This is a genomic window from Opitutus sp. (assembly GCA_024998815.1).
GTDB lineage: Bacteria > Verrucomicrobiota > Verrucomicrobiia > Opitutales > Opitutaceae > Rariglobus.
The window spans coordinates 1-57,671 of record JACEUQ010000003.1 but is presented as its reverse complement, the minus strand read 5'-3'; the positions used below and the strand labels follow the sequence as shown (position 1 = coordinate 57,671).

General features: G+C 60.9%; 49 protein-coding genes and 1 tRNA gene (1 of these 50 running past the window's edge). 31 read left to right on the top strand and 19 right to left on the bottom strand.

What is annotated here, in order from left to right; translation table 11 throughout:
* From H2170_15450 to H2170_15435, 4 genes are all read right to left on the bottom strand, one after another.
* Nucleotides 1-1,083, bottom strand: the 5' portion of a protein-coding gene (locus H2170_15450; protein ID MCS6301465.1) for a site-specific integrase. The gene continues 150 nt to the left of window position 1, outside the view; the window shows 1,083 of its 1,233 coding nt (coding positions 1-1,083); it begins with the start codon at nt 1,081-1,083; its stop codon lies beyond the left edge, outside the window.
* A gap of 71 nt (nt 1,084-1,154) precedes the next feature.
* Nucleotides 1,155-1,229 (bottom strand) — tRNA-Gly (locus H2170_15445).
* 49 nt (nt 1,230-1,278) lie between these two features.
* Nucleotides 1,279-1,881 (bottom strand): recombination protein RecR, encoded by a 603-nt coding sequence (gene recR, locus H2170_15440; protein MCS6301464.1) that lies wholly within the window; start codon nt 1,879-1,881, stop codon nt 1,279-1,281.
* Between the two features lie 44 nt (nt 1,882-1,925).
* Nucleotides 1,926-2,234: a YbaB/EbfC family nucleoid-associated protein gene (locus H2170_15435; GenBank protein ID MCS6301463.1), complete on the bottom strand. Its 309-nt coding sequence runs from the start codon at nt 2,232-2,234 to the stop codon at nt 1,926-1,928.
* Nucleotides 2,235-2,383: 149 nt separating this feature from the next.
* Between H2170_15435 and H2170_15430 the strand changes: the two genes are divergently transcribed.
* Entirely contained in the window at nt 2,384-2,626 is a 243-nt protein-coding gene (locus H2170_15430) for a hypothetical protein (protein MCS6301462.1), read from the top strand.
* A gap of 20 nt (nt 2,627-2,646) precedes the next feature.
* Nucleotides 2,647-2,883, top strand: coding sequence for a hypothetical protein (locus H2170_15425; GenBank protein MCS6301461.1), 237 nt, complete (start codon nt 2,647-2,649; stop codon nt 2,881-2,883).
* A gap of 263 nt (nt 2,884-3,146) precedes the next feature.
* On the opposite strand, the gene H2170_15420 is transcribed toward H2170_15425, so the two are convergent.
* Entirely contained in the window at nt 3,147-5,078 is a 1,932-nt protein-coding gene (locus H2170_15420) for an ATP-dependent DNA helicase RecQ (GenBank protein ID MCS6301460.1), read from the bottom strand.
* Nucleotides 5,079-5,339: 261 nt separating this feature from the next.
* On the opposite strand from H2170_15420, the gene H2170_15415 reads away from it, so the two are divergent.
* From H2170_15415 to H2170_15390, 6 genes are all read left to right on the top strand, one after another.
* Nucleotides 5,340-6,407 carry an IS630 family transposase gene (locus H2170_15415; GenBank protein MCS6301459.1) on the top strand — a complete coding sequence of 356 codons (1,068 nt, stop codon included), beginning with the start codon at nt 5,340-5,342 and terminating at the stop codon, nt 6,405-6,407.
* 913 nt (nt 6,408-7,320) lie between these two features.
* The gene (locus H2170_15410; protein MCS6301458.1) at nt 7,321-7,680 is read left to right on the top strand and encodes a hypothetical protein; all 360 of its coding nucleotides are present in this window, start codon (nt 7,321-7,323) and stop codon (nt 7,678-7,680) included.
* Complete coding sequence (locus tag H2170_15405) at nt 7,677-9,143, top strand: IS21 family transposase (GenBank protein MCS6301457.1); 1,467 nt, start codon at nt 7,677-7,679, stop codon at nt 9,141-9,143. Before H2170_15410 ends, H2170_15405 begins: the two co-directional genes overlap by 4 nt.
* Nucleotides 9,140-9,907, top strand: coding sequence for an ATP-binding protein (locus H2170_15400; protein MCS6301456.1), 768 nt, complete (start codon nt 9,140-9,142; stop codon nt 9,905-9,907). The genes H2170_15405 and H2170_15400 overlap by 4 nt, the downstream gene beginning before the upstream one ends.
* A gap of 146 nt (nt 9,908-10,053) precedes the next feature.
* Nucleotides 10,054-10,524 (top strand): transposase, encoded by a 471-nt coding sequence (locus H2170_15395; GenBank protein ID MCS6301455.1) that lies wholly within the window; start codon nt 10,054-10,056, stop codon nt 10,522-10,524.
* A complete protein-coding gene (locus tag H2170_15390; GenBank protein MCS6301454.1) occupies nt 10,521-10,877 on the top strand; it encodes a hypothetical protein in 357 nt (118 codons plus the stop codon). Before H2170_15395 ends, H2170_15390 begins: the two co-directional genes overlap by 4 nt.
* A gap of 659 nt (nt 10,878-11,536) precedes the next feature.
* Here H2170_15390 and H2170_15385 read toward each other — a convergent pair.
* Nucleotides 11,537-12,334: a DUF4115 domain-containing protein gene (locus H2170_15385; GenBank protein ID MCS6301453.1), complete on the bottom strand. Its 798-nt coding sequence runs from the start codon at nt 12,332-12,334 to the stop codon at nt 11,537-11,539.
* A gap of 43 nt (nt 12,335-12,377) precedes the next feature.
* Nucleotides 12,378-14,852, bottom strand: coding sequence for a DNA translocase FtsK 4TM domain-containing protein (locus tag H2170_15380; protein ID MCS6301452.1), 2,475 nt, complete (start codon nt 14,850-14,852; stop codon nt 12,378-12,380).
* 103 nt (nt 14,853-14,955) lie between these two features.
* Between H2170_15380 and H2170_15375 the strand changes: the two genes are divergently transcribed.
* From H2170_15375 to H2170_15365, 3 genes are all read left to right on the top strand, one after another.
* Nucleotides 14,956-15,903 (top strand): class I mannose-6-phosphate isomerase, encoded by a 948-nt coding sequence (locus tag H2170_15375; GenBank protein ID MCS6301451.1) that lies wholly within the window; start codon nt 14,956-14,958, stop codon nt 15,901-15,903.
* A 103-nt stretch (nt 15,904-16,006) separates the two neighbouring features.
* The gene (locus tag H2170_15370; GenBank protein MCS6301450.1) at nt 16,007-16,714 is read left to right on the top strand and encodes a hypothetical protein; all 708 of its coding nucleotides are present in this window, start codon (nt 16,007-16,009) and stop codon (nt 16,712-16,714) included.
* Nucleotides 16,715-17,788: 1,074 nt separating this feature from the next.
* Nucleotides 17,789-18,040, top strand: a complete 252-nt coding sequence (locus H2170_15365; GenBank protein MCS6301449.1) for a hypothetical protein — start codon at nt 17,789-17,791, stop codon at nt 18,038-18,040.
* Here the strand turns inward: H2170_15365 and H2170_15360 are convergent.
* The 5 genes from H2170_15360 to H2170_15340 all read right to left on the bottom strand — a co-directional run bounded on the left by H2170_15360 (nt 17,989) and on the right by H2170_15340 (nt 25,383).
* Nucleotides 17,989-18,423, bottom strand: a complete 435-nt coding sequence (locus H2170_15360) for a hypothetical protein (protein MCS6301448.1) — start codon at nt 18,421-18,423, stop codon at nt 17,989-17,991. The genes H2170_15365 and H2170_15360 overlap by 52 nt on opposite strands.
* A 47-nt stretch (nt 18,424-18,470) precedes the next feature.
* The gene (locus H2170_15355; protein ID MCS6301447.1) at nt 18,471-19,811 is read right to left on the bottom strand and encodes an ISAs1 family transposase; all 1,341 of its coding nucleotides are present in this window, start codon (nt 19,809-19,811) and stop codon (nt 18,471-18,473) included.
* A gap of 112 nt (nt 19,812-19,923) precedes the next feature.
* A complete protein-coding gene (locus tag H2170_15350; GenBank protein ID MCS6301446.1) occupies nt 19,924-21,219 on the bottom strand; it encodes a type II secretion system F family protein in 1,296 nt (431 codons plus the stop codon).
* A 280-nt stretch (nt 21,220-21,499) separates the two neighbouring features.
* Nucleotides 21,500-23,248 (bottom strand): type II/IV secretion system protein, encoded by a 1,749-nt coding sequence (locus H2170_15345; GenBank protein ID MCS6301445.1) that lies wholly within the window; start codon nt 23,246-23,248, stop codon nt 21,500-21,502.
* A gap of 38 nt (nt 23,249-23,286) precedes the next feature.
* Nucleotides 23,287-25,383, bottom strand: coding sequence for a type II secretory pathway, component PulD (locus H2170_15340; protein ID MCS6301444.1), 2,097 nt, complete (start codon nt 25,381-25,383; stop codon nt 23,287-23,289).
* 177 nt (nt 25,384-25,560) lie between these two features.
* Here H2170_15340 and aroC point away from each other — a divergent pair, with 177 nt between their 5' ends.
* Complete coding sequence (aroC, locus tag H2170_15335; GenBank protein MCS6301443.1) at nt 25,561-26,664, top strand: chorismate synthase; 1,104 nt, start codon at nt 25,561-25,563, stop codon at nt 26,662-26,664.
* A gap of 52 nt (nt 26,665-26,716) precedes the next feature.
* Entirely contained in the window at nt 26,717-27,526 is an 810-nt protein-coding gene (locus H2170_15330) for a hypothetical protein (protein ID MCS6301442.1), read from the top strand.
* 204 nt (nt 27,527-27,730) lie between these two features.
* Here the strand turns inward: H2170_15330 and H2170_15325 are convergent, their stop codons facing one another.
* Entirely contained in the window at nt 27,731-28,642 is a 912-nt protein-coding gene (locus H2170_15325) for an AraC family transcriptional regulator (protein ID MCS6301441.1), read from the bottom strand.
* Between the two features lie 103 nt (nt 28,643-28,745).
* Between H2170_15325 and H2170_15320 the strand changes: the two genes are divergently transcribed.
* The 17 genes from H2170_15320 to ettA all read left to right on the top strand — a co-directional run bounded on the left by H2170_15320 (nt 28,746) and on the right by ettA (nt 49,040).
* Nucleotides 28,746-30,383 (top strand): fucose isomerase, encoded by a 1,638-nt coding sequence (locus tag H2170_15320; GenBank protein ID MCS6301440.1) that lies wholly within the window; start codon nt 28,746-28,748, stop codon nt 30,381-30,383.
* A gap of 107 nt (nt 30,384-30,490) precedes the next feature.
* Nucleotides 30,491-31,243 (top strand): class II aldolase/adducin family protein, encoded by a 753-nt coding sequence (locus tag H2170_15315; protein ID MCS6301439.1) that lies wholly within the window; start codon nt 30,491-30,493, stop codon nt 31,241-31,243.
* A 47-nt stretch (nt 31,244-31,290) separates the two neighbouring features.
* Complete coding sequence (locus H2170_15310; GenBank protein ID MCS6301438.1) at nt 31,291-33,483, top strand: bifunctional rhamnulose-1-phosphate aldolase/short-chain dehydrogenase; 2,193 nt, start codon at nt 31,291-31,293, stop codon at nt 33,481-33,483.
* A 60-nt stretch (nt 33,484-33,543) separates the two neighbouring features.
* Nucleotides 33,544-34,995, top strand: coding sequence for a rhamnulokinase (locus H2170_15305; GenBank protein MCS6301437.1), 1,452 nt, complete (start codon nt 33,544-33,546; stop codon nt 34,993-34,995).
* 172 nt (nt 34,996-35,167) lie between these two features.
* The gene (gene mqo, locus H2170_15300) at nt 35,168-36,670 is read left to right on the top strand and encodes a malate dehydrogenase (quinone) (GenBank protein ID MCS6301436.1); all 1,503 of its coding nucleotides are present in this window, start codon (nt 35,168-35,170) and stop codon (nt 36,668-36,670) included.
* Nucleotides 36,671-36,740: 70 nt separating this feature from the next.
* Entirely contained in the window at nt 36,741-38,300 is a 1,560-nt protein-coding gene (locus H2170_15295; GenBank protein ID MCS6301435.1) for an MFS transporter, read from the top strand.
* 190 nt (nt 38,301-38,490) lie between these two features.
* Nucleotides 38,491-38,799, top strand: coding sequence for a hypothetical protein (locus H2170_15290; protein MCS6301434.1), 309 nt, complete (start codon nt 38,491-38,493; stop codon nt 38,797-38,799).
* 84 nt (nt 38,800-38,883) lie between these two features.
* Nucleotides 38,884-41,412: a tetratricopeptide repeat protein gene (locus tag H2170_15285; protein ID MCS6301433.1), complete on the top strand. Its 2,529-nt coding sequence runs from the start codon at nt 38,884-38,886 to the stop codon at nt 41,410-41,412.
* A complete protein-coding gene (locus tag H2170_15280; protein ID MCS6301432.1) occupies nt 41,409-42,212 on the top strand; it encodes a hypothetical protein in 804 nt (267 codons plus the stop codon). Before H2170_15285 ends, H2170_15280 begins: the two co-directional genes overlap by 4 nt.
* Before the next feature lie 48 nt (nt 42,213-42,260).
* The gene (locus H2170_15275; GenBank protein MCS6301431.1) at nt 42,261-43,049 is read left to right on the top strand and encodes a MotA/TolQ/ExbB proton channel family protein; all 789 of its coding nucleotides are present in this window, start codon (nt 42,261-42,263) and stop codon (nt 43,047-43,049) included.
* 74 nt (nt 43,050-43,123) lie between these two features.
* Entirely contained in the window at nt 43,124-43,549 is a 426-nt protein-coding gene (locus H2170_15270; protein ID MCS6301430.1) for a biopolymer transporter ExbD, read from the top strand.
* A gap of 10 nt (nt 43,550-43,559) precedes the next feature.
* Nucleotides 43,560-44,003: a biopolymer transporter ExbD gene (locus tag H2170_15265; GenBank protein MCS6301429.1), complete on the top strand. Its 444-nt coding sequence runs from the start codon at nt 43,560-43,562 to the stop codon at nt 44,001-44,003.
* Nucleotides 44,004-44,006: 3 nt separating this feature from the next.
* Nucleotides 44,007-45,101 carry a hypothetical protein gene (locus H2170_15260; GenBank protein MCS6301428.1) on the top strand — a complete coding sequence of 365 codons (1,095 nt, stop codon included), beginning with the start codon at nt 44,007-44,009 and terminating at the stop codon, nt 45,099-45,101.
* Nucleotides 45,102-45,110: 9 nt separating this feature from the next.
* Entirely contained in the window at nt 45,111-46,364 is a 1,254-nt protein-coding gene (locus H2170_15255; GenBank protein ID MCS6301427.1) for an ISL3 family transposase, read from the top strand.
* Between the two features lie 40 nt (nt 46,365-46,404).
* Nucleotides 46,405-46,818 carry a hypothetical protein gene (locus tag H2170_15250; protein MCS6301426.1) on the top strand — a complete coding sequence of 138 codons (414 nt, stop codon included), beginning with the start codon at nt 46,405-46,407 and terminating at the stop codon, nt 46,816-46,818.
* 51 nt (nt 46,819-46,869) lie between these two features.
* Nucleotides 46,870-47,253 (top strand): VOC family protein, encoded by a 384-nt coding sequence (locus tag H2170_15245; protein MCS6301425.1) that lies wholly within the window; start codon nt 46,870-46,872, stop codon nt 47,251-47,253.
* A gap of 98 nt (nt 47,254-47,351) precedes the next feature.
* On the top strand, nt 47,352-49,040 hold the full coding sequence (gene ettA, locus H2170_15240; protein ID MCS6301424.1) for an energy-dependent translational throttle protein EttA: 1,689 nt from the start codon (nt 47,352-47,354) through the stop codon (nt 49,038-49,040).
* Nucleotides 49,041-49,301: 261 nt separating this feature from the next.
* Here the strand turns inward: ettA and H2170_15235 are convergent, their stop codons facing one another.
* From H2170_15235 to H2170_15215, 5 genes are all read right to left on the bottom strand, one after another.
* Nucleotides 49,302-49,976: a phosphoribosyltransferase gene (locus tag H2170_15235; GenBank protein ID MCS6301423.1), complete on the bottom strand. Its 675-nt coding sequence runs from the start codon at nt 49,974-49,976 to the stop codon at nt 49,302-49,304.
* 251 nt (nt 49,977-50,227) lie between these two features.
* Complete coding sequence (locus H2170_15230; protein ID MCS6301422.1) at nt 50,228-50,995, bottom strand: ATP-binding protein; 768 nt, start codon at nt 50,993-50,995, stop codon at nt 50,228-50,230.
* Nucleotides 50,992-52,458: an IS21 family transposase gene (locus H2170_15225; protein ID MCS6301421.1), complete on the bottom strand. Its 1,467-nt coding sequence runs from the start codon at nt 52,456-52,458 to the stop codon at nt 50,992-50,994. Before H2170_15225 ends, H2170_15230 begins: the two co-directional genes overlap by 4 nt.
* Nucleotides 52,455-52,814, bottom strand: coding sequence for a hypothetical protein (locus H2170_15220; protein ID MCS6301420.1), 360 nt, complete (start codon nt 52,812-52,814; stop codon nt 52,455-52,457). The genes H2170_15225 and H2170_15220 overlap by 4 nt, the downstream gene beginning before the upstream one ends.
* 689 nt (nt 52,815-53,503) lie before the next feature.
* Nucleotides 53,504-54,232, bottom strand: a complete 729-nt coding sequence (locus H2170_15215; protein MCS6301419.1) for an IS630 family transposase — start codon at nt 54,230-54,232, stop codon at nt 53,504-53,506.
* A gap of 348 nt (nt 54,233-54,580) precedes the next feature.
* Between H2170_15215 and H2170_15210 the strand changes: the two genes are divergently transcribed.
* Nucleotides 54,581-54,997 (top strand): translation initiation factor, encoded by a 417-nt coding sequence (locus tag H2170_15210; GenBank protein MCS6301418.1) that lies wholly within the window; start codon nt 54,581-54,583, stop codon nt 54,995-54,997.
* Nucleotides 54,998-55,170: 173 nt separating this feature from the next.
* Here the strand turns inward: H2170_15210 and H2170_15205 are convergent.
* On the bottom strand, nt 55,171-57,671 hold a 2,501-nt coding region (locus tag H2170_15205; protein MCS6301417.1), incomplete at its 5' end, for a DUF1553 domain-containing protein.

Sequence of the window (57,671 nt, the reverse complement as noted above, 5' to 3'; positions counted from 1 at the left end):
GATGATGCTCTCGGAGTTGCCCGCCTGCAGTGCCGCCTCGCCCATCGAACGGTATTTGGCCACGTGCATGGAGATGAACGTGTGGCGCATGATGTCGTGGGACAGGTCGAACTTTTCGGCGATGCCACGCCGCAGGTTGGTGGAGTTTTTGGGGATGATCGGAAAGCGCGAGAGCGGGTAGGCACGCAGCCAGGCGGCGAGGTTGGGCTGGATGGTGACGTTGCGTTTCATGCGGACCTTGGACACCTCGGGCTCGATCATAATCGCGCCGGTTTCGAGGTGGATGCTCTCCGGGCGGAGTTTGGAAATTTCGCCGACGAGGATACTGGGGCGGATGCCGGCAAACAGGCAGAGGCAGAAGTAGGGGACAAACACGCCGCCTTCGAAGGTCTCGATGTAGCGCATGAGCTTTTCGCATTTCTCAGCGGTGAGGGTCTTGGCCGAGCCGCGTCGGTGGCCGATGCGTAGGTGGGGGACTTTTTCTAAGGGGTTAACCGCCAACCAGTCTTGGTAGTAGGCATACTTGAAAAAGGTGAAGAGCACCCCTCGGCGGTTGTTGAAGGTCTTGGGGCTGGGTTTGCCTCGCATGCAATGGGCGGCGACGGCCTCGCGGGTGAGGGTGGCGAGCATTTTTCTGGGAAAGGCCTGTTTGAGGTTCACCAAGCGGATGCGGATGTCCTTGAGCTGGCAGGGCGAAAGCATGCCGCGGTCGTGTTCCTGTTGTTTGGTCGCCAGGTAGGCGGTGGCGGCGGCCTCGATGGTGATCTCGCGTTCAGGGGCGCGGTAGTTGGTCAGCGCATAATCCAAATAGAACGAGAGCGACTTGGGCGCATCGGTGAGGCGCTGAAAGGCGGACTCGGCTTCGTGTAACTGCTCGTCGGACAGACGGGTGGCCGCAGTGCGCACGCCGGTGGCCGACTGGATCTGTTGAATTTCCATCGTCTGGCGCTCGGCGGAGGCCTCGGCGCGGGACGGGAAGTTCTTGCGGATGCGCTTGCCGTCGAGCCAGCCGGTGAGGCGGAAAACGATTTCCCCTGAGGGATTCGTGAATTCGGAAATGACGAACTGAGGAGCCTGGGACATGTAGGATTTGCCACGTCAACTGACAAATCGGTTGTCGCTAAAACTAAGTCGTTATAAATAAGCGACTTAACTGGTGCGGGCAGAGGGAGTCGAACCCTCTTCTCATGCTTGGGAAGCACACATAATAGCCGGTATACTATGCCCGCGTCTAACAACTTACGTGTGCTACCAAAGTCATCCTGCCTCCGCCCGCAATCACGAATATTCACGCCGCGCATCTAACGCGCTTTTTAGCGTCACCGAATCCGCGTACAACACCCCGCCTCCACTCGGTAGCCCGAAACCTATGCGAGTCACTTGGACGGGTGTGCTGGTTCCTGCCGGTAGGTGCTCGGTCAGGTAATGGCAGGTCGCCTCCCCCTCGACGTCGTTGGACAGCGCCAAAATCAGCTCGCGCACTTCGCCCGCTTGGGCGCGGCTCAGCAGCGTCGTTAGGTTGAGCTCAGCCGGCCCCACGCCGTGGATCGGCGAGAGTTTGCCGTGTAACACATGGTAAACCCCGCGGTACGCTCCCGAGCGTTCCAGCGCCACCAAATCGGGCACGTTTTCAACCACACAAACCACGCGCTGGTCGCGCCGTTCGTCGTCGCAAATCGCGCAGTGCTCGGCCTCGGCCAAGTTCCCGCAGCGCTGGCAGCGGCGCACACTGCGGGTCGCTTCCTCGAGCGCTTGGATCAACACCGGCAGCGCCTCGGGTTTTCCCACCAGCAGGTGCAGGGCGATGCGCTCGGCCGACCGGTAGCCCACGCCGGGTAACTGCTTGAGCTGCTGTTGGAGTCGTTCGAAGGCGGGGGTCATAAAAAAAGCCGGGCGCGCGGGCGCCCGGCGCTCAGCGGGTTCGCTTAGAACATGCCGGGCATCTGGAAGGCCGAGGTGACCTTCTGCATCTCGGCGTCGTTGTAGTCCTTGGCCTGCTTGGCGGCATCCTGGATGGCGGCCAGCAGGGTGTCGGCGATCAGCTTGGAGTCCTCTTTGAGGAACTCGGGGTCGAGGGCCAGCGCGAGGAATTTGCCCGCACCGTTGATCTTCACTTTGACGGCGCCACCGCCCGCGGTGACGTCGATTTCCTTGGTTCCCAGCTGAGTCTGGATCGACTCGATGGAACGCTGCATTTTCTGGGCTTGTTTGAGGAGTTTGCCTACGCCGGCCATGGTAAAGAAGGGTTGTTGATTAAACGCTGCGGGTTGAGAAAGGGCTAGTGCCTAGCAAGCGGGGCAAGTCTTCAAGCCCCAAGTAATCGAAGGTGTGGTAAAAACGGCTCAGCGGCCCCCCTCACGTGCGCAAAAATAGCCGCTCTTTTTTGTCCACAGCCCTCAATCCGCAGGAGAATCCCGCCGATCGAGCCAATCTTCCCCCAGATTCCACCGATCACGCGTCAATAGAGGACTGTATATCAGCTGAAAATCAGTTGGTTATACGTGGCATCGGACGCCTCAAGAAACTTGATGCGGGCGTTCGCTTTTGGCCGGTAAAAGTGAAAATTGTGCTAAAGTTCAAGGGCGGCGGGCCGATGGTAGTAGCGACGGTGGAATTGGCCCAGTAATTGCAACAATCCAGGCTCTCATGAAAACCTCGATCACCCACAAATCGAAGCCTCAGTCGCCCAATCCCATTTCCGTTGGTCTGAGTTGTTGGCTGTGGGAACGTGAGCGCGTGCGCCGAATTGTTCGGCTGGGGGAAAAGTGGGGCGTGAATTTGAAGTTAACCCAGCACATCCACGGCCTGCGCCGCGACATCCGCTGCCAGATCACCGGTCCGAACGTGGACCGCTTCATCGGCGAATTCGCCCGCCGCTGTTAGCAGGTAGTTACATTTAAAGTGCCGGATATCAGCCAAGACAATTTAGCCGCAAAAGAACGCAGAGATCGCAAAGAACAAGCACTGTATTTCTATGCGTTCTCTGCGTTCTTTCGCGGCTAAAAGGCTCGAAGTATTTTGTTGATTTTGTCCGTCCCGAGGTACGCATAGGTAATGCAGGTAATTACTTGGGGATCTTTGCATCCCTTTGAGCCTTAGCGTTAAAACTCCGATTCAGCGTTCGGCACTTCAACTGTTACGGCCTTTTAGGACAGTGCCTTAACCGCTGCGGCGACGTGGGCGAAGGGTGCGTGGCTGGCGCTGCCAAACGCGGGGTGCCGGGTCAGCTTGGCCTTGGTCAGCGCGGGCGCGGGGATGCCGCACAGAAACCGGGTAACTTGCCGCGTCGCCCGCAGCGCCGCCGGGTGCTGCGTGCGGAGGTTGGCCAAGTCCTTGGCGGGCAAATCCAGCTCGGGTCGCGGGCGTTCGAGCGTCACCGGCGGAACGCCCGCACAGGGTCCGCAATGGCCGCAGTCGCGCCCATGCTCTTCGCCGAAATACCCGAGCAGCCGGCGCACCAGGCAGCCTTTGTCGGCCAGCAGCGAGCTCACCGCCGCGCTGCGTTGGAGGTCGCTTTTTTCCCGGGTGGCGAAGCGCTCACAGAGGTCGCGCCAGATGGCGGCGAGGTCGCCGGGTGCGTTCACCACCCGGTAGCCTTGGCGTACGCCGGCGACTTGCAGTTCGAGGTCTCCTTTTTCCTCCAGGTAGGTGAGTGCTTTGACGATGCGTTCACGGTCCCCGCCGAGTGCCTCGGTTGCCGCCGCCAGGTCCACCGAGTTCCAGCTGCGCCCGGCCTTGGCCAGGCCGAAAAGCTTTTGCAGAAACGTGCGCCGGTCCGGGTCGAAGCGCGCCAGCACGTCGGCGGGGGCGCGGTGGAATTTCCACTGGTAGGTGGTGTAAAACGGGCTGGTCGCGGCGATTAGGCCGTTGAGTTCCAAGTAGGTGAGCGCGGTGGAGACGACCAGTTGGCGGATGTCGTGCCGGCCGGAAAGTTCGTAGGTGGACACGTCAAACACCGCGCCCGCCTTGCGCCCATCGAGGAGTTCCTTGAGCAAATCGCGCAACGCTTCCTTCGTCGGGGTGTCGCCGTAGGTGAAGTTTTCCAGAACGGTGAGGTCCTCGCCGGCGGCAAGGATTTCGCACTGCGAGGGCAGGCCGTCGCGCCCGGCGCGGCCGATTTCCTGGGCGTAGTTCTCGATGCTCTTGGGCAGGTTGTAGTGATAGACCGAACGGATGTTGGCTTTGTCGATGCCCATGCCGAAGGCGATGGTCGCCACCACCACGGTGTCGGCACCCGCCATGAAGCGGTTCTGCACGGCCTCGCGCGCCTCCGGTTCCATGCCGGCGTGGTAGGCTTCGGCCGGATACCCGGCTTTGGCCAAAGCGGAGGCGACCGTCTCGGCGGTTTTTTGCAGGGTAACGTACACAATGGCCGGGCCCTTGAGGCGGGTGCGCAGGCGCTCCAGTAGCAGGCTCAGGCGTTTATCCGGTGCGCAGGCGGTGGCGCGCAGGGTGAGGTTGGGGCGGTAAAAACCGGTGTGCACGTGGGCGGCCGGTTCGATGGCGAAGGCCTTGCAAATATCATGGGCCACAGCCGGCGTGGCGGTGGCGGTGAGTGCGAGCACGCGCCCGACGTGGAGCTCGCGGGAGAAGCGCGCCAGTTTCAGGTAATCGGGGCGGAAGTTGTGGCCCCATTCGGAGATGCAGTGGGCCTCGTCGATGACCAGGAGGTCGATTTTGAGGGTCTTGAGGCGGGCGAGGAAGCGCTCGTTGGAAAAGCGCTCGGGGGCGACGTAGAGCAGTTTTAAGGTGCGGGCGCGCAACGCGTCCTGGATCGCCTCAAACGCCTCGCGCGAGAGGCTGGAATCGAGGCGGGCCGCCGCGATGCCGCGCGCTTGCAGGAAGTCGGTCTGGTCCTTCATCAGCGCGATGAGCGGGGAAACGACGACAGTGAGGCCGTCGAGGAGAAGAGCGGGGAGTTGGTAGCACAGGCTTTTGCCGCTGCCGGTGGGGAAGACCGCGAGGGATGACCGACCGGCGAGCAGATGAGTGATGACGGCTTCCTGGCCGGGGCGAAATGCGTCGAAGCCAAAGCGCTGACGCAGGGTTTCGCGGGGCAGGGAGGTGGGCTTTTTCATGAGGGAAAGGGTGGGGCGAAGGGGAGAAGGGTTCGGTTGCGCGGACCGTGGGATGGCCGCGCCCATCGCAGAGACCACGCTGGAACCCGGAAAGTGCCCGAAGGTGAAGCAAATTGGCCGGGACGGCCAACGCTACAGGGATCGAAAAATGTAGGGTTGGAAATGTAGGGTTGGCCGTCCCGGCCAAGAATTGAGCGCTGGCCAATTCAGCTCACCTAGTGCTTACTTGCAATAATAAGTGATATTGTATCCGCTTTGTAGATGGGACGAAAAGCCGTGCGAATCACTTGTAGCGAGGGGGATCAGCAATCCCTAGAAAAACGGGCAACCAGCCGGATTGAGTCGAGGCAGCGAGTTGAGCGCGCCCGGATGATCCTTGGGTGCGTGAGTGGCGAGCAGGTGCAAGAGGTGGCGCGCCGCTGCAACACCAGGCCGAACACCGTAATAAAGTGGAGGGATCGCTTTGTGCTGCTTGGCATGAAGGGGCTGGATGATGCGGCACGGCCGGGCGCGAAGCGCACCTACGGTGAGGACTTTCGAGATCGGGTGCTGGCTTTATTGGAAGGGCCACCCCCTCCGGGGCAGGCGCGCTGGGATGGTCCAGCGGTGGCCCGTGTGCTCGGCGGCTCGGTGCACGCGGTCTGGCGAGTGCTGCGCAAGGAGGGCATTTGCCTGCAGCGCCAGCGCTCGTGGTGCGTGAGCACTGACAAGCAGTTCGCAGCCAAGGCAGCCGATATCGTCGGGCTCTACCTGAGCCCACCGGAAAAGGCATTGGTGATAAGTGTGGATGAAAAGCCTGGCATCCAAGCCCTAGAGCGCGCCACCGGTTACGTGGAGACCGACAATGGTAAAATCGTCCAGGGACTCAAAAGCACCTACAAGCGCCACGGTACACTCAACTTGTTCGCTGCCCTTGATGTGGCCACGGGCTTGATCAAGACGCAGAAAACCACCCTTAAGCGCCGGGAGGAGTTCCTGCTGTTCATGGACCAAGTGGTGGCGGATCACCCGCCCGAGAGAGAACTCCACGTGATTTTGGATAATTATTGCACCCACAAAAAGTGCGACGCTTGGCTCGCTCGGCACCCCAATGTCCACTTCCACTTTACCCCAACCTCGGCGAGTTGGCTCAATCAAGTTGAAATCTGGTTCGGCATACTAACAAGGAAGGCGCTACGGGGCGCGAACTTCAGAAGCGTCGCCGAACTTAGTCAGGCCATTGACGCTTTCGTCGCCGCCTACCTGCCCAATGCCAAGCCGTTCAAGTGGCGCAAGCGCGAGGTCAAGGGAAGCCAACTCAGAAATACTATCATTAATCTACGCAATTAAGCACTAGAAGCCCCCTGGGCAGCATCAGGTCAAATCGAAGGGGGGAGGGCTTTGGAAACTGTTTTGGCTGCCCGCGTCCGTACTGAAAAAGCGGCGGACGTAAAAGCGAAACATGCCGGATGAAACCAAGGCAGTTTGGCCGCAAAAGAACGCAAGGAGCGCAAAGAACAAACCCGGTAGCCCTAGGCGTTCGCGGTGTTCCTTCGCGGCCTCATAAGCTGTGAGCGGCGAGCGGGAAAGCGTCTATTTCTGGCGGTTAGGAATGCACTTCTTCTTCGGTGGATCTTCTTCCCCTTAAAAAGAGTAATACTCTTCTTCCGTGGGTGGGTTTTCTTCCCTGTCCGGCTGGGGATATGAGGGGTGCGAATGGGTGGAGATTGAACCGGCGGGACGCTTGGCGGATGCACAGCGATGCATCCAACCGGTTCACGCAAGTGTTTGCACTGTGTCGATTTCTTTCTGCCCGACGCGCATAACCGCGAGCGTCAGCGCTACTGCGGGAAGCCGGGATGCCGACGGGCGAGCCGGGCGGCCAGTCAGGCCAAATGGTTGGCGAAGCCGGAGAACCTCGACCACTGGAAAGGCCCAGAAAATGTCCAACGGGTGCAGGAGTGGCGGAAGGCCAATCCGGGGTACTCAAGGCGGAGGGGGCCGCGACGGCGGGTGGCGTTACAAGACATCCCAACTACGCAATCCGTTGTGCACCAGCCTAAAGCCGAGCCGGTCGCCGAGGTGGCGTTACCGAATCCCTGCGTGCCGTTACAAGACAGATGGGAGTCGCAAAACCCTGTGCTCGTGGGGCTTATCGCGCAGTTCGCCGGAGTGACGTTACAAGAGGACCTCGAACCCATGCTGCGACACCTGCAATCCCGGGGGCGGGTGATCCTGGGCATCGACGTCCAGCCGCCCGATTATGCAAAAACAACCGATCGATCGCGAACAACTCCGGCGCACGCCGGCCCAGTTTAGCTGGCTGGACCACCGGCTGGTGCGGGGCAATTACCTGGGGCGGGCCAGTGCCCCCGCCTGGGGCCTCTATCTGGTCCTGGTCACCGTGGGCGACGCCGACGGGCTGAGTTACTACGCCACGCGCACCCTGGCCCGGCTGCTCACGCTCAGCGAGGACGGCCTGGTCGAGGCGCGCCGGCAGTTAATCGAGGCCGGGGTGATCGCCTACGCCGCGCCACTTTACCAGGTGCTCTCCTTGGACCGGGGCAGGCCAACGCACACGCTGGCGGCAACGCCGCCGCCGAGCCGGGAGGTGGGCGCGTGATCGATTACGAACTGTATTGCCGGATAAAACAGGCGGAGGCGGCCGGTCACAGTGCGCCGCAAATCGCCCGCTCGCTCCAGTTGCACGTGCAGACGGTGAGGCGCTGGCAGGCGCAGGAAAAGTACGTGCGCAGCCAGGCCGCGCAGGTGCCTAGGCCAAGCAAGCTCGACGTGCACAAGCCGGCGATCGCGCGCTGGCTGGAGGCCCATCCGTTCACCGCCATGCAGCTCTGGCAAAAGGTGCGCGAGCGGGGGTACACGGGCGGGTATTCAATTTTGAAAGACTACGTGCGGCGGGTGCGGCCGAGGAACCTGGAGGCGTTTCTTACCCTCAAGTTTGCCCCCGGCCAGACCGCGCAGGTGGACTGGGGCAGTTTTGGCGCGGTGGAGGTGGACGGCACCCGGCGGGCTTTAAGTTTTTTCGTCATGGTTTTGGGGTACAGCCGGTTCCTGCATGTGGAATTTACCCTCGGGCAGGGCCAGGAGTGGTGGCTGGGCTGTCACCGGCGCGCCTTTGAAAAACTCGGCGGGGTGCCGCGCGAGGTGATGGTGGACAACTGCAAGACGGCCGTCCTCTCGCATGTGCCCGGGACCGACCCGGTGTACAACGCCCAGTACCTGGACTTTGCCCGGCACTACGGGTTTACGATAAAAGCGTGCGGGCCGGGGCATCCGCAGTCCAAGGGCATGGTGGAAAACGCGGTGGGTTACGTGAAAAAAAGCTTCCTTGGCGGGCGGCAGATGAACGGGTTTACCGAGCTGGGGCCGGCCGCCAGCTTGTGGCTGGAAACGGTGGCCAACGTGCGCGTTCACGCTGAAACCCAGGGCCGGCCGGTGGACCGGCTGCCCGAGGAGCGCGCTGCGCTCCTGCCGCTTAACCCGGTGGCCAGTCCGGCGGTGCGCACCTTAAGCGTGCGGGCGTCGCGGCGGTGCCGGGTGAGTATCGAAACGAACCGCTACTCGGTGCCCACGAAGTTTGCCGGGGCGCTACTCACCGCGCAGATCGAGGGGGCGCAGGTGAGGTTTTATGCGGACCGCACCCTGGTGGCCGAGCATGCCCGCAGTTTTGCCCGCCGCGCCGATGTGGAAAACCCCGAGCATGTGCGCGAACTCGAGGAGCGCAAACGGCAGGGGGCGCGGCAGCGCCTGCGGCTACGGTTTTTGGAACTGAGCCCGGCGGCACCCGCCTACCAACGGGGGCTGGAGGAGCGCCGGCTCAACGCGGGACACCACCTGGCGACTATCGTGGGTTTGGTGGCCCTGTATGGAACGGAGGCAGTCGGCCGGGCGATCGAAAGCGCCCATGAACTCGGCGCCTACTCCAGCGATTACATCCTCAACTTGCTCGAACAACGCGCGCGGGCCTTGCCGCAAGCCGGGCCGATCCACCTCACCCGCGCCGACGCGTTGGCCGCACTGGAACTCGAACTGCGTCCCCCGGATTTAAGCCCCTATACCCAATGAAAACAGAACCCGAAAAAACCGATTTATTAAAAGATCAACTCAAGTACCTGAAACTCGGTTACCTGCTGCGCCACCACGGCGAACTCACGGCCGAGGCGGCCAAGGCGCGCTGTTCGCACGCCGAATTTTTACGCCGACTGGTGCAGGCCGAGACCCAGGACCGCCAGATCCGGGCGCTGGAGCGGCGCATCCAGGCAGCGCGCTTCCCGGTCAAGAAAACCGTCGACCAGTTCCAGTGGGACTGGCCCAAGGAGTTGAACGAAGCGCAGGTGCGGCACCTCTTCGAACTGGGCTTTGTCAAGGAGCGCACCAACGCGGTGTTTTGCGGTGGTGTGGGGCTTGGGAAGACACATCTCGCGAGCGCGTTGGGCTACGCGGCGTGCCAGGCGGGCTACACGGTGCTGTTTACGACGGCGGTGGACGCGATCAACGCCCTGGTCACCGCCCAGTCCCTGCACCGGTTGCAAGCCGAGTTGAAGCGTTACATGACCCCTGCGGTGCTCGTGCTCGATGAGGTCGGCTACCTGCCGCTCGACAAGTCGGGGGCCGACCTGCTCTTCCAGATCGTCAGCCAACGCTACGAACGCGGCTCGCTGATCGTCACCACCAACAAGGCCTACAAACACTGGGCAGGGATCTTTAACAACGACGCTGGCATCACCGCGGCGATCCTGGACCGCCTACTGCACCGGGCCCAGACCGTCGTCATCGAGGGCAAATCCTACCGCATGAAAGACCGCCTGGCCGACGAACCTGCAAGCTGACCGGGCCTGATGATCGGCCCCTGGCGGGGCCGGTCATCGGCTTTTACGACAGGTGATTTTGTAACCGCCAGAAATAGACGGTGTTCGCGCCGCCGCTCACATCATAAGCCAACAACTCAGAGCTGAAAACATGAATCCATGTCGGAATGCAGCTCTGTTACTCATGGAAACTGCACGAAGCGCCGCTGGCCCGCCAGCTCCTCGGTTGGGTGAACAAAGGCGAGGTGATCTTGGCCGACCGAGCCTTTTCTTCCTGGGGACTCATCGCCTTGTTTGAGCGCAAGGGAGTCGATGTGGTGATGCGCCTGCATCAAGCCCGCAAGTCGGATTCAGGACTGGTTACTTGGCGCAAACCTGAGTGGAACAAGCGCATGGATAAAAATGAGTGGGACGAACTGCCGCAGATCCTCCAGCTGCGGGTGGTTCGTTTTCAGGTCGTGATCCCAGGCTTCCGCACCCAACACATTGGCTTGGTCACCACGCTGCTCGACGAAGTTGCCTATCCGGATTCGGTTCTGGCCGATCTGTTTCGTCGCCGCTGGCAGGTGGAACTTTTTTTTCGCGACATCAAAACCACCCTGGCCTGGATGTGTTACGCACCAAAACCCCGGAGATGATCGAGCGTGAAATCATCGTCCAGACAATCGCTTACAACTTGATCCGCGCCCGGATGCTTGAAGCAGCCAAACAACATGATGTGCCTCCGCTACGCATGTCGTTCAAAGGGACCGTCGGCGTCCTGCGCACCTTCGCCCCTTTATACAGTCCGGACAATAAAAAGGCATCCCAGCGCTACGAAGATCTACTGCTGGCCCTCGCCTCCGCCCCCGTGCCGCTTCGCCCGGACCGCAGCGAACCACGGGCGGTCAAGCGCCGCCCCAAATCCTATCAATTACTCACCCGCCCCCGCCACGAAATGCGCGTATCCACTTTTCGGCGTCAGAAATTGACGATAACACCCCTTAACTAAGTGCCATTCGGGCCTGGCCGTTTTTTTTTGTTATATTTATTGGGCGACCCCGTTTTTAGCCCACCGTTGCGCTCTGCTGGAGTCCACCCCCGACCTTGAGCTCACGCTCAAGGCCACGAGAAGCCGCGGAGCGCTTATGCCCAATGCCTCTCCTGAATGTGGCCTTGAGTGTGAGCTCAAGGAGGTTCGCTGACCGGCGATTACGCGTGAGGGCAGGCAGGGAAGTCTGCGCTACTGGGCGGAGCCTGACCCCGGACGACACGGAGGTCGTTCATCCCTAATCAATGCATCCCCAAGCTACTATTCATGCCTTCATCCGAGTTAAGGGAACGCATCTTGAATACGTATTAAACCCGAACTCCGAAGTTCAAACCAACCACAGATTACGCAGATGGCACAGATACAATCCATTAGGAGGTAATCAACCCCGGCTTTATCCCCCATTTTTCAGCCTCTCTTAAAATTCAGTAACATCCTGATATCTGTGCTCATCCGTGAAATCTGTGGTTAAAACTTCGGTATTTGGGTTAAAATGAGCTGTTCAATTCGGCCGATTTTCCACACCGCCGCCCCTCGGGCGTACCCCATAAAAAAGCCGCGCTGACGGCATCAGCGCGGCTTTTCCTGTTCGGGCGGTGGGCTATCCGCCAACGGTCGGCTTATGGGGCCTTGATGGCGGAGCGTTTGTCCTTGAGCGGCCATTTCTGGCCACTGAGCTCGATCATCACCGACTGCGGATTCTCGGTTTGAATGGTGATCGCGTTGTTGCGCACCAGGGCGCGCGTTTCGCCGGCCTTGAGCGGACCCTTAAATAAGGTGGTGCCGGTGGAATCCGTGGCGGTCACCAAGTCCACGGCGGCCACCGCGACGAGACCGAGGGTGCGGTCGCCTTCCTGCGGTTTGATCCACGTGATGGTCTCGGCAGGCGTTTTGGCGGTGCTCAGGGCGTTGACGCCCCATACTACGACGAGGGTCAGCACCACCAGGCCGCCTATCAGCGCGGCGCCCTTGATCAGCAGGTTGGTGTCGAGGCTGACGCCGCCGCCGTGGGGGCGGAAGGTGGCTGGGTTTTTGTCGCCATGGCCGTTGTCGGCACCGGCATGGTGGGGGGCGGCGGCGGGCGAGGGTTGCTCGACGACGTTGCCCGCTTTAGCGGTGGCCACGCTGATGTCCATGCGGCCGTAAACCTCGCGGTTGAGCCCGCGGCTGTTTTTGGCGGCGTCGCTCAGGCCGAGCGCGGTGTAGTCGTTAACGATCTTGTCGCCGGGGAGTTTGAGGTAGTTGGCGTAGGTGCGCAGGAAGCCGCGCACGTAAATCTCGGGCAGCTTGATATCAAACTGGTTGCTCTCGTATTTGTGCAGGTAGTCGCCGCGAATCTTGGTCGCTTCGGCGGCCTCACGAATGGAGATGCCTTTGCGTTTACGGGCTTCTTCGAGGCGTTCGCCGATGGTCTGCATAGGGTGGGCTTAAGGAAAAGGGTGGGGGAGGGGAAGGCGGATTTTAAAGGGAATCGAGGTCCACGATAATTTCGCGCGGACTGGAGCCGTTTTCGGGGCCAACAATGCCCTTTTGCTCCATCAGGTCCATGATGCGCGCGGCCCGGTTATAGCCGATGCGCAGACGCCGCTGGATCATCGAGGTGGAGGCGCGCTTGGTGGACTTGATGACCTCCAGCGCCTGATCGTAGAGCTCCTGGTCGTCGCCGAGATCCTCGTCGGCATCGCCGTCCTCCTCGTCGTCGGCCGAGGCGTCGCGGTCGATTTGCTGCTGGACGGACTGGGCGTACTGGGGTGGGCCGTTTTTCTTCAAAAACTCGACGACTTCCTGGACCTCTTCGTCCGAAACAAAGGCACCCTGCGCGCGCACCAAACGCGAGCTGCCGGGGGGCGAGAATAACATGTCGCCGCGCCCGATGAGGGTGTCGGCGCCCTTGCCATCGAGGATGGTGCGGGAGTCGACTTGTGAGGCGACTTGAAAGGCGATGCGCGAGGGCAAGTTGGCTTTGATCACGCCGGTGATGACGTTCACCGAGGGGCGTTGGGTGGCGATGATCAGGTGGATGCCAGCGGCGCGGGCGAGCTGGGCGAGGCGAGCGATGGAGGTCTCGATCTCGGCGGGGGCGACCATCATGAGGTCGGCGAGCTCGTCGATGATGGCGACGATGTAGGGCAGGCGATCGGGGATTTCTAGGCCGTCGTCATCGGCGAGCGGGTCGATGCCTTCAAGCGAGGGCTGGAGGTCGTTGGGATTGAGGCCGGTGGGGGTGGTTTTTTTGCGGCTGTTGAAGCCGGCGATGTTGCGCACTCCGACCTTGGCGAACTGCTGGTAGCGTTGCTCCATTTCGCCGAGCAGCCACTTGAGGGCGGCGGGGACCTTTTTGGCCTCGGTGACCACCGGGATGAGCATGTGCGGGAGGGTGTTGAACACTTTGAGTTCAACCACCTTCGGATCCACCATGATCAGGCGCAGGTCTTTCGGACTCTTGCGGTAGACGATCGAGGCGATGATCGAGTTAATGCACACCGATTTACCCGAGCCGGTGGCGCCGGCGATGAGCAAGTGCGGCATCTTGGCCAGGTCGGAAATGAGAGGCTTGCCGGATACGTCTTTGCCGAGGGCGATGGGGATCTCGGCTTTGGCGGCAGACCAGTCCTCGGATTCGAGGATCTCGCGCATGCCGACGGGGGTGGGGATGCGGTTGGGGATTTCGACGCCGACGGCGGCTTTGCCCGGAATAGGTGCGAGGATGCGTACCGATTGGGCGCGCATGCCGAGGGCGATATTTTTGTCGAGACTGGCGATTTTTTCGACGCGCACGCCGGGGGCGGGGACGAGTTCGTAGCAGGTGATGACCGGGCCGACGTGGATCTCGCCGGGAGTAACGGTGACGTTGAACTCGCCGAGGATGCGCACGAGGTCGGCCATGTTGCGGGCGTATTCGTCGTCTGAGCCCTCGGAGGAGGCGGAGGCCTGTTCCTTGAGCAAGGCGAGCGGGGGGAACTGGTAGTTCTCCTCGACCAAGGGAACGGCGGGCGACTTGGCCTTTTTGGTTTCCTCGGCTTTGACGATGGCGATGGGCGCCAGGCCGGCGGGCAGTTTTTCCAAGTTCGGCTCGGTCTTGGCCGGGCCGCGATTGATCTTGGGCAGGCTCGCGGCCGCATCGGGCGCGGGCTGCGTGGGATCTGCCGAAGCGGGCTCGGTGGGGCTGATGGCGAATGGGGGCGCGGTGTTGCCGGTGCGGGTGAGGCTGAGTTTTTTGTCGGCGGCGGCGGGCGCGGCGACCACGGGTGCGAGGGCGGCCTTGGCCTCGGCCTTGCGTTTTGCCTCGGCGGCTTTGACCTGGGCGAACATCTCGGCGGTCTCCCGCTTTTCGGCGGCGCGGGCCTCGCGCCAGGATTGGAAGGCGTGCAGGAGCTTGTCGAATTCTTGGCCGATGTCGGTGGCGATGATGAAGACGAGGGCGAGGCCGTAGGTGGTGCCCAGCAGCACCACGGTGCCGAAAACCCCGAGGGTGTCCTTGAAAAGCCCCTGATAAACCCAGTTGCCCAAAAGCCCGCCGAGCCCTTCGGTGAAATACTGGTTTTTGTTAAAACTTTCGATCATGGCCACCAGGGCCGAGCCGGTCACGATGCACGTCAGCATGGCCATGACGCGGGGTGCGGCGAACTGCTTGGCGCTGCGCACGGCCAGATAGGTCATCCAAAACAAAAACGGGGGGACCAGCCAGATGCTCAGGCCGATGGTGTGCAGCGCCCACCAAGTGAACTCGGCGCCCAAACTGCCGACCAAGTTGGGGGAGGCCAGGCGGAAATTGGTGCCGGTTTGGCGGCTTTGTTCAGGGGCGAAATCCATGAAGGCCACCAACAGCAAAAGCCCGACAAGGAAGCAGCTGCTGGCCGCGACCCAGCGGGGCCGGTTGCGCGGGGGGTCAAACGACGGCGTGGCTTTTGAGGTTGAACTGACAGGCTTGGACATGTGTTTTTCGACCGAGGGTAAAGGGATCAATTCCATGCCAGCGTTCCGCTCGCGCAAATGCAATATCCCCCTGCTCCTTTTTCACGTTTAACGCATATTAATTATGTCCTCTTTTCTCCGTTTGCAGCCGTTGTACCAGGATCGCGTCTGGGGTGGTCGTGCGCTCGCCAGCGCGCTCAATCGCACCCTGCCGCCCGAGCGCCCCATCGGCGAAAGCTGGGAAATCGTCGACCGCCCCGAGGCGCAGTCGGTGATCAGCGGCGGTGAGTTCGACGGCCAGTCCCTGCGCACGGTCATCGCCGGTCAGTCTGCGGCGATCATGGGCCCGAACTGGCCCGCTGACCGGCCTTTCCCGATCCTCGTAAAGTGGCTCGATTGCAAGGAGCGCCTGAGCCTGCAGGTTCACCCGCCCGCCGCGGTCGCCCCCGAGCTCAAGGGCGAGCCCAAGACCGAGAATTGGTACATCGCCGCCTGCGCCCCCGGTTCTCACCTGATCGTCGGTTTGAAAAAAGGCGTGACCCGCCTGCAGTTTGAAAAATCCCTCGCCGACCTCACCTTGGACGCCTGCGTACACCGTTTCCCGGTTGCGGCGGGCGACTCGATTCTCGTGCACAGCGGCCAGATCCACGCGATCGACGGCGGCAATCTCATCCTCGAAATCCAGCAAAACTCCGACACGACCTACCGCGTGTACGACTGGGGCCGGGTGGGTTTGGATGGCAAACCGCGCGCGATGCACGTCGAGCAGTCGCTCAAATCGATCAAGTGGGACGACTTTGAGCCGGTTCCCGTGCGCGCTGAACGCAAGGCGGCAACGATCGCCGCTGCGCGTGAGTTTAATATTCAACGCCTGCCGCTGGCTGCGGGTGAGTCGGTGGTTTTCGCCGCCGGTGAACAGCCGCGCATCCTCAGCGTGGTCGAGGGGCGACTGGTCGCGCCGACGGGTGAAGTGCTGGTGCGCGGCGACAACGTCATCCTCCCCTACGCTGTAAAAAATGAGTTTATCGCTGAAAATGACGCGCTCGTGCTGGTAACGGGAAACTTTTGCTGACACAAAATCGTCAGTAGAAGTTATGCACCTTAAACATTCTCGTTCTCATCGGGGCGGGGGGGCGTTAACACAAATCGTGGTCTTTTTGTTGTGCGCTGGCGCCATGTTGGCGCTCGGCTGGATTTTGCTTTTGCCGGGTTTGTTCACCAGTGTGATCCAGGATCGCACCGGTTTTCCGGCCAAAATCGATTACTTCTACGCCAACCCGTTCACCTCCGAGGTGCGCATGCGTGGACTGGCGATCATGAATCCGGCCGGGTTTGCCGCAGCCGATTGTTTAGAGGTGCATCAGTTTACTGCCAAGGCCGACCTCTTTTCGCTGCTGGGCGGCGCTCCGGTGCTCGACATGAGCACGATTGACGTGACCCGCGTCACCGTGGTGACCAACGCCGATGGCGTCACCAATCTCGATCTCATGAGCCGCAAGTTCGTGTCGGACTCAGGCCTGAAGCCGAACGCCGGCGGCAAGTCGCTCGCGGCCTCCCGCACGCCCGCCCCGACTCCGTTCCAGTTTCTGGTTCGCAAGCTCGATATCCGCCTCAACGAGGTGGTTCTCAAGGATGAGCGCCAGGGCAAGTCCGCCCAGTTGGTGCATTCGCTCGCGTTCAAGCGCAGCTACAACGACGTCACGCCGGATACCAAGTTTAATGCCGACTTGCCTGAGGAAGTTGTCGTCGCCGGCAAAGAGGTGGGTGAGCGGGTTTCGGGTGGGCTCAAAAGGGTTTTGGCTAACACCACCCAGCCGAGCCCGCACCAGACCTACGCCTGGGGCGAGAAGGTCAAAAAAGACGCTCAGGCGCCTGCCAAATAGCGCGGGCCTGCCCACAGGGAGGCGGAAAAAGTAGCGCAGACTTCCAGTCTGCTCTCTGGAGTTTGGCCCCAAAACGAGTTGAGATCCGTCCCCCCAGCTAAGGTAGAAGCGTACCGCAGGTAGCAACGGCATGGGTTTCGATGCGTTCGTGGACGTGCGGGTGGCTGTTGCGAAGTCTGCGAAACTCTCCGGAGTGATCAGCTCAGATCGCCATACATGATGCGCAGCACCTGTATGGTTCTTGGCACGAGTTAAACCCGAACGCCGAAGTTTTAACCACGGAATTCACAGATGAGCACAGATAACAGAGTGTTACTGAATTTGAAGACAGGATGAAAAAAGGGGATCAAGCTGAGTCCGTTTACCTCCTAAGGGATTGTATCTGTGCAATCTGTGTAATCTGTGGTTGGTTTGAACTTCGGAATTCAGGTGTGCGACCATGAAACTAACAACCATAACAGTGAAAGTCTGTTCGGCCGAATTTAACGATTCGCGGTCGAAGGGCCCGGTCACGGATGCAGGCCGCGAGGCCTCGCCGGAAAGCACGACCGTGTGCCCGAACCAGTCAGCCGCAACGAAGGTGAACCCCATCCAATGAGCTCCGTTACCGAAACAACCGACGAGTCCAGCCGCTACCTGAACGGTGAAGCCTGCAAGGATCGGAAAAGGCAGTCTCGCAAAGACGTAGGACCTAAATCGTTGATTTCCGATCAACACGTCGGCGGAGTCAGCGGGGGCGGCGGGGTGGGAAAGGTCGTTAGGTTAAGTGGTGAGACCTGCGGCGGTGGGGCGTCTTGCGATGCCTCAACCACCGGCACAAGCGCGGCAAAACCTCGTAAGGCCGGACGGGCCGTGGCAGGAGTCGGAGACCTCCATAGTAGTGATGATCTAGCGGACATTAAAACCGCCGGGGAGCGAAGGGAGGGCACTTGTTCCCACGCATCACAGAGCGGCAAAGGACCCGACGATGGCTGGGGTGATGAACTCTGGATAAAAACGTCACCGAAGGTTCGGAAGCTGCAACGTGTGCTATATCGGAAAGCAAAAGCGGAGCCGCATTGGCGGTTCTATAGTTTGTATGGAGAGCTGTATCGGCAGGACATTCTGTCGGATGCGCTCGATCAGGTGATCGCCAATGACGGCGTGCCGGGAGTGGACGGGTTCGAGGTGGAAACGCTCGTAAAGAACGAAGCCTATCGGGCGGCATGGCTGCTTGCGCTGGCGGAGGAAATGCGAACGAAAACCTACCGACCCAGTCCGGTCCCAGCGCCGATTCATAGCGGGAAGTTTACCGAGGTAAGTGCGCGGAGCGCGCGACGGTCATGATTTTCGGACATGTGGGCGATAAAGTCGGAGGTATAAAGGTGGCGTTTTTTAGTTCGTTGACCGCGCCAGTGCATGAACAGGCTGTTGGCCCAGCGGTTGAACATGCCGTGGATGCGCACCGCGTTCGGGCGGCGTAATCGGCAGCGATCATCCTGGCGCGAGGCGTCGAGGCGGGCATGCAAACCGGTCTCGATTCCCCAGTGCGCAATGTTGACCTCCAGCCATTGGGCGGGAGTCAACTCGGCGGCGGGGCGACTGGTGATCAGCGCCACGGTCTCGGTGGGCTTGCCGTGGCGTTTTCGGCAGATTCTCGCGGCTTGCGCCACCAGGGGGAAGCAGGCGCTTTCCGCGCTCAACTCGCGCGCCACCAGGGTGCGCGTCACGGGGTGCTTCTTTTCCTGGGTGGTACGTTGCTCGGCAGCGGGATCTTTTAACGGGTCAAAAAAGGGGCGCCCGGATCGGGCACTTGCGCTGCTACGATTTTCTGCAAGCCGGGCTGATTGCCTTTGACGGTGAACAGGTAGTCGCCGCCATGCTCCAGTACGATCGCCCGCGCGGTGTCCGCCTGGGTATGCAGGGCATCAAGGCTCACGAGTTTATCGACCAAATCGAGTCTCTCACACAGGGCGCGGGCGGCGGGAATCTCGTTACTTTTTTCGGCGACGACCTCGCTGCCGAGATAAAACAAGCTCGGCGAGGTAACCGCGGTCACGACGTTTTGTCCGCCGCTGTGCTTGGGGACTTTGCCGTCGATGACCACGATCTCGGTGGCGGGAGGCTCGCCTCGCACCTGGCGTTGGTGGGCGAGTAAAACCTCCTCGATGCGCGCGGCCTGCACACGGGCGAACAGACGGCTGAAGGTGGGCTGGCTGGGAGCGCCGTATTTGCCGCGGCGGCGGATCACCCCGAGGGCTTGGCGTTGGACCGGGGAGAGCCGGCGGGCGAAAGCGGCCAGGTCACGTTGGCCGCGGGGTGCTCCGGCCAGATAGGCCGCCGCCGTGATCGCCAGCAGCGCGTGCAAGGGATAGGCCCCGATGTAGGCGCGGTATTCAGGCACTTGCCGGAAGGCCTCCGCCAGGCTGATTAAATCGGGGGCCTTCAGGGTACTTCGCACCGGAACTTTCGCCTCCACCGCAGCCAGCGAGGGTTTGATCTGCCCTGCCTGAAGAGCTCTCCGGGCCCGGGGCTCCAGCTCGCGCACAAACAAGCGCTTGGGCTTGGCGTGGTGCTCGTAGTAATCGCGCGACTTACGCGTGTTGCCCTTGGTCAGGCCCAACTCGGTCCACCCGGATGCCTTGTATACACTTCCCGTAAAACGCTCGGGGTCGACGAAGGTTTCCACGACGAGCACGGGGTGCTCGTAACGCGACTGCCAGTCGGCACTGAGCCGGCCGAGCACCCGGCTCAAAACCGCCGAGCCCAAGTTGGGCACCGCCGGCTTGGGCAGCAGCAGGAACCGCACGTTGTTGACCACCAGCGCCAATCGGCGTCGGCGCTGTTCTCCACTCCAGCCAATCCACGCCTCCCGGCCGCGCAGGTGCAGCGCCGCCGCCGCAAACACCAGCACCGCCACCCAGGTGCCCTGCGCATCGCTCACCGCGTACAGCAGCCGCTCGCCCACCGGTTTCACCGCGCCCAGATAGTGATGCTCCTCAAGCAGCCCCTGCGCTCGGGCGTTTAACTCGGGGCTGTCTAGCACCTGCACCTGCAAGTGGCGCAGCGAAATCACCTCCCCTTGGGGGTTCGACGGGTTCGTTTCGGCCGGCATCATTCACCCAGCCAAAATGAATTCCTGGGGCTTGTCCCGCTTATTCCGCTCCTTTGTTAGTATTCAGGTGTTTAGCTGTTCAATGAATCGGCGGTGCCGCGTGGCGCCACGCCGCTCACATCTTAAAACTGGAGCTGAGCTGGAAGACCGCGCTCACAATCGCGAAGGCGATAAAGCCGACGAATGAAAAAACCCCAAGTAGCACCACCGTCGCTATGATGCTGGTGAAGGCGTTTAACTGCGCCGTAATCGCCTTCTGGTAGGTGACCGCGACTTTTTTAAGGCTGGGCACCAGGTTGCCGGTGTTCTCGCCTACCGCCAATTGGTCGAGCACGAGGTCGGGAAAACAGCCGGTGCGCGCGAGCGATGCCGACAACGCCTCGCCTTCCAACACCCGCCCGGTCGCTTCATCGAAGGCCGCCCGATGCACGCGGTTCTGGATCTGCCGCTCGGTCATGCGCAGCGCTTCGCTGGTGGTGATTCCGTTTTCCAACAACACGGAAAGCGTCTGACTGAAGGCGAGGACGGTCTGGGAAACGGAGAACGGCCCGATAATCGGCATGCGCAGCGCCCAGGCGTCGGTTTGCAGGCGGCCGGGTTCGGTCTGCCGCCAGCGCCAAAACGCCACTGCTCCAAAGGCCAGTCCGGCGATTACAAAAATGCCGTACTTGAGGCCGAAATCGGACAGCCCGAGCAGGAGTCGGGTGGAGGTGGGTAATTCGCCGCCGAGCGACTTGAGCAGGGTCTGCAGCCGGGGCAGCAGGAAAAGCATAAAGAACAGGATCACGCCGCCAGCGACAAACATCATGAAAGCTGGGTAGGCGAGGGAGGTGAGGATTTTTTGGCGCAGTTCCTTCTGCTCCTGCAGATGCGTGATGAGCCGGTTGAGCACGTCGTTGAGGTTGCCCGTGGCTTCGCCGGATTGGATGAGGTTGAGCGTCGAGCTGTCGAAGACTGCGGGCAGGGTTCCCATGGCGCGGGAGAGCTGGGCGCCTTCGCTGAGTTGTTCCCAAAGCAGGCCGCACAGCAGGCGCATCCGGGGCTCTTTGATGCGCGTGCTCAGCAAGCGCACGGATTCGCCTGCGGAGAGTCCGCTGGTGGTGAGATCGACCAGGGATTCGAGAAACGGCAGGCGCTCGCGGCGGCTGAGCGCGGCAGAAGTCGGAACTTTCAGCTGAGAGCTGGGAGCTTGGGGCTTGGAGCTTTGAGCTTTGAGCGTGGAGCTGGGAGCTTGGAGCTGAGAGCGCGGCGTTGTGGGCTTGGTTTTACCGGAGGAATTTTCGTGCACGCTCACCGGGGTGAGGCCGCGTGCGCCGAGAAGGCGCAGGGCATCCTTGCGACTGGGCGCAGTCACCTGATCGGTGACGCTCTGGCCGGAGCGGTCGCGGGCGGTGTAGGTGAAGGTGGGCATGCGGGAGGCTTACTTAATGACCAATGGCCAAGGACCAAGGACCAATGGCCAAGGACCAAGGACCAATGGCCAATGACCAAGGACCAAGGACCAATGACCGAGACCAATTGACCAATGGGCAATGACCAATGGCCAAGGCTCAATGGGAGGGGTGGGGGAGTTCATTCGACTCGAGGTGGCTGTTAAAGCGAGATGAGCGGGACGATGGATACCCCATTGGGCATTGAACATTGGACACTGGTCATTGGGCCTTGGTCCTTGGGCATTCCGCGCGGCGCGGTTATTTTTCTACGACGGTGACGACGCGTAGTACTTCGTCGAGGGTGGTGAGGCCGGTTTTGACTTTGGCCCAGCCGGATTGGCCTAGCGTGCTCATGCCGTTGGCCCGGGCGCATTGGGCCAGGGTGCGCGTGCTTTCGCGTTTGAGGATGAGGTCGTGGAGTTCGTCCGTGGGCTTTAGGATTTCGAACAGGCCAATGCGGCCGCGGTAACCCGTGCCTCGACAGCGGTCGCAGCCAACCGGGCTTTGCAACTGCGTGACTCCGTCGGCTTCACTTTCGTCCAGGCCGAGGATCGCCATCGTGTCCTTGAGTTTGATCGCGGCAATGGGCTCGGGGCGCGAGCAGTCGTGGCAGAGGCGGCGCACGAGGCGCTGGGCGATCACCAGCTCGATTGCCGAGGCGACCAAAAAGGGCTCGATGCCCATGTCGATCAAGCGGGTGATAGCGCCGGGGGCGTCGTTGGTGTGAAGCGTTGAAAACACCAAATGGCCGGTGAGCGAGGCGCGGATGGCGATATCGGCGGTGTCGCGGTCGCGGATTTCACCGACCATGATCACGTCGGGGTCTTGGCGCAGGATGCTGCGCAGGGCGTTGGCGAAGGTCAGCCCGATCTCGGAGCGGATCTGGATCTGGTTAACTCCAGGGACTTCGTACTCGATCGGGTCTTCGACGGTGATGATGCGCAGATCGGTTGAGTTGATCTTGCGCAGAAAGGCGTTGAGCGAGGTGGATTTGCCCGAGCCGGTCGGGCCAGTCACGAGGATGATGCCGTGGGGGTAATCGAGGACGTTGTTGATCTGCTCCTGCTCGCTCGGGCTCATGCCGAGGCGGTCCATGCTGTAGGCCTCTTTCTTTTGGTTGAGCAGACGCAGGGAGACGGATTCGGCGTAGATGGTGGGCGCGGTGGCCACGCGGATGTCGAGGACGGTGGCGCCGGCGCGGAAGTTGATGCGCCCGTCTTGAGGCAGGCGTTTTTCGGAGATGTTGAGTTTCGCCATTATTTTCAGGCGCGAGATAATCGCGTCCTGAAAGCGGCGGAGGTTTTCCGGAACGGGGACTTGCACGAGGATGCCGTCGACCCGGTAGCGGATGGTGAGCTGGGTTTCCTGCGGCTCGAAGTGGATGTCAGTCGCCTCGTCGGCGACGGCTTGGGAAATGACGTCGGTGACGAAACGCACCACGGCGGCGTCCGCGTCCACGTCGGACTCGGCTTGAGCGAGGGTTTCGGGGGCGACGTAGGACTCATCGCCATCTTCAAGGCTACCGGAGCCGACGCCGAAGTGCAGGAGGATGAGGTGGTGGATTTTTTCCGGCACGCCGAGGTGCCAGACCAACGGGCGCGGGGTAAAGGTGCGAATCCAGTCGGCCATTACGTCATCGGGCATCCAAGCGGTGGCGAGGTGGAGCGGCGAGTTATGGGGAGCTCGGAGCTGGGAGCTCGGAGCTGGGAGCTCCGAGCTGGTGTCGGCGGCGAGGAGGATGGGCACGAGTTGGTAGTCGTGGACCAAGCGGGCGGGGAGCAGGCCGAGGGATGCGGGGTCGGCTTCGAGGTTGCTGGCGATGTCGAGGCCGGAGGCGGCGGCGAGGGCGGCGAGTGTTTTGGGCTCGTCGAGGCCGAGAGCGGACGCGAGAAGTTTGATGCGCTGGTTGCGTGGGGCCTCGGCGATGCCCTGACGTTGGTCGTTGGAAATACGCTCAGACAAGGAGTCCGGTAGCAGAGTGGGCACGGTTGAGCGGCCAGGCTCCAAGGCGGCTAAATTCGGGGATTCACTCATGGTGCCGCGGTTTAGCTTTTCTTCTTTTTAGCCGTGGGCTCGGGCTTGTCGGCGGGCTTTTCAGCCGGGGGCGGCGGAGGCGGATTAAAGGGGGTGCCGTCGAGGTGCTTTTGGATTTGGTCCTTGTTGGTCTGGCGTTCGATCTCGGTGCGCGCCTGGGCGGTGCCGATGGCGGTGGAGAGAACGTGGGGGCGGATAAAGAGTAGGAGCTCGGTGCGGGAGGCGGTCTTGGTGCGGGCACCGAGCAGATGGCTGAGGACCGGGATCTCAAAAATGAAGCCGAGTTTGCCGCGTGATTTCTCGTTTTTGGTGCGCTGGAGGCCGCCGAGGACGATCATTTCGCCGTCGTTCACGTTGATGGTGGATTTGGCCTGGCGGCGGCCGATGACAGGCTGGTCGTTGCCGTCGACGGGCACGGTGCCGAGGATGTCGTTTACCTGCTGATCAATGGTGAGCTGAATGGAGCCATCATCGCCGATGAGCGGGGTGACCTTGAGGTCGATGGCAATGTCCTTGTAGGTGACCGTCGAGCTGGTGGTGGTGCCGCCGCCGGTGCCGGAATTGGGCGTCGCGGTGGAGCCGGTGATGATGGGGCGGGACTCGCCGACGATGATCTGCGCTTCCTTATTGTGCGCGGTAACGATGGTGGGAGCGGAGAGGACCTTGACCTCGCTCTTGGATCCCATGCTGCCGCTGTTCATGGCGGCGTCGAAGGCGAGGGGATTGACGACGCCGTTTGTCACGTCCCATCCGGCTACACTGCCGGAGAACTTGGTGAGCTGTATCGTGCTGCCCGATTGGCCCACGGTGAGTCCAAGCTTGCTGATGCCGCTCTTGTCGGTGTCGGAGAGGGTGACTTCAGCGATGACCACCTCGATGCGTACTTGGGCAAGGACGATGTCGATTTTATCCACCAGTTCGCGGATGAGGCGGATGTCGTCGCCGGTGCCGCTGATGATGACGGCGTTGCTGCGTTCGTCGGAGGTGATCGTGAGCAAGCTGCTGAACTGGGTGTCCGACTCGGAGCCGCCGGTGGGTGCTGAGGGGGCAGTCGGGGCCTTGGTGGCGGGCTGGGCGTTGGCGGCTGGCTTGGCTGCGGGCTCAGGGGGATTAAAGGGACTGGAATTGCCGAAGCCGGCCTGCGACTTGGTTGCACCGCCGTTGGCCTTGGCGGCGGCGCCCGTTTGGCCGGTGACGATGGTGGTCAGCAGGGTGGCGACTTTATCGGCGGTGGCGTGCTTGAGGTAGATGACCTCGTTGCGCGTGTTGGGGTCGGCCTTGACGTCGAGCTTGGCGATGAGCGCGTCAAAAAAGGGGTGCTGGCGGGAGTCGGCGATGAGGACGAGTTGGTTGGTGCGGTCGTCGGCCGAGAGCGAGAGGGAGTTGCCGAGGGCCTGCTGGGCGGGGTTTTGCAGCATCTGCTTCACGCGGCCGGCTAGGTCGCTGGCCTTGGCAAAATGCAGGGGGTAAAACTTGGGCGAGAAATCGGTGGAGGCGGGGCGGTCGAGGGTGAGGAGCAGTTGCTCGACGCGCTGCAGATTGGAAATGGAATCGGTGACGAGAAACGCGTTGGTGTTGTTAAAAAGAATCGCGCCGCCGAGTTGGACGTTGAGCAGGGAGTTGAGCTGCGGGACGAACTCTTGGGCCTTGAGGTTTTGGAGGTCGAAAATCTTGGAGGCGACCTTGCCGCTGGCGGGAAGTCCTAGGGTGGATTCGGTTAACAACTCGGGGGCTTCGGTGCGGGTCTTGTTGGCGAGCTCGACGATTTTCAGGTATTTTTCGCCCATCTCGACCACGCCGATGTTGTTGAGCGCGAGAACGGAGACGAGCGCCTGGATCGCCTCGGCCTTGGTTACGGGTCGGGGGATGTTGAGGGTGATCGCGGTGGACGGCAGGGCTTGCGGGCGTAGCACGATGCGGCCGGTCCATGCTTCCAGGCGGTCGATCACCAGATCCAGCGGCGCATCGCGCAGACGCAGGGAGTCGATGATCTCCTCTGGTGCGCGGGCCGCCGGAACCGTGGTGGTTACAGAAGCGGGCATCTGCGCAATCAAGGCGGCGGGGGTAAGGCACAGACCGGCAAGGGCAAACGGGCGGGAAAATCGCATAAAATAGAGTACGGGACTTCGGGGGCGAAGTCGCAGAGCAGAGGTGAACGCAGTGGGGTTGTAAATGGAGTTATGCGCTTAACGGGGTGGGGGGGGGGCGAAGCCGGCGCTTTTGGCGTGCGCAGTGTTTTTGAAACTTGCGGGAGGCGGACGGCCCCCCAACCGTGACGCTTTTTCATGCCCAATAGTTTCGGCCATCTTTTCCGTATCACCACCTGGGGCGAAAGCCATGGTCCCGGCATCGGCGTAGTCATCGACGGCTGCCCGCCTTCGCTGCCCATCACCGTCGAGGAGATCCAGGCCGAGCTCGATCGCCGCCGCCCTGGGCAGAGCGACATCAGCACCCCGCGTAAAGAGGCCGACGTGGTTGAGATTTTGTCCGGCGTGTATGAGGGCAAAACCACCGGCACGCCGATCGGGCTTTTCGTGCGCAACACCGACCAGCGGTCCAGCGCCTACAACGAGATGAAGCAGGCGTTCCGCCCCTCGCACGCGGATTTCACTTATCAGGCCAAGTTCGGCGTGCGCGACCCCAACGGCGGTGGGCGCAGTTCGGCTCGCGAGACCATCGCCCGTGTGGCGGCTGGCGCGCTTGCCCGCAAGATCCTCACGCTGGCCTACGGCGTCGAGACCCGCGCCTATGTTACCCGCGTGCACGATATCGCGGTGCCGGCGGAAGCGTTGAGCGCGTTTCCCTCGCTGGCCGAGGTGGAGGCGACCGCAGTGCGTTGCCCGCATCCCGAGACCGCTGCGGCGATGATCGCGCGCATCAAGGACGTGCGCAGCCACGGTGACTCTGTGGGTGGCGTGATTGAATGCCGTATCCGCAATGTGCCGACGGGGCTGGGCGAGCCGGTGTTCGACCGGCTGGAGGCCGACCTCGCGAAGGCCATGTTGTCTTTGCCGGCGACCAAGGGCTTTGAGGTCGGCAGCGGTTTCGACGGCTCGCTGCTCAAGGGCTCCGAGCACAACGACCTGTTTGAAAACCGCGACGGCCGTGTGCGCACGTTGACCAACCGTTCCGGCGGCGTGCAGGGTGGCATCAGCAACGGCGAAGAGATTGTCTTCCGCGTGGCCTTTAAGCCCACCGCGACCATTTTGCAGTCTCAGCCAACCGTGGATTTGGCCGGTCAGCCGACCGAACTCATGGGTAAAGGTCGCCATGATCCCTGTGTGGTACCGCGAGCGGTGGTCATCGTCGAGGCGATGGCGGCCCTCGTCCTGCTCGACCACGCGATGCGCCAGAACGCGCAGAACCGCTCATTTGAGTTTCCAGTCTAATCAACCAACGTGGGGCATGAATCTCATGCCTTTGCTCGATCCCGTACCCGTTATGCCCGCTGAAACTCCATTCATTTACATTATTCTCGGTGCCGCCGGGTCGGGCCGCCGCGAGGTGCTCGCCGACCTGATTGACGGCGGTCTGCCCGAGGGCGCCCACGCCGCTGTGTTGCTCGCCGCTGCCGAACCCGCCGATGCGCAGGACGCACGCCTGCCCTCGCTCGCCCGCTGGAATTGGAGCGAGGGGGCGATCTCCGCCGCGCTGCCTCCCGGTGCCACCCACGTGTTTTTCGTGACCGATGGCCGGCAGAATCCCGTTGATCAGCTGGAGGCCCTGCAAAAATGGGTGCCCGCAGTGCAGGCCGAGATTGGCCGCATCATCACCGTGGTGAGCTGCCGTCTGGCCGAACAACACCCCGTGCTCATCGCTTGGTACGACGCCTGTATTCATTTTTCCGACGTCGCGTTGCTCAACCAGCGCGAGGGGGTTGCCAATAAATGGATGTCCGAGTTCCAGCTGCGGTTTAAAGACCTTTGTTACCCCTGCCTTTTTGAGTTCGTCAAAGCCGGCCGGGTTAAAAACCCGCTTCTCGTACTCGATCCGCAGGCCCGGCGCATGTCCCATATTTTCGACCTCGACGAGTGGACCGGCTTGGACCTCGAAGGCGTCGAATTTGGTACCGAAGACGAGGATGGCATCGAGGTGGTCGACGACCAGCCGGAGAAAAAAGCTGGCCAGGGCAAGGAAGCCGCCGAGGACGACGGCGATGACTGGAGGCCTCAGGTTGATCCCTATTTCCAGCTGCGCCTCGGCGGCCGACGCGAAATGGAGATTCCGGATATCGCCAAGTACCTCCCCTGATCCCCCGAAAACCGGCGTAAGCGCCGGTTTTTTTGTGGGTTAGTAGGCAGTCACACTCAAGTTGTCGGATTGAGTTCTGCGGTAGTGCGGTGCTTCAGCCCGCAGGTTTGATGGTATTTAATTTACAATCGCCGATGCGGGCTAAAGCACCGCACCACTTTCGATCCGACAAGTTTCATGTTACTGCCCACCAGTCTGAACCCATCAGCGGCGGGCCGCAATCAACGCACTGGGGGCCACGCCGTGGACCAACCTAAAACTGCGCGAGAAATGAAACGGGTCGTCCATGCCCACGCGATTGGCGACGTCCTGAACCCGGGCCCCCTTTTCGAGTAAAAAGGCGGCAGCGAGCGCCATTTTCCGCCGTCGCAGGTATTGATGCGGGCTCACACCCAAGAAGCGGCGAAATAACCGGCACACACTTGACGCCTCAAGGCGGGCGGCTGCGGCAATTTCGTCCAGCCCGCGCCATGCGGCGGCGTTCGTGTCGATGAGCGAACGACAGCGTTCAAAATTTTCCCGCGCCGCCTCGGTTCCGGCGTTGGGGCTGAGGCTGGCTCCGCGCGCAGGCGCTTCGCCGATTTTCAACAGGAATACCTCAGCAAGGCGGCTGCAAATCGGGGTGGAGGCAGGCCCGTGGCGTCGTCCCTCGCGGGTGATTTGCTCGGCGAGTTCACGAAGGTCGCCGAGTGCGGCCACGCGCCGAGCCCGTCCATGCAGAAGGCCCGCTCGGGTGAGGGCTCGCGTGACTCCGGGGCCGGCTAGAGCGAAGAAAAACTTTTCCAAGGGCGCATCGGCCTCGGTTTCGATGCGGACAGAGGTGCGCGGCCCCGACGCAAAGCAGACGCCCGGTTCCAATCGGTGCTCGGTGCCATCGAGCACGCACCGCCCGGAGCCGGCGACCACCAGTTCGATCACGGTGTAGGCGTAACGCGTTCGGCTTAGGGTGTAGTCGGGGCGGCAGCGTTCCCTTCCTCCTAGCGTAACGGTTACCCGTTCACGCCACGGGCCAGCCAGTTGGAGGAAAAAGGTGCTGCTGTCCGCCACTTGGGCGGCGAGCAAGGGCGGGTTTTGGGGAAGGCCGATATTATCCATGTGGTGGCTGGTAACGTCCATTCACTTATTGGGTAAATCTGCTAAAGTGGGAAGGTTGATATTCGACCTGTCGACGTAGCCCCAACCCCGCTCAATCCCGTCGAATCCAGCGCTATTCACCACTATGCCATCCGTTAAAAAACTGCCTAAGAAGTGCGTCTATCTCGTCGCCAACGGCGATCTCCGTCAGACGGCCAACGAAAAATGCTGGCCTGCCCAGGCCGCCATGGAAAAACAGCTGGCCGAGGTTGTTGCCTCGTTTGGCTACAAGCTCGTCCGCGCCCACCCCTTCAAGAAGGATGTTAATCATGGCTTCATCTCCTCGCAGAAAGAGGGCATGGCTGTGTTCGCTGGGATTGATCCCACCGCCCCGCTCATCGTCGCCGAGTGCGTCTGGCAGTATTCGCATCACCTCCTTCCCGGTCTAATCTCGCACCGCGGGCCCTTGCTTAATGTCGCCAACTGGTCCGGCACCTGGCCTGGCCTCGTCGGCATGCTCAATCTCAACGGTTCGCTCACCAAGGCCGGCGTCAAATACTCGACACTGTGGAGCGAAAACTTCGACGATACGCTGTTCCTCGGTGGCTTGCAAAGTTGGCTGAAGACCGGTGTCGCCAAACACAAGATCACCCACGTCAAGTCGCTCGCCAAGGTCACGATTCCGGCCAAGGCCCGCGCCGTCGCCAAGAAGATCGCCGACGACCTTCGCGTGAACAAGTCAATCATGGGCGTTTTCGACGAAGGCTGTATGGGCATGTACAACGCCATCATCCCCGACGAGCTGCTGTTCCCGCTCGGCGTTTACAAGGAGCGCCTGTCCCAGTCCGCGCTCTATTACGCGACCACCCAAATCTCCGACGCCGAGGCGCTGGAAGTGTTTAATTGGTGCAAAAAGAAGGGCCTCAAATTCCACTTCGGCAAGGACGAGGCGACCGAGCTCACCGAGCGCCAGGTTCTCCTCCAGTGCAAAATGTACATCGCCGCCGTGCGCATCTCCGACGAGTTCGGCTGCGAGACGATCGGCATCCAGTATCAACAGGGCCTCAAGGACCTCTTGCCCGCCTCCGATCTGGTCGAGGGTTCGCTTAACTCCACGGATCGTCCCCCAGTCAAACGCGCTGACGGCACCGTTATCCGCCCCGATGCACCGATCCCGCATTTCAACGAAGTCGACGAGTGCGCCGGCCTCGACGGCCTGTTCACTGACCGCGTTCACCAAGCCTTGGGCCAGCCCCGCGCCAATACCCTCCACGATTTGCGTTGGGGTGATTGGGACAAGTCCGGCTCCACCGCCGAATACGTGTGGGTGTTCCTCATCTCCGGCAGCGCTCCGGCCGACCACCATATCGATGGTTGGGCAGGCTCCGACTCGCATCGCCAACCGGGCATGTATTTCAAGCTCGGCGGCGGCACCCTGCGTGGCATCGCCAAGACCGGCGAGATCATTTGGAGCCGCTTCTTTGTCGAGAACGGCAAACTCAAGCTCGATATCGGCCGAGCCAAGGTCATCAGCCTGCCGCAAGCCGAGACCGAGCGTCGTTGGAAAGAGACTACATTCCAGTGGCCCATCATGCACGCTGTCACCTATGGCGTGAGCCGCGATCAGATGATGGCACGCCACCCGAGCAATCACATCCAGGTGGCCTACGCCAACAGCGCCAAGGAGGCCGATCTCGCCCTCTACACCAAGGCTGCGCTCGCCGCCGAACTCGGTGTCGAAGTGTTCTTCGCCGGCACCAAAGCCGACGGAAAAGCGTTCTAAGAAACGCGCAGGAGCGGGTGGCGAGTCGTTCAAAAACACCGCCACCCGCCTCTCGTTGGCTCCTGCCTCTCATCAATACCCGCTACTCGCTACTTTCCGCATACACCATGTCCCTAGACGCCCTTCTCAATCTTTCGCATCAACTCGGCCGCGAAGAGCGCCGCCTCGCCATTCTTGGTGAGGGCAACACCTCCATGCGGCACGATGCTGAGACCTTCACGGTCAAGGCCTCCGGCTCCAATCTCGCCACCCTTGCCGTTGCCGGCACGGCCACCTGCCATTTTAGCAAACTCCTCCCGCTGCTCGACGCCGAGAGTATGACCGATATCGCGGTGGACGAAGCCCTGTTCGCTGGTCGCGTTTCCACGGAAATGAAAAAGCCCTCCGTGGAGGCCATTTTTCACGCGTACCTGCTGACCCTGCCCGGCGTGAATTACGTCGGCCACACGCATCCGATCGCGGTCAACGCGATCCTCTGCTCGAAGCACGCCCGCACCTTCGCAGCCCGCCGCTTGTTTCCCGATGAGATCGTCTGCTGCGGCGTCGAGAGCGTCTTCGTTCCCTACACCGACCCCGGCCTCAAGCTCTCCCAGGCCATCAAGTCCGCGGTCGAGGATTACATTAAACGCCTTTCCCGTCCGCCGCGCGTCATCCTCCTGGAAAACCACGGCCTTATCGCCCTGGGAGCCACGCCCGAGGCTGTGCTCGCAGCCACCCTCATGGCGGTTAAAGCGGCCGAGATTTTCTCCACCGCTGCCATCCTTTCTGGTGGCGAACCGCAATTCCTCACCGCCGCTCAGGTCGAGCGCATCGCCGGCCGCCCCGACGAGCACTACCGCCAGAAGGCCCTCGGGCTCTGAGCCGATTCTTAAACTCTAAATCGATCGCTTCTTAATTTCCAAAAATAATGCCTACCTACAACTACGTTAACTTCTGCTGGGACGACGCCAAAGCCGCTGCCCTTGATCCCGTCGGCCGCCTGATCTACCGCTCCAACTTGCTCGGTAGCGACCAGCGCATCACCAACACCGGCGGTGGCAACACCTCGGCCAAGATCATCGAGCTCGACCCGCTCACCGGCGCCAAAGTTGAAGTCCTTTGGGTCAAAGGCTCCGGCGGCGATCTGCGCACCAGCACCCGCGAAAACTTCTCCTCCCTTTATCAGGACAAGCTCCTCAGTCTCCAACAGGTCTACGCCGCCAAGCCCAACAAGGGCGTCAAGTCGCAGGCCGAGGACGACATGGTCGCCATGTTCTCCCACGCCACGTTTAACCTGAACCCGCGTGCTTCCTCGATCGACACCACGCTGCACAGTTTTCTGCCCGGCAAGCACGTCGACCACATGCACCCGAACGCGATCATCGCGATCGCCGCTTCGGCAAACCGCGAAAAGCTCACCCAAGAAATCTTCGGTGGTGAGATGGCCTACGTGGGCTGGATGCGCCCCGGCTTCGAGCTCGGTCTTGCCATGCAGGAAATCGCCCGCAAGCAGCCGAGCGTGAAGGCCATCATGATGGGCCAACACGGCTTCATTTCGTGGGATGACAACGAGAAGGTCTGCTACACGCGCACCCTCGACCTGATCGAAAAAGCCGCTGCGTACATTGATGCTAAGTACGCCGCCAAAGGTGGCGACGCCACGGCCTTCGGTGGGCAAAAATACTCGAGCCTCTCCCCCGAGGCGCGCAACGCCGCCTTCGCCGCCATTCTCCCCTGGCTGCGTGGTCAGGTGTCGCAGCAAAAACGGTTCATCGGCACCGTCCAAGACGACGAAAAGATCCTGCGTTTTGTTAACTCCAAAGACGCCGCCCGCCTCGCCGAACTCGGCACCAGTTGCCCTGACCATTTCCTGCGCACCAAGATCAAGCCGCTGTACATCGACTGGAATCCCCAAGCCGAGGACGCCGCCGCGCTCAAGGCCAAGCTCAAGGCCGGCCTGGACCAATATCGCAAGGACTACGCCGCTTATTACGCGGCCTGCAAAAACCCGAACTCGCCCGCCTTGCGCGACCCGAATCCGACCGTCGTGCTGATCCCCGGCTTGGGCATGATCGCCTGGGGCAAGGACAAGTCCGAGTCCCGCGTCACCGCTGAATTCTACAACTGCGCCGTTGAGGTGATGCGCGGTGCCGAGGCGATCGACACCTACGTCGCCCTGCCCCAGCAGGAGGCTTTTGACATCGAGTACTGGCTACTCGAAGAGGCCAAGTTGCAGCGCATGCCCGCCGAGAAGGAACTCGCGCGCCAAACGATCATCGTCGTCGGTGCCGGCTCCGGCATCGGTAAAGAAACCGCGCACCGCCTCGTCAAAGAAGGCGCGCACATCGTGTGTGTTGACCTCAACACCGCTGCCGCCGAAGCCACCGCGAAAGAGATCACCGACAAAGCCGGTCTCGGCATCGGCGTCGCTGGTTCAGGCATTTCCAACTGCGGCTCCGCCATCGGCCTGACGGCGAACATCACCGACCGTGCCAGCATCCGCAAAATGCTCGATCAAGTTGCGCTCGCCTACGGTGGCTTTGATTCGATCTGCGTGACCGCCGGCATCTTCGTGCCGAGCGACACCTCGGGCCACATCCCCGACGACAAATGGGCGCTGACCTTTAGCCTCAACGTCACCGGCAGTTACCTCGTGGCCGACGAGGCGTTCAAGTCTTGGAAGGAGCAGGGGCTGCGCGGCAACTTGGTGCTGACGACCTCGGCCAACGCCGCCGTCGCCAAAAAAGGTTCGCTCGCCTACGACACCTCGAAGGCCGCCGCCAACCACCTGGTGCGCGAACTCGCCATGGAGCTCTCGCCGCTGGTGCGCGTCAACGGCGTCGCTCCCGCGACCGTCGTTCAAGGCTCGGGCATGTTCCCCCGCGACCGCGTCATCGGCTCGCTGGCTAAGTACGCGATTCCCTACACCGACGACGAGGCGACCGACAGCCTCGTCACCAAGCTGGCCCAGTTCTACGCCGACCGCACGCTGACCAAGAGCCCGATCACGCCGGCCGACCAGGCCGAGGCGTATTTCATCCTGGTGAGCAAACGCCTGAGCAAGACCACCGGCCAAGTCATCACCGTGGACGGCGGCCTGCACGAGGCGTTCCTGCGTTAAGCGCCGCTGCATCCACGTCCCTGATACAACCCGCCTGCCCAACACGCCCCGCCGCCCACCATGTCCGCCAAGAAAAAATCAGCTGTCACGTACTGTGCCGCCATCGACCTTGGCGCGACCTCCGGGCGCGTGATGCTCGGACGCTGGGACGGCAAGCGCCTCGAACTGACCGAGGCGCACCGTTTCCCAAATGCGCTGCGCTCGATGGGCGGGCACGATTACTGGGACGTGGCGGGGCTGTGGGAGCAGGTGGTGGCGGGGCTGCGCAAGGCCGTTGCACTGCTGCCCGAGGGCGCGACGCTCGCCTCCGTGGGCGTCGATACCTGGGGCGTGGATCATGTGTTGGTGGACGCCGCCGGGCGACCGGTATATCCGACTTTTGCCTACCGCGATAATCGCACCCAGTCCGGCTTAAAAGCCCTCGCTGCCGATTCTACCGCGCTCGCCAAGGTGTATGCCGCCACCGGCATCCCCAACGTGTTTTACAACGCCTCGCTGCAACTCGCCGAGACCGTCGCTCAACACCCCGGCGTCGCGCATTTGGCCAAGCACTGTCTGTTCCTTCCCGACTATTTTAACTTCCTGCTTTCCGGCCGCATGGTGAACGAGATCAGCATTGCCAGCACCTCTCAGCTGCTCGGCGTCAAAGAACCGGTTTGGTCCACCGCAGCGTTAAAACACTTCGGCGTCCCCGCTGCGTGGTTCGCCAAACCGGTGCTCGCCGGCACCCAACTCGGCGCTGTGAGCGGACTCGATTTTTTGAACAACACCCAAGTGGTCGTGGTGCCCGGCCACGATACTGCGTGCGCCTACGACGCCATGCCTGCCGCACCCACGGGCGACGACCTTTTTATCAGTTCCGGTACCTGGTCGCTCGTCGGCTACGAGAGCGACACGCCCGTGCTGGGCGCTTCGGCACTCGCCGCGCGTATTTCCAACGAACGCTGCGGTGATGGACGTTACCGCCCGTTAACCAACGTCATTGGATTGTGGTTACTCGAAGGCATCATGAAGGACTTTGCGTCGCGCCCCAAAACCGACGCCAAATGGGCTCAACTGATCGCCGCCGCCGAAAAACTCCCAGCTCCCGCCGCGTTGCTCGATGTCGCGGATCCCGCGTTCGCCAACCCTGCCTCAATGAAGGCCGCCATTGACGCGCAAATCACGAGCCGCCGTCTATCGCCGCCGCAAAGCCTCGCCGCCTACACGCGCCTCATCTGCGACTCCCTTGGCCACGGCCATGCGGCCGCTAAGGCGGCGTTCGAGCGCATGAGCGGGCGCAGCTTTAAGCGCATTTTGATGGTCGGCGGCGGCTCGCGTAATCGCCTCCTGTGCCAAGCCACCGCCAATGCCGCCGGCCTCCCTGTCGTGTCGTTTTCCCTCGAAGGCTCAGCGGTGGGCAACCTCGCCAGCCAGCTCGTTTCCCTCGGCGCGGTTAAAGACCTCACCGCCTTCCGCGCGCTGCTCGCCCCCACGCTCAGCCCTGTAATTTATACCCCTAAACGCAGCTGATGCTCTTTAGCGACCAAACCGAGTCTTTAACGCAAAGTCGCAGAGGCGCAAAGAAAGCATTTCCTTAAAAGAGTTATCTCATACTTCGCGCCTTAGCGTCTTTGCGTTAAAAGGCCTGAATAGCTGTGTAATGGGTATAATTCCTTAGCTCGCCCTAATCCCCCATCCGTCCATGTCCGCTTCCTCCGTTCACCTCACTACGCCCGATGTCATCATCATCGGCAGCGGCGTCATGTCCGCCAATCTCGGCGCGCTGCTCAAGCGCCTCGATCCCTCGCTGGCCATTCAGGTTTACGAGGCCACGACCGAGCTCGCGCAGGAAAGCTCGCATGGCTGGAACAACGCCGGCACCGGTCACGCGGGCATCTGCGAACTCAGCTACACGCCCGACCAAAACGCCGCCGGCGAGGTCGATGTTTCCAACGCCATAAAAATCTTCGCGCAGTTCGAGCGCACCAAGCAGTTTTGGTCCTACGCGGTGGCCGAGGGCATGATCGATAAACCGCGCGATTTTATCCGCCCCGTGCCGCACCTGAGTTTTGTGCACGGCGACAAAATGGTGAACTTCCTGCGCGCGCGTCACGCCGCCATGAAGGCGCACCCGTTTTTTAGCTCGATGGAGTTTTCCACCGATCGCGCCGAGATCGCCCGCTGGGCTCCCCTGCTCACCGAAGAACGTGCCCAGGTGCCCATCGCCGCGACCAAAATGGACAGCGGCACCGACGTCGATTTCGGCGTTGTTTCGCGCAAACTTTTGGCCTGGCTCGCCCGGCAACCGCGCTGTGCGGTCTCCGCAGGCCAGCGAGTGGTGGACCTCAACCGCACCGCCGCAGGTTGGGATGTTGCGGTCAAAGATGTGGCCAACGGTTCGGTTCACCACACGTCGGCTAAGTTCGTGTTTGTCGGTGCAGGCGGGGGCAGTTTGCTGCTGCTGCAAAAAGCTGGCGTGGCCGAAAGCCGCGGCCTCGGTGCCTTCCCCATCGGCGGTCAATGGCTGGTCTGCGACAAACCCGAAATCGTCGCCCGCCACAAAGCCAAGGTTTACGGCCAGCCGCTCGACGCCGCGCCCACCATGGCGGTGCCGCACCTCGACACCCGCGTGCTCGATGGTAAACAGACGCTGCTCTTCGGCCCCTTCGCTTCATGGACGACCAAGTTCCTGCACCGCGCCGGCAGCTGGACCGATCTGCCCAGTTCCTTCCGCCTCCACAACATCGCGACCTTACTCAAAATCGGCGCCAAGAACCTCGATCTTATCCGTTACCTCGTGCAACAAGGCACGCAGTCGATGGACGACCGCATGAAGGTGCTGCACGTGTTTTACCCCGGAGCGAAGAAAGCGGATTGGAAACTGATCGACGGCGGCATCCGCGTGCAGGCGATCAAAAAAACCGACGGCGAAGCCGGCATCGTGCATTACGGCACGGAGGTCATCACCGACGAGAAGCGGACCATTTCCGCTCTGCTGGGCGCTTCTCCCGGCGCTTCGGTGTGCGTGCACATCGTGCTCGAAGTCGTGCAGACGTGTTTCCCGCAACTGTTGGCTACTCCCGAAGGTCAGGCCCGCATGAAAGCGATGATTCCCAGCTTTGACGTAGACCTGCGCGACCCCGTACTCGCCGCCGGTTACGCTGCGGCCAGCCGCGTCGTGGAGGAAAAACTACAGCTGCGCTGAGCTCTCCTCTTCATTTCCCCTCTAATTGTAGAGTACCGTTAACCCTTCATCTGCCTTACTAACCCTCCCAATGTCAAAACCGTCCTTGTTTCGAACTGAAGATGGCAAAAGCCATCTCATTACCTTCGTGTTAGTCAGTTCGCTGTTTCTCCTCTGGGGCTTCTGCAATGGACTGATTGACGTGATGGATAAGCATTTTCAACAAGAGCTTCATCTCACCTTGGCGCAGTCCGCTTGGGTTCAATTTGCGCACTACCTTGGCTACTTTCTGATGGCGATGCCCGCGGGCTGGTTGGCAGGAAAACTTGGCTACAAAGGCGGCATTATCGTCGGCCTACTGATGGTTGCCGCTGGGGGCTTTTGGTTCATTCCGGCCTCTCACATTGCTCAGTTTTGGGCCTTTCTACTCGGGGTCTGTTTTATCGCCTCCGGTCTGACCTTTTTGGAAACCGTGGCGAACCCCTACGCTACAGTGCTCGGCCCTAAACAATTCGCCGCCAGCCGTATTAATCTTGCGCAGTCGTGCAATGGCGTGGGTTGGATTTTCGGGCCAGTCGTCGGCGCCACCTTTTTTTACGGTACGGACCACACCGGTGAAAGCACTGGATCCGAAACCCTTTGGATTCCCTATGCGGCGATTGGTGCTTTTGTGCTCGTGCTCGCAGTGGTGTTCTCGTTCTGCAAACTGCCCGACATTAAGGCGGAGGATGAATTTCATCTGGATGATAATGCCCCTGAATCCAAAGCCCCGGCAGCCAATCGGGGCCTGGCGATGGGCTTGGTCTGGTTAAATATCGTCGTTCTGGCGGTCGCCGTGGGAATGATTGTTTCCGCCATCGTGGCGATTCCCTCGGTGGGCAAATCCCTCGGCATGACGGAAAATCAGGCGCTCGGTTATGCCTCCGGCCTGCTACTGACCATCGGAACCGTCGTGTTCATGGCGAAGAAAGCGCGCATCACTTCTCACAGCATTTGGAGTCAGCCTCACTTCTCGGGGGCGACTTTGACCCAGTTCTTCTATGTCGCCGCCCAATGCGGTATTTTCGCGTACTTCATCAACTACATGACCTCCCAGCTCCCGCCCGTGCCGGAGACCTTCAAAACCGGCACTTTCGCGTCGTGGCTAGAGGTGCACAAGAATGGTCAACTGGGGCTTAGCGACAAGGGTGCCTCCACGCTCGCCTCGGTCGGCTTCATGTTTTTTCTTGGTGGTCGCGTTTTGGGTTCCGCCCTTCTCAAGAAGTTCGCTGCCCACAAGGTGCTTGCCACCTTCGCCGGTTTAGCCGGTCTCTGCAGCCTACTCGTGTTTTGCAAATTCGGATGGGTTTCGGCCATAGCGCTGTTCCTGACCTATTTCTTCATGTCGATTATGTTCCCGACGATTTTCTCGCTCGGTATCCACGGTTTGGGTAGCCGCGCAAAGCAGGCGTCCTCCTTCATCGTCATGGCCATCATGGGAGGTGCGATCATGCCCAAGCTCATGGGGCACATTGCCGATCTCAATGGCATGTCGGCCGGTTTTATCATCCCGCTGGTCTGCTTTATATGGGTGACTGGTTATTCGCTCCTGTGGAGTAAACTCAGTGGATCCACCGGCGTCCTCGGTTTGGATGCCTCCAAGGGGCATTGAGTTTGGGTTAAACCGTGCTGCCGCCCTGTTTGTAGGGGCGGTGGCTCAGTTCTGCTTCAGCTAGCCGGGTGCCGGTTTCACATCACTCGAATCCGCAGCCCTATAGCTAAATAGTGAATTACTTCATTTTGGGGCTCATGATCCCTTGACGGGGCGACTTGAAGTCCCTTTTTTTATATAAATTTCCCCCATGCGTTCACCCCTACGCCGGATTTCGTCCTCGCTCGTCCCCGCCCGCTTTGCCTGTGCCTTGAGCGTAGCCGTGACTCCTTTACTCAGCATTCATGCGGCGGACATTCAAGTGCCGCTGCCACAGATCTTAGGCGAGGCCAACATGCAGATAAAGGCCCGTAAACTGGGCGATGCCTCAGTCTTGCTGGAGACCGTGATGGAGCGAGTGGGTAAGGGTGAAAAACTGCCCGCTGGTGTGACTCTGGATGCGGTGGAGTCGTTGGCAGCCAATACTTTTTTTCAGCTCCAAGATTTCGCCAAGGCCTAAGTGATCGCAGGCAAGTTCCTTCAACGTACAAGCACCGGCGGGGCCGCCAACGATACTCGTTTGGTCTTGGGTCTTTCCTTGGCGTTGCAAAAAAAATTCGCTGAGGCCGTGCCGGTCTTCGCCAAACTTGAAGAGTCGATCACGCACCGTGACAAGGCCCGCATTTATCGCGCTATGGCGGCTCAGCAGGCCAATCAATCAGCCGTCGCGATTGACGCGCTCAGCCGTATTTTGGCCGATTCACCGCGGGATTCCGAGTGGGCTAACTCAGCACTTTCGCTCATCTCGCTGCATTTACAGGATAAGAACTTCGCCGCAGCCAGCCGGGGTTTGGACCTGTTGCGCGGCAATCTGAACACGGTGGATAATCTGGCGGGCTTGAATGTACTGAGCCTGCAGCTGGGCGACGTTTTGCTGTCAGCCAATGATCAAGCGGGGGCGCTCGCCGCCTATCGCACGGTGTTGCCACGCGCCGAACTGCTGCGCCTGCAAAAGCTGCGCACCGCTCGCATGGAGGCTCAACTGGCCCGGCTTAAACAGCAAAACCTCACCTCGATCGACGCTGCAGAAAGCGCCCAGCGCATCGAGAGCCGCATCAAGGCCACCAAGACCGCCCTCGACGAGATCGGCCAGCGAGGCGACTACGATGCGACCCTGTTCTACCGGCTCGGTCACACCTTCCTACTGCGCGGAGGGCCCTGGGAGGCGGCGCTGATTTTCCAGCGCTTGCTCAAGGAATTCCCCGAGGCGCCCGAGCGCGAGCAGGCCCACTCGGAACTGGTGCGCGCCTACGCTGATACCGGCCGAGTGGACAAGATGCGCAGCGCCTTGGACGAGTTCATGCGGGCCACGCCTGCGAGCAAACTGTTGCCTCCGACCCTTTACGTGGCCGCTCAGGCAGCCAGCGACAAGGACCGCAAGGACATGCAGATGGAGTTTCTCACCGTCGGCGTGAACCAGTTCCCTGACTCCGATCTCTCCGAGCAAATGATGCTCATGCAGACCAACGCCCATTTCGCCGCAGGGCGTTTTGAGGAGGCGCGAGACGCATCCGGCAAGTATTTGGCTAAAAAACCTGACGGACGGTTTGCGGAGGATGCGACATATTTGCACGCCATGGCGACGCTGGTGCTGGGCCAAGCCGAGGCGGCGATTAAGGAAATCGGTGATTATTTGGCTAAGTATCCCGAGGGCCGGTTCGTGGCCGATGGACGCTACCGGATCGCCGCCGCGCAGTATGCGATGCAGAAATACACGGAGTCAGAATCACAGCTGGAGTCTTGGCTGCGCGATTATCCCGTCGAGCACCCGCAGCGCGGTGAGGCACTGTCGACCCAAGGTGATGTGTTTGCCGGCCAAGAGCGCATCGATGACGCGATCAAGAGTTACCGTGGGGCGATGGGGACCAAGCTGTCCGACGACCAACTCGGCTATGTTCTCGATGAGTTGACCAAGCATTATCAGGCCAAGCGCGATTTTGGTACTGCGGCGGTTCTCTGGGAGGATTTCGCCCGCGAGAATCCCGATCACCCTTTCGTCATCAATGCCGCGTATTGGATTGGCAAACTGCGCTCACGCGAGGGCAAGCATGATGAGGCAGTCAAGCAGATGGGCGAAATTGCCCGCCGTTACCTCACTGATCCATCCCGGGATGCCGTGGAACGCCTGCTGACTCAAATGGCCTCGATTTTGGCCCGTAACCCAAAGGCCGGACCTGATGGCGTGAAGCCACCCCCGATTTCGGCTGAGGCGATTTCGGCCCGTGTCCGTCAAGAGCTGCTGACCAGCCAAAACCGTGACAACCCGACGGTTAAGGCACGAGTGTTGTTCACCGAGGCCGAGGTGGCGTCTTTGCGTAAAAACAACGTGCTCAGGGACCAGTTGCTGGTGCGTATTGGCGAAGAAACTGCCGCCGAGGGGCTATCACCTGGTTTGCTTGGCGGTGTGGGTGATCAGCTGCTCGCGCTGGGCAAGACTGAGCGGGCGCGCGCCTGCTACGACCAGTTGGTACTCAGTTACCCGAAGTCGATGTATGCGGATTTTGGTTATGTGGGATTGGCTGAAATCGCCTTCCTGGCCGGCGACTACGACACGGCGTGGGTGCAGTTCACCAACGCGATCGACCGGGCAGGTGCCCGCTTTAAATTGCGCGAAGCCACCTTGGGCCAAGCCAAGACTTTGCTGGCGCAAGGGAAACTGGAGCAAGCCAAGGAGCTCTTCGAGCAGATCGCCGGTAATAAGTCCTGGCGCGGTCCGGCCACCGCCCAAAGCATCTACTCGTTGGGCCAAATTCTGCTCAAACGCGGAGGGCCCGACGAGCTTGCCCAGGCCCAAGCGCACTTTCAGCGGGTATTTATCTCGTATAAGAAGTTCACTCCCTGGGTGGCGCAGGCGTATTTGAGCAGCGGCCAGACGTTTGAAAAACTAGGCAAGCCGCGTGAGGCTTTGGCCACTTATCGCGAAATGAAGCGCGATGTACGCCTGACCGAATTCCCTGAGTACAAGACGGTTTTGGATCGCGTAAGCATATTGGAGGATTGGGAAAAGAAAAACCCGCCAGAACCGACGCCGACAGCGGTCCCCGTCGTTGCTAAACAAGGAGGTGCATCATGAAAACCATTCGTTACATCGCTTTGGCCCTGCTGGCGGTTTCGCCGCTGTGCGCACAACGTTACCTGCTTAAAGACGGCAAGGTGCTTAAGCAGGATGAGGTCGTGCTTAAGGGGAATGTATTGGTGAAATCCCTCGGTGGTGACGCCGGCGAGATGCAGTTTCCGGTGTCTCAAGTGGTGCGGCTCGACTGGCCCGAACCTGCGGAGATCGCCGAGGCGCGCGCCTTGCTCGCTGCTGGTAAGGCGGAGGAGGCCGAGGCCAAAATCAACCCGATCTACGCGCAATTTACGCCTTTTGCTAAAGTCCCCGGCGGCTGGTGGAATGACGCGGCATTGCTCCGCGCCCGCGCCCTGCTTGCCCGCAAGCAAAATGCCGAGACCGAAAAAGCAACGAAGGAGCTCATTGCCACCTCGACAGATGAAGAAACTCGGCTGGCCGCCCAGTTAATCGACATCCGCCTGCAACTCGCGCTCGGCAAGAGCAGTGCTGCCGACACGATGCTCGAGGGGCTCATGCGCAAAGAAGTCTCCGGCGAGATCGCCGCCGGGGCCGCGGTACTACGTGGCGACATCGCCTATGGCCAAAAAGACTTCGAAAAGGCCCTTGAGTTGTATCTGCTTGTCCCAGCTTTTTATGGTGCCGAAGATGAGGTCATGCCTGCGGCACTTTTGGGCAGTGCCCGTTCGTTCCGCGGTTACGGCGATTCGGCACGAACCGAGCGCGCGTACCTTGATCTCATGGCCGCTTTTCCTAACAGCGCCGAAGCCATCCTCGCCAAACGCGAAATGAACGGCCCTTGATATCCCTTTTTAGTCTTTCTTTTAGATCACCACCCAAACTCAAGAATCATGAAAACCACCCTTCGCCGGCTCACCGGCCTAACTGCCCTGCTCGCCGCCAGCCCGCTTGCCCTGCTCGCCGCTGACGCCGCCCCCACCGTTGTTACCAAATCTCTGCTCCAAGAACTCAGCGCACCGGCGATTTTCCCTATCTGGTTGTGCTCGGCGCTGATCGTTTACCTGGTCATCGAGCTGTACATGAAGATCCAGCCCAAGCAGTTCATCTCTCCTGCCGCGCTGGAGGCCGTGCGCACATTCTTCCGCAACGGTGATTACCACGGTGCTTACAACTGGACCCGCGACAACCCCGGCATTCTAGCCAACGTTGTCCACGCCGGCCTCAAACACGCCCCGAGCGGCAAACAGGCCGCTGAAGAGGCCATGGGCTCGGCCATCATCGGCGAAAACTCCAAGTTCCAAAACAAGATCGCCTACCTCTCCGTCATCGGCGTTATCGCCCCCATGATCGGGTTGACCGGCACGGTCATCGGCATGATTCAAGCCTTCGCGGCCATGGGCCAGGCCGGTGCCGCCGACCCCTCCAAGCTTTCGGGCGCGATCGGCCACGTGTTGCATGCAACCGCTTCCGGCTTGGCCGTGGCGATTCCCGCCTTCGTGTTTTACTACCTGATCCGCAACAGCGTGGGGCATTCTATTCACAAGCTGTCCGATGAGGCCAACGATTTGTTCCGCAAGTTCCCCTATGACCACCTCGCGACGGTCGAGTTCGAGGGCGGCGAGAGTTATGCTGCTACCCCCAACTGGGTTGAGGGCAGCCCTACCAACGTGCAGGCCTAAGCGGCCTTTTTTAACGAAGGCCGTGCCCACCGGTGCTGTCTTCGTACTCTTTAATCCTTTAACTCCTTAATCCTATGGCAGGTGGTGGTGGCGGTGGTGAGGGCGAGCCCGAATTCCAAATCGCTCCAATGATCGACGTGCTACTTGTGCTGCTCATTTTCTTTATGAGCATCGCGACCTCGTCGGTTGCTAGATACGACCCAGCGATCGAACTTCCGTTGGCCCCTGACGCCAATAAGAAGGAAAATTCCGAGGGTGAGTTGGTGTTTAACGTGGCCTGGAAGCTGCCCGCACGCACTGCCGTGACCACTTACGAGGAGCGCATCGTCAATCTCGACGAGGTAATCCCATCCCTGATTGCGCATAAAAAGGCCGACCCCAAGGTGCGCGTGCTGATCCGCAGCGATGCGCTCACCCCGGTGCGCTACATCTCGGCGGTCGTTGAGACGGCGGCCAAAGCCGGTATATCGGATGTCACCTTCGCCACCCTAGCCCGTTGATCCCCCGACCATGAAAATGCCCATCCAGCAGAACAACCCCGACGTGGGCTTCCAGATTGCGCCCATGATCGATGTGGTGTTCGTCATCCTCGTGTTCTTCATGTCTCTCGCTGCGCAGATCAAAATTGAGCAGATCTTGCAGCCCAAGTTGCCCGGCGTCGCGGTCGCCTCGGCCAGCACCGAGTTTGTCGATGAACAGATGCTGCAAATCGCAGACGATGGTGAAGTTACCCTCAACGACGAAGCCTATGATTCGGCGCAAAGCCGGGACCTTCCCCAGCTCACGGGCACCCTCATGCGCCTTAAAACCTCCAGCGATGCGGCGAAGAGCAAACTGGTGGTGACACTGGTCAGTCATCCCGATTCCTCGTATTACCGCACCATTGATGTACTTAACTCATTGGCTGTTGCTGGAATTAGCAATGTTACGTTCACCTCTGATTCAGAGCAATAATTCATGTCCGCCGCCCCAACCCCAAGCCGTAAGAGTTTATACGCACGTCTCACCGCCAGCGTGCCCCTGTTGGTCACCGTGATCGTGCACGTCGTGCTGGCCGCCGTTGCCGGCTATTTTGTCGTGAGCGAGCAAATCCTCGGTAAAAAGAAAAGTTTCGAGGCGACCAACGCAGCCGAGCCAAGTGTGGCCCAAAAACAGGTTGAGCACCGCCTGCAGGTGGCCCGTAAGGGCGGCGGTTCAGCCAGTGCATCCCCTGTTTCGGCCTCTCGGATTTTCTCGGCTGATTCTAATGCGCTTCAATTACCCTCCCCGCCTGAACTCAACTTGGCCGGAGCGAGTGCACTGGCAGGCATGGGCTTTGGTGCGGGAGCCGGAGGCATGGGCACCGGTACCGGTTTCGGCACGGGTATTGGAAACGGTAGCGGTCTGGGCTCCGGTTTCATGAGCATGAGCTTTTTGGGCACCACCAGTCAGCGTGCCTCCAAGATCGTTTTTGTGGTCGATGTAGGCACTCGGATTTTGGATGTCAGAAAGGGCGGATTTGAGGCTTTTTCCATCATTCGTGAGGAGATGATGAAGCTCGTCAGCCGACTGTCACCGAGTGCCGAGTTCGGTGTGGTCGTCTATGAGCCCGATACGTGGGATCGTGGTGTAAATTCTCTAGTGAATCCATTCTCGGTGAGTTTGTTGCCGGCGACCAGCGCCAATAAAACGCGATTCTTTGAGTGGATGAAGCCGATCAATCTCACCCCTGAAAAAGTGGGGTTCAGATCTATCGCAGTAAGAACCCCGTGGCGCCCCAAAGCGCTGCCAAACGCCGGTCTCGACGAAGACTTTCGCCCTCCTGGGTGGGTGAACGCCCTACGTTGTGCACTCGAAATGGGGCCGGATACAATCTATGTGGTCGCAGGCAGTGCAGGGGTGCCCGTCCAAATGCTGAATGATCAGGAGCTCGCTAAGAAAAAGAAGATAAACGACGATTTTAAAGCGGAACTGGTTCGTAGTGGTTTGAACCTCGAAGCAGTTACGGCTGCTCGCAATGCTTCTTATGGGTTCTTCCCGTTTTGTTGTGGGTTCGGGCATAAAAGCAGCTAAAAAGTAAAGATGAGCATAAGCGCACATGAACATTACCGGCGGTTGCTGTTGCTGCCGGAACCGTGGGAAGTAACCAAAGTGGAGGAAGACATTCTCGGACTAAACGTGACGGTCTGGTTACGATGGCCAGACGGGGCCAAGGTGCCGTGCCCAGTGTGCGGTCAGTTGATGCCTATTTACGACCGAATGAAGGAGCGGAGTTGGCGTCACCGTGATGTGATGCAATATCGACTCGAACTGCGGTGCGCGGTGCCCCGCTGCGATTGCGAGGAGCATGGTGTTAAAACGATGCACGTGCCGTGGGCCGAACCAGGCTCGCGGTTCACCTCGCTTTTTGAAAGCTTTGCCGTGGCCGTGATCGCCTCTAGCCGATCGCTAAGCCAAGCCGCCGAGTTGCTGGGACTTCATTGGGATAGTGTACAACGTATAATCGATCAGGCTGTTGAGCGAGGCTTGGCGCGGCGAAACCTCGACGGCATCACCCGAGTTGGCTTAGACGAAAAGAGTTTTTTGCGCGGTCAAAGCTACGTTTCATTGATGACCGATCTCACCGGTCGGCGGGTACTGGACGTGGTTCCAGGCCGGGATACAGGGAGTGGGTTAAAGCTTTGGGCATCATTATCAAAGGAGCAAATTGACGGGATTGAAGCCGTCGCGATGGACATGGGTGCATCCTTCATCGCCGCCACCCACCAGGCCGCGCCCAACGCTGACATCGTTCACGACCGCTTTCATGTTTCAAAGCCTATGAACGAGGCGGTCGATCATACCCGCCGGGATGAGGCCGCTGAACTCGCTGCCAAAGGCGATGACATCTTAAAACGCACTCGCTTTCTTTGGCTGCATGGCATCGTTCCTGATGACCGCAAAGAGCACTTCGAGGCGCTGCTGGAGTCCAATCTTCGTACGGCCAAGGCATGGGCTTATAAAGAGCAGCTGGTCGAGTTTTGGGGACAACCCAACGCCGATGCGGGTAATACTTTCTTCCAGCTGTGGTATCGCTCGGTTATGAGTAGCCGCCTGCCCAGAGTCAAAAAAGTAGCAAAGTCACTAAAAGCCCATCTGGCCGGATTACTGACTTACTTTAAGCACCGTATTTCGAATGCACTCACCGAGGGTTTTAATTCAAAAATCCAAGCAATTAAAGCCGATGCTCGTGGCTTCCGTAAGTTCGAAAACTATCGCACCCGTATTCTTTTCTTTTGTGGTAAACTCGACCTCGAGCCTAATTTCCCCCCAGCCCTAACCCACAGTATTCCGTGAAGAACCTTCTTATGCCAAAGCTAGTGCGGATCTAGACGCTGTGAACGCCAAACTCAAGGCCAAGGGGCAGTCGCCATTTGTCATTGTACACGCGGTCCGGATTTTCCAACCCGACTTTCAGGCTGCTCTTAAACAGAAAGGCTTTAGCATCCCGCTCGATTACAAGGGCTGGACAACCAAAGAGGGTAAGCCGCTACATTATACCTCGTTCGAGCCTTTTGATATAACCGAGTATTCCGAGGTGATGACGCACATCTCCAAGTTGCAGCGTGCCTTGCTGAAAGAGCGCGCGGTCTTGAATGTTTTCCTCTTGGTTGGCCCCACGGAGGCGGGCACGGATGCGAAGGACAAGGAAAACTTGGGCAAGGCGAGCAGCCGTAACGGCGGTAAATTCCAGCTCCTCACCACCAAGAAACTCGAGGAAATGACCGCTCGGGATGAGGCGGCGAAATGATGCCGAGACGGTGCGCTTGTACAAGGGAGCTTTAAGGCTTTTGGTGAACCGATGACCGTCAAAAAACTCCTGCATACCCGCTACCGGGTAAATGATCTCGAACGCTCGGTGCAGTTCTACCAAGAGGCCCTTGGTCTCGTGGTTTCTCGCCGCCATACCTCGCCACGGGGTGCCCAACTGGCGTTTCTCGCCACCCCCAACAGCGCCGAGGAAATCGAGCTCTGCCAGATGCCCGTCGGTGCCATTCCCGTGCAAGTCCAGTCGGATCTCACCCACCTGGCTTTCGAGGTGGATGACCTCGCCGCTTTTGCGGCCGAACTCAAGGCGCGGGGCTACGAACTCAGCGATGGCCCGACGACGACCGGCAGCGGTTCGTTGATCGCCTTTATCGATGCTCCCGAGGGCTACGAGGTGGAGTTGATCCAACGCCCGTAGGCTTCAAGTACTGCATTTGTATAGGCTTGGCTTGGCGAGCGCTTGAGACGCTTCCTTGACCCGCCGTCCGCAGGGCTTGCATCATTTTCACTCTCATCATGGCCAAGCCCGACGAACCCAAGATCATCTTCTCGATGATGCGCGTCTCGAAAAAAATCGAGCGCAAGGAAATCCTCCGCGACATCTCATTGTCGTTTTATTACGGCGCCAAGATCGGCGTCCTCGGCTTTAACGGCTCGGGCAAATCCTCGCTCATGCGCCTGCTCGCTGGGCGGGACAAGGAGTTCGATGGCACGGTTCACTTCGAGCCCGGCTACACGGTCGGCCTGCTCGAACAGGAGCCCCAGCTCACCGCAGGCAAAACCGTGCGCGCGTGCGTCGAGGAAGGCGTTAAGCACCTCACCGACCTCACCACCGCTTACGATGCCACTTGGGATGAAATCGACGCCGCCGCCGATGATGCCGCCCGTGACGCCATCACCACCAAGCAGGGCGAGCTGCAGGAAAAAATCGACGCGCTCAACGCTTGGGACGTCGCCCCGCAGGTCGAGATGGCAATGGATGCGCTGCGTTGCCCTTCCCCAGATCAAATTGTAGACCACCTTTCAGGCGGTGAGCGCCGTCGGATCGCCTTGGCGCGCTTGCTGTTGAAAAAGCCCGACATCCTCCTGCTAGACGAGCCGACCAACCACTTGGATGCCGAAAGTGTTAACTGGTTGGAGCAGCACCTTTCGCGCTACGCCGGCACGATCATCGCGGTGACCCACGACCGGTACTTTTTAGACAACGTCGCCAAGTGGATTCTCGAGCTCGACCACGGCCATGGTATTCCGTGGAAGGGCAATTACTCCGAGTGGCTGGAGCAGAAACAAGCCCGCGCCAGCGTGCAGCAACGCACTGAAGATCGCCGCCAAAAGGCCATGGCGCGCGAGTTGGAATGGATCCGCCAATCGGCCAAGGCTCGCGTCGCCAAGTCGCAGGCCCGCATCAGCGCCTACGAATCCATGCTCAAGGAAAACGTCGCCGAGAAAGAGCGGGAGTTTGAGATCATCATCCCGGCCGGCCCGCGTTTGGGTGCTCTGGTGGTGGAGGCGCAAAAACTCTCCAAAGCCTACGGGGAAAAAGTGCTCTTTGAGGACGTGAACTTCTCGCTGCCCCCAGGTGGCATCGTTGGGGTGATCGGGCCCAACGGCGCGGGTAAAACCACGATGTTTAAACTCATCACGGGCGTGGAAACCGCCGACACCGGCGCCCTGCGGGTCGGGCCCACCGTGCAGGTGGCGCACGTGGATCAATCGCGCGACTCGCTGCCGGATGCGCAGACCATTTACGAAGCGATCAGCGGCGGAAACGAGATTTTGAAACTGGGACCGCGTGAGGTGAATGCCCGCGCCTACTGCGCACAGTTCGGTTTCACCGGTGCCGACCAGCAGAAAAAGGTCGGTGTGCTTTCCGGCGGCGAACGCAACCGCGTGCACCTGGCGCGCCTGCTCAAGAGCGGCGCGAACCTCATCCTGTTGGACGAGCCGACGAACGACTTGGACGTTAACTCGATCCGCGCGTTGGAGGAGGGCTTGGAGACCTTCGCCGGCTGTGCGGTGGTGGTGTCGCACGACCGTTGGTTTTTGGACCGCGTGGCCACGCACATCCTGGCGTTTGAGGGCGATTCGCAGGTCCACTGGTTCAATGGTAACTATTCGGCCTATCTGGAGGATTTCCGCCGCCGCAAGGGCAAGGAGGCGGATCAGCCGCACCGCATCAAATACCGTCCGCTGACGCGCGCTTAATACTGATTTCAGATCAAGATGAAGCAGATTGGCCAGGGACGGCCAACCCTACACCTCTCGATCTTGTGTAGCGTTGGCCGTCCCCGGCCAAATGTTTGGACGTTGAAACCTAGGGGGAGGGAATTGCTGCAGGTGCGGACCGTGCTTGGGGTGGAATACCTCGTGCTGACACACGAATCCACGATGCGCGTGGCCTTGAGCGTGAGCTCAAGGATACTCGAGCGACCTGAATCCGCCCCTTGAATCTCGAATTGTAACAATTCAGGGCCCGCGGGGTGAATGTGCGGGCCGCAGTAGCGCCGTATGGGCTTTTTCTAGCAGAGCACACACCTCCTCGTCGGAGGTCTGCGGAAACTCGACGTACCACTCGCCGACTGAGTTGAAGTTCTCCGGGGTGATCAAAGCGCAGAACTCATCCACTTCCGACCTCAGTTCTTCCGCTGTGGACCACGCCACCGTGGGCGTGGCCACGATGAGGCGAGCCGGATTGAGTTGGCGGAGCGCCTCAATTGCGGCGCGCATGGTCGAACCCGTTGCGATACCGTCATCGATCACAATCACGGTGCGGCCGCGGATGGTCAGCGGAGGGCGGTGGTTGCGGTAAGCGATTTCACGGCGCTCCAGTTCCTTGAGTTCCCGTCGCGCCACTTCGTCGATCATAAGCGGCGACAGGCCAAGCATGGTGACGACGCTTTCGTTCAAAACCCGCACGCCACCGCTGGCGATCGCACCCATGGCCAGCTCAGGGTTGTCGGGGACACCCAGCTTACGCACGACAAACACGTCGAGTGGTGCCTTCAGGGCTCGCGCCACTTCATAGGCCACCGGGACGCCACCGCGCGGTAGCGCCAGCACCAGCAGGCCAGGGGTGCCTTCATGGGCCGCGAGGGACTTGGCTAGCATTTTTCCGGCCTCGGTCCGGTTGGTGAAGCGCATTCTCATGGGGGGGGATTCTTTTGGGAGAGTCGTTTGAGTTTTATGCCAATTCGCGATCACGATGAGCTTACTTACTTGGCGCCTGCGGATCGGATACCTTTGGGCAAACACCTTGAGCTCACGTTCAAGGCCACGAAAAGTGCGTCCGCGTGTGAGCGGCGGCGCGAACACCGTCTATTTCTGGCGGTTACAAAATCACCTGTCGTAAAAGCCGATGACCGGCCCCGCCAGGGGCCGATCATCAGGCCCGGTCAGCTTGCAGGTTCGTCGGCCAGGCGGTCTTTCATGCGGTAGGATTTGCCCTCGATGACGACGGTCTGGGCCCGGTGCAGTAGGCGGTCCAGGATCGCCGCGGTGATGCCAGCGTCGTTGTTAAAGATCCCTGCCCAGTGTTTGTAGGCCTTGTTGGTGGTGACGATCAGCGAGCCGCGTTCGTAGCGTTGGCTGACGATCTGGAAGAGCAGGTCGGCCCCCGACTTGTCGAGCGGCAGGTAGCCGACCTCATCGAGCACGAGCACCGCAGGGGTCATGTAACGCTTCAACTCGGCTTGCAACCGGTGCAGGGACTGGGCGGTGACCAGGGCGTTGATCGCGTCCACCGCCGTCGTAAACAGCACCGTGTAACCCGCCTGGCAGGCCGCGTAGCCCAACGCGCTCGCGAGATGTGTCTTCCCAAGCCCCACACCACCGCAAAACACCGCGTTGGTGCGCTCCTTGACAAAGCCCAGTTCGAAGAGGTGCCGCACCTGCGCTTCGTTCAACTCCTTGGGCCAGTCCCACTGGAACTGGTCGACGGTTTTCTTGACCGGGAAGCGCGCCGCCTGGATACGCCGCTCCAGCGCCCGGATCTGGCGGTCCTGGGTCTCGGCCTGCACCAGTCGGCGTAAAAATTCGGCGTGCGAACAGCGCGCCTTGGCCGCCTCGGCCGTCAGTTCGCCGTGGTGACGCAACAGGTAACCGAGTTTCAGATACTTGAGCTGGTCTTTTAATAAATCGGGTTTTTCGGGTTCTGTTTTCATTGGGTATAGGGGCTTAAATCCGGGGGACGCAGTTCGAGTTCCAGTGCGGCCAACGCGTCGGCGCGGGTGAGGTGGATCGGCCCGGCTTGCGGCAAGGCCCGCGCGCGTTGTTCGAGCAAGTTGAGGATGTAATCGCTGGAGTAGGCGCCGAGTTCATGGGCGCTTTCGATCGCCCGGCCGACTGCCTCCGTTCCATACAGGGCCACCAAACCCACGATAGTCGCCAGGTGGTGTCCCGCGTTGAGCCGGCGCTCCTCCAGCCCCCGTTGGTAGGCGGGTGCCGCCGGGCTCAGTTCCAAAAACCGTAGCCGCAGGCGCTGCCGCGCCCCCTGCCGTTTGCGCTCCTCGAGTTCGCGCACATGCTCGGGGTTTTCCACATCGGCGCGGCGGGCAAAACTGCGGGCATGCTCGGCCACCAGGGTGCGGTCCGCATAAAACCTCACCTGCGCCCCCTCGATCTGCGCGGTGAGTAGCGCCCCGGCAAACTTCGTGGGCACCGAGTAGCGGTTCGTTTCGATACTCACCCGGCACCGCCGCGACGCCCGCACGCTTAAGGTGCGCACCGCCGGACTGGCCACCGGGTTAAGCGGCAGGAGCGCAGCGCGCTCCTCGGGCAGCCGGTCCACCGGCCGGCCCTGGGTTTCAGCGTGCACGCGCACGTTGGCCACCGTTTCCAGCCACAAGCTGGCGGCCGGCCCCAGCTCGGTAAACCCATTCATCTGCCTCCCGCCAAGGAAGCTTTTTTTCACGTAACCCACCGCGTTTTCCACCATGCCCTTGGACTGCGGATGCCCCGGCCCGCACGCTTTTATCGTAAACCCGTAGTGCCGGGCAAAGTCCAGGTACTGGGCGTTGTACACCGGGTCGGTCCCGGGCACATGCGAGAGGACGGCCGTCTTGCAGTTATCGACCATCACCTCGCGCGGCACCCCGCCGAGTTTTTCAAAGGCGCGCCGGTGACAGCCCAGCCACCACTCCTGGCCCTGCCCGAGGGTAAATTCCACATGCAGGAACCGGCTGTAGCCCAAAACCATGACGAAAAAACTTAAAGCCCGCCGGGTGCCGTCCACCTCCACCGAGCCAAAGCTGCCCCAGTCCACCTGCGCGGTCTGGCCGGGGGCAAACTTGAGGGTAAGAAACGCCTCCAGGTTCCTCGGCCGCACCCGCCGCACGTAGTCTTTCAAAATTGAATACCCGCCCGTGTACCCCCGCTCGCGCACCTTTTGCCAGAGCTGCATGGCGGTGAACGGATGGGCCTCCAGCCACCGCGCGATCGCCGGCTTGTGCACGTCGAGCTTGCTTGGCCTAGGCACCTGCGCGGCCTGGCTGCGCGCGTACTTTTCCTGCGCCTGCCAGCGCCTCACCGTCTGCACGTGCAACTGGAGCGAGCGGGTGATTTGCGGCGCACTGTGACCGGCAGCCTCCGCCTGTTTTATCCGGCAATACAGTTCGTAATTGATCACGCCCCCACCTCCCGGCTCGGCGACGGCGTTACCGCCAGCGTGTGCGATGGCCTGCCCCGGTCCAAGGAAAGCACCTGGTAAAGTGGCGCGGCGTAGGCGATCACCCCGGCCTCGATTAACTGCCGACGCGCCTCGACCAGGCCGTCCTCGCTGAGCGTGAGCAGCCGGGCCAGGGTGCGCGTGGCGTAGTAACTCAGCCCGTCGGCGTCACCCACGGTTACCAGGACCAGATAAAGTCCCCAGGCGGGGGCACTGGCCCGCCCCAGGTAATTGCCCCGCACCAGCCGGTGGTCCAGCCAGCTAAACTGGGCCGGCGTGCGCCGGAGTTGTTCGCGATCGATCGGTTGTTTTTGCATAATCGGGCGGCTGGACGTCGATGCCCAGGATCACCCGCCCCCGGGATTGCAGGTGTCGCAGCATGGGTTCGAGGTCCTCTTGTAACGTCACTCCGGCGAACTGCGCGATAAGCCCCACGAGCACAGGGTTTTGCGACTCCCAGCTGTCTTGTAACGCCGCGCAGGGATTCGGTAACGCCACCTCGGCGACCGGCTCGGCTTTAGGCTGGTGCACAACGGATTGCGTAGTTGGGATGTCTTGTAACGCCACCCGCCGTCGCGGCCCCCTCCGCCTTGAGTACCCCGGATTGGCCTTCCGCCACTCCTGCACCCGTTGGACATTTTCTGGGCCTTTCCAGTGGTCGAGGTTCTCCGGCTTCGCCAACCATTTGGCCTGACTGGCCGCCCGGCTCGCCCGTCGGCATCCCGGCTTCCCGCAGTAGCGCTGACGCTCGCGGTTATGCGCGTCGGGCAGAAAGAAATCGGCACAGTGCAAACACTTGCGTGAACCGGTTGGATGCATCGCTGTGCATCCGCCAAGCGTCCCGCCGGTTCAATCTCCACCCATTCGCATCCCCCATATCCCCAGCCGGACAGGGAAGAAAACCCACCCACTGAAGAAGAGTTTCACTCTTTAAAATGGGAAGAAGATCCACCGAAGAAGAAGTGAATTCCTAACCGCCAGAAATAGACGCTTTCCCGCTCGCCGCTCACAGCAGGAACTTCAACCATTCCTGATGGCGGTGGCGTTTTTGGCAGGTACCGATGACCTTTCCGTCGGCCATATTGAGGGCGGCGAAGAGTGTTGTGGTGCCGTGACGCTTATAGTCGTGGGTTTGGGTTGCCACCTTGCCTTGTCGCAAAGGCAGGCCGGGTTGGCTGCGGTCCAGAGCTTGGATCTGGCTTTTTTCATCGCAGCACAAAACCAAGGCGTGCTCGGGGGCGTTGAGATAGAGCCCGACGATCTCCTCGAGCTTCTCCACAAAGCGCTTGTCCTTCGATAATTTGAAGCCCCGCACCAAGTGCGGTTTCACTCCGTGGTTGCGCCAGATCAGGCCTACGCTGCTGGCGGCCAGTCCGCTGACTGCCGCCATGCGCCGCGTGCTCCACTGTGTCGCCATGGGAGGTGTTTCCTCCAGTGTGCGCCGTATCAGTTCGGCCTTGTCCTCCGGCTTGATCTTGGCGCGACGACCTCGCCCGGCACGGTCCCGTAGCAGTCCCGGCAACCCCGACTCCAAATAACGCCCCCGCCAGCGCGCCACCTTCTGCCGACTCATTCCCAACTTATTGCCGATCCATTCGTTGCCGTTGCCTTCAGCGGCAAGCAGCACGATCCGGCACCGCTGGGCATGCTTCTGCGGTGTGCCGCCTCGTTTCGCCCATGCGCTCAATTCGGCCTTCTGCTCCTCCTTCAAATTAACTGGGGCTGCTTTTCTCATTCAGCTACAGACGCTCGGCCGTTAATTTAGTTACGCTATTTCTCGCACACTACACTAGTAACAGGTTTTAACGCGCTAACCCACGGGACAAAACGGGCACGGTGACGATTCCGGCGCTAGGTGGAGAGAGAACGTGCCGGTAAATTTATCTCGGTACGGCGTTCGGGTCAGAACCCGATTTTTGTGGTTATAAAATGCTGGACCCCGTCGCCAGGGGCTCAACTGATGCGGCCTGCACTCACCCGCGATTTTAAATGAACCGTTGTGCGGCTATCGCTTGAAATTTTTCCGCTAACTCCATTGGGATATCATTCAAGTGAGGGCTTACGGGCTTCGGGTTTAACCATTATGAGCAAAGACAAAATCGCGACGGATGGCGGGCAGAACTTGGGGCAAAACCCCTTCGGCGCCTTGGGCGGCTTGGCACTGCCGAGTCGGCCGGTGGGCGCGGCGGCTCCTGTGTCGGCGCAGGCTGCCGATAGCGAAACGCCTAAAGCGGGCGAGACGAAGCCGGCGAAAAATCGAGGGCGCGTCGAGGTGTTGCGCATGACCGCTGGACGGGGCGGCAAGACCGTCACGGTGGCGCGGGCGTTTGTGGGCATCGGTTTGCCGGAGAAGGAGCAGCTCGCCAAAAAAATGCAGAAGGCGTGCGGCTGCGGCGGCACGGTTAAGGACGGCCAAATCGAGGTGCAGGGCGACAAACGCGATGAGGTGGCGCGGATTCTCACCGAGGCGGGTTTCCGGCCGGTGATGGCTGGCGGTTAAAACACTGTAAGGCGGGTGGGGCGCGAGGGGGCGGAGGCCGGTGGAGCGCCGGGGCAGAGGGGCGCTTGCCGTCCTCGCCGGCATCCAGAGGCGGAGGCGGGAGAACGAGTAGGAGTAAGAGAACGAGAACGAGTCGGAGGGATGACCTCCGTGGCATCTGCGGCGCGGTCCGCTCAATGGTAGTAGATCGCTTCGTCGGCCTGGAATAGGGCGTGGGCGAGGCGGGCCCAGGCGTCGAGCGGGCCTTCGTTGCGGGCTCCTCCAACCGGACCTAAATCAATAAAGCGCTGGCCGGGGCCATTGTTTTGCTGGGTGCGGAAGGGCTGCGCGGGTTTAGGTGCTGAGGACTTGTTGATCGAGTTGGCGGGCAGCTCGTAGGTGGTGTTTACATACGTGGTGGCGAGCTTGATTTCATTTTGCGACGGGAGGCGTTGCAGAATGGCGTTATAAAGAAAAATGACGCGTTCGTTTGTACGTGTGAGCTGGGTGAAGGCGGGGCGCTGGGTGAGCTTGCGGGCGGTCTCGATGACGAGCGGGTTGTTCATAAAGAACAGGGCCTGCTGGGGCACGGTGGTTTCGTAGCGCTTACCGCTAGGGACATCGGGGTTGGGGAAGTCGAACTGGGTGAAAAATTCGGGCGGGTTACGCCGGTCTATAAAAGTATAAAGTGCCCGACGGGTCGCGAAGCCTTCGCTGCTGAGGCGCACGGACTTGCCGCCGATTGCCGGGTCGAGGCGGCCGGAGATGGCGAGGATGGCGTCGTGCATTTGCTCAAGGTCGAGGCGCCGCAGGTTGCTGCGCCAGAGCAGGCGGTTGTAGGGGTCTTTTTCGGCGAACGAGAGGTTGCCGGAGTCGCCCTGCTGATAGGTGGCGCTGAGGACAATGCGGCGGTGCAGGCCCTTAATAGACCAGCCGTCTTGAACAAAACGGCTGGCGAGGTAATCGAGCAGGGCGGGGTGGCTGGGGGGCGCGGATTGGTTGCCGAGGTCGTCGGGGGTGGGCACGAATCCTTGGCCGAAGTGTTGCTGCCAAAGGCGATTGACCAGAACGCGGGCCGTGAGCGGGTTGGTGGGGCTGGCGATGTCGCGGGCAAGATCGAGGCGGCCACTGCCGGTTTTGTAGGCGGGGCGATTGGCGGGCTCTGGCGAGAGGATTTCGAGGAAGCGGCGCGGAACAACCTCACCTTTGTTTTGGGCCTCGCCGCGGATGAGCACAGGATAGTCCTTGGGAGTTTTTACGTCGGTGAGGACGTCGGCGCGGGGCGGGGCACCGGCGTGAGTCGCCTCGAGGTCGCCGTAGTCGGCGGCGAGGCGGGCCTCACGGCGGATGAGTTCACGGCGTTTATCGGCGCTGATCTCGGCACCAGCGGCACGGAGGGCTTTGGACTCCTCGCGCAGGGCGGTTCCAAGGGTGTCGAGTTCGGCGAGCTTTGCTTTGTAGTCGCGATAGTCGGGGGTGTCGGCGACGGGCAAAAGGGAGGGCTGGTCGTCGTAGCGTTTGGGCCGCGTGCTGCTGGCGAAGATACCGTAGAGCGAGTAGTAGTCTTTGGTCGGAACGGGGTCGAACTTGTGGTCGTGGCAGCGGGCGCAGGAAACGGTCAGGCCGAGGAATGCCTTGGTGGTGACGTCGATGCGGTCGTTGATGACGTCGTTGGTGCTGCCGTCGAATTGGTTGCCGAGGGTGAGGAAGCCCATGGCGGCGAGGATGCGGCGGTCGCCAGGGGATTGGTCGCCGGGGAGGGTTTTGCGCTCGAGGGATTTTAGGACGAGGGCATCGGCGGCGAGTTGTTCGGTGATGAAGGCGGGGTAGGGCTTGTCGGAGTTAAAGGCGTCGATGACGTAGTCGCGATAGGTCCAGGCGCCGGCATAGCGGGGGTCTTGGTCGCGTTTCACGCTGCCTTTGGTTTCGGCGAAGCGGGCGAGATCGAGCCAGGCGCGGGCCGAGTGTTCTCCGTAGTGGGGGGAGGCGAGCAGGCGATCGACGACTTTGGCGTAGGCATCGGGGGCGCGGTCGTTGAGAAAGGCGTAGATCTCGGGATCGGTGGGCGGCAGGCCGGTGAGGTCGTAGGTGATGCGGCGGATGAGGGTGCGCCGATCGGTCGCGGGGCTGGGTTGGAGTCCGGCAGCCTCAAGGCCGGAGAGGATGAAGTTATCCACCGGATTTTGGCACCATTTGGGGTGGCGGGTTTCGGGCACCGGTGGAGCGATGACGGGCTTAAAGGCCCAGTGGTCTTTGTTCGGAGTATAAAGGTGCGCCGGGCTGGAGCCTTTAGCTGCGGGGGCTTCGGCGATACGCGGATCAGGGGCGCCGCGGCTTATCCATTCGACGAAGTCGGCGACAATGGTGTCGGGGAGCTGTTTGCCCTTCGGGGGCATGCGCAGGTCGGGATTGCTGTAGCGGATGGCCTCGATGAGCAGGCTTTGGTCGGGCTTGCCGGGGACAATCGCGGGGCCGCTGTCGCCGCCTTCAAGAAGGGCCGCGCGGGTGTCGAGCCGCAGGCCGCCTTTGATTTTTCCGCCTTGGAGGCTGTGGCAGCGGTAACACTGGTCGTCGAGGACCGGGCGGATTTTGGTTTCGAAAAACTGCAGGTCGGCAGGTGAGAGAGGCGCGGCAGGAGCAGACGGTGCAGGGGCCGCGTCGGCGGTTGGCAAGGCGGCGAGCGAGGCGAGAAACA

Coding starts and splice junctions, on each gene's coding strand:
- H2170_15295 (MCS6301435.1), top strand. CDS start 36,741: ATGTCAAAACCGTCCTTGTTTCGAACTGAAGATGGCAAAAGCCATCTC.
- H2170_15425 (MCS6301461.1), top strand. CDS start 2,647: ATGAAAACCTCGATCACCCACAAATCGAAGCCTCAGTCGCCCAATCCC.
- H2170_15315 (MCS6301439.1), top strand. CDS start 30,491: ATGTCCCTAGACGCCCTTCTCAATCTTTCGCATCAACTCGGCCGCGAA.
- H2170_15350 (MCS6301446.1), bottom strand. CDS start 21,219: ATGCCCACCTTCACCTACACCGCCCGCGACCGCTCCGGCCAGAGCGTC.
- H2170_15370 (MCS6301450.1), top strand. CDS start 16,007: ATGTTGGCGCTCGGCTGGATTTTGCTTTTGCCGGGTTTGTTCACCAGT.
- H2170_15235 (MCS6301423.1), bottom strand. CDS start 49,976: ATGCGCTTCACCAACCGGACCGAGGCCGGAAAAATGCTAGCCAAGTCC.
- H2170_15245 (MCS6301425.1), top strand. CDS start 46,870: ATGACCGTCAAAAAACTCCTGCATACCCGCTACCGGGTAAATGATCTC.
- H2170_15220 (MCS6301420.1), bottom strand. CDS start 52,814: ATGCAAAAACAACCGATCGATCGCGAACAACTCCGGCGCACGCCGGCC.
- H2170_15395 (MCS6301455.1), top strand. CDS start 10,054: ATGCAGCTCTGTTACTCATGGAAACTGCACGAAGCGCCGCTGGCCCGC.
- aroC (MCS6301443.1), top strand. CDS start 25,561: ATGCCCAATAGTTTCGGCCATCTTTTCCGTATCACCACCTGGGGCGAA.
- H2170_15210 (MCS6301418.1), top strand. CDS start 54,581: ATGAGCAAAGACAAAATCGCGACGGATGGCGGGCAGAACTTGGGGCAA.
- H2170_15265 (MCS6301429.1), top strand. CDS start 43,560: ATGAAAATGCCCATCCAGCAGAACAACCCCGACGTGGGCTTCCAGATT.
- H2170_15260 (MCS6301428.1), top strand. CDS start 44,007: ATGTCCGCCGCCCCAACCCCAAGCCGTAAGAGTTTATACGCACGTCTC.
- H2170_15390 (MCS6301454.1), top strand. CDS start 10,521: ATGATCGAGCGTGAAATCATCGTCCAGACAATCGCTTACAACTTGATC.
- H2170_15325 (MCS6301441.1), bottom strand. CDS start 28,642: ATGGACGTTACCAGCCACCACATGGATAATATCGGCCTTCCCCAAAAC.
- H2170_15230 (MCS6301422.1), bottom strand. CDS start 50,995: ATGAAAACAGAACCCGAAAAACCCGATTTATTAAAAGACCAGCTCAAG.
- H2170_15290 (MCS6301434.1), top strand. CDS start 38,491: ATGCGTTCACCCCTACGCCGGATTTCGTCCTCGCTCGTCCCCGCCCGC.
- H2170_15280 (MCS6301432.1), top strand. CDS start 41,409: ATGAAAACCATTCGTTACATCGCTTTGGCCCTGCTGGCGGTTTCGCCG.
- H2170_15275 (MCS6301431.1), top strand. CDS start 42,261: ATGAAAACCACCCTTCGCCGGCTCACCGGCCTAACTGCCCTGCTCGCC.
- H2170_15380 (MCS6301452.1), bottom strand. CDS start 14,852: ATGTCCAAGCCTGTCAGTTCAACCTCAAAAGCCACGCCGTCGTTTGAC.
- H2170_15355 (MCS6301447.1), bottom strand. CDS start 19,811: ATGATGCCGGCCGAAACGAACCCGTCGAACCCCCAAGGGGAGGTGATT.
- H2170_15320 (MCS6301440.1), top strand. CDS start 28,746: ATGCCATCCGTTAAAAAACTGCCTAAGAAGTGCGTCTATCTCGTCGCC.
- H2170_15435 (MCS6301463.1), bottom strand. CDS start 2,234: ATGGCCGGCGTAGGCAAACTCCTCAAACAAGCCCAGAAAATGCAGCGT.
- H2170_15305 (MCS6301437.1), top strand. CDS start 33,544: ATGTCCGCCAAGAAAAAATCAGCTGTCACGTACTGTGCCGCCATCGAC.
- H2170_15255 (MCS6301427.1), top strand. CDS start 45,111: ATGAGCATAAGCGCACATGAACATTACCGGCGGTTGCTGTTGCTGCCG.
- H2170_15420 (MCS6301460.1), bottom strand. CDS start 5,078: ATGAAAAAGCCCACCTCCCTGCCCCGCGAAACCCTGCGTCAGCGCTTT.
- H2170_15415 (MCS6301459.1), top strand. CDS start 5,340: ATGGGACGAAAAGCCGTGCGAATCACTTGTAGCGAGGGGGATCAGCAA.
- H2170_15310 (MCS6301438.1), top strand. CDS start 31,291: ATGCCTACCTACAACTACGTTAACTTCTGCTGGGACGACGCCAAAGCC.
- H2170_15410 (MCS6301458.1), top strand. CDS start 7,321: ATGCAAAAACAACCGATCGATCGCGAACAACTCCGGCGCACGCCGGCC.
- H2170_15270 (MCS6301430.1), top strand. CDS start 43,124: ATGGCAGGTGGTGGTGGCGGTGGTGAGGGCGAGCCCGAATTCCAAATC.
- H2170_15400 (MCS6301456.1), top strand. CDS start 9,140: ATGAAAACAGAACCCGAAAAAACCGATTTATTAAAAGATCAACTCAAG.
- H2170_15340 (MCS6301444.1), bottom strand. CDS start 25,383: ATGCGATTTTCCCGCCCGTTTGCCCTTGCCGGTCTGTGCCTTACCCCC.
- H2170_15385 (MCS6301453.1), bottom strand. CDS start 12,334: ATGCAGACCATCGGCGAACGCCTCGAAGAAGCCCGTAAACGCAAAGGC.
- H2170_15375 (MCS6301451.1), top strand. CDS start 14,956: ATGTCCTCTTTTCTCCGTTTGCAGCCGTTGTACCAGGATCGCGTCTGG.
- H2170_15215 (MCS6301419.1), bottom strand. CDS start 54,232: ATGAGAAAAGCAGCCCCAGTTAATTTGAAGGAGGAGCAGAAGGCCGAA.
- H2170_15330 (MCS6301442.1), top strand. CDS start 26,717: ATGCCCGCTGAAACTCCATTCATTTACATTATTCTCGGTGCCGCCGGG.
- ettA (MCS6301424.1), top strand. CDS start 47,352: ATGGCCAAGCCCGACGAACCCAAGATCATCTTCTCGATGATGCGCGTC.
- mqo (MCS6301436.1), top strand. CDS start 35,168: ATGTCCGCTTCCTCCGTTCACCTCACTACGCCCGATGTCATCATCATC.
- recR (MCS6301464.1), bottom strand. CDS start 1,881: ATGACCCCCGCCTTCGAACGACTCCAACAGCAGCTCAAGCAGTTACCC.